We start from the raw sequence: 55903 nt of genomic DNA, 5'->3' as shown, positions 1-55903 counted from the left end.
ACCACCTCGCCCAACTCGGTGGCGTAGGTGGGCAGCCGCTTGAGGGCCTCGGTGATGTAGTCGCGGCGCTCGTTGAGGTTGGACAGCACATCGTTGAGCTTGTTGAGCGCGGGCCCGAATTCCCTGCGGTTGTCGGCGACGAAGCCGGATATCTGCGCCGAGAGCTCCTGGATGCCCGAGATCAGCTGACCCAGCGCGCGGTGGCGTTCGTCGAGCGCGGCGAACAACTCGTTACCGTCGTCGACCAGCTTGTTGACCTGCTCGGCGCGCTGTGACAACACGCCGGTGACCGACTTCGCGTGCGCCAGTAGGCTTTGCAACGCCTCGTCGCGTCGGTCCAGGGTGCGAGACAGCGACGTCACGCCGTCCAGCGCACCGCGCAGCTCGGGGGTGGCGTCGTGCAGCGTGTCGGTCAACACGTTCAGCGCCTTTTCGAACTGCGGCTTGTTCAGGTTGCTGGCATTGGAACCCAAGTCCTCGAGCGCGCCGGCCAGCGTGTACGGCGTCGTGGTGCGACTGAGCGGGATGGTGGTTGCCTTGCCGCCACCGGCCGGGGTCACCGAGATGGAGCGCTCACCGAGGATGGTGTCGGTGCGGATCGCGGCCAGCGACTGGTCGCCGACGGCGACGTGGCGGTCGACGCTGAAGCTGATCTTGGCGCTGTCGCCGGCCAGACCCACGGAGGTCACCTTGCCGACTTTGAAGCCCGAGACGTAAACGGCATTGCCGGGATTGATTCCACCCGCGTCGCTGAAGTAGGCGTCGTAGATCTTGCCCTGCGGCCAGAACGGTAAACCGGAATACCCGAATGCGATGAGCACGACGCAGACCACGAGCACCACGCCGAAGATTCCGGTGCGCAGCGGATCGCGCTCATGTGTTGCGTTACTTGGCAAACGCGCACCTCCCCTTGCTGGGATCCACCTGGCCACCAAGCGGCAGGAGGATGTCGCCACCGGCGGGGCCGTTGATCTTGATCGTCACGGAGCAGAAATAGATGTTGAAGAACGAGCCGTAAGCGCCGAGGGCCGCCAGCCGCAGATAGTCCTCGCCCAGCTGTTCGATGTCGTTGTTCACCTCGGCCTTGCGGTTGTCCAGCTCGGTGGCCAGCGGACGGGTGTTCTCCAGGACGCCTTGCAGCGGGCGGCGCGAATTCTTCAGCAGCTGGGTCAAATCCGTCGTCGTGGAGGCCAGCGGGGGGATGGCACCCGCGATGTCGTCCTTGTGTTCGGCCAGCCCGGTGATCAGTTGTTGCAACTGGTCCACGCTTGTCGAAAACTGCGCGCTGCGTTGGTCCACGGTCGTCAGCACCGTGTTGAGGTTGTTGATCACGTCGCCGATGAGCTGGTCGCGCTGGCCCAGCGCCGAGGAGAACGCGCTCGTGTCGGCCAGCACGTTCGACAACGCGCCGCCCTGGCCCTGCAGCAGCTGGATGACCGCGCTGCTGATGGTGTTGACCTTGTCGGCGTCGAGGCCTTTGAGGACCGGCCGCAGCCCGCCCAGCAGCGCGTCGAGATCCAGTGCGGGCTGGGTGTGTTGGCTGTTGATCGTCGCGCCGGCGGGGAGTTTTCGCAGCTCTCCAGGGCCGGACGTGATCTCCAGATATCGGTCACCGACGAGGTTTTCGTAGCGGATCACCGCGCGCGTCGACGAGTAGAGCGTGTAGCGCTTGTCGACCCCGAACTTCACGTCGATGGTGTTGTCGCGATTGAGCTTGATGTCGGACACCGCACCGACCGGCACCCCGGCGATGCGCACCTTTTGACCGGCCTTCAACCGCGAGACGTCGGTAAACGTTGCGTGGTAGGTGCTTTCGGGTCCGAACCGGAAGTCGCCGAACACCACCACCAGCCCGGCCGACACCAGCAGCATGGCCACGGCGAAGATGCTGACCTTGATCATCATCTCGCGGTGCGACGGCATGCCCGAACTGTCCGGCATCAGAAATCGTCCCGTTCCGCGAAGGCGCCGTGGAACAAGAACTGCAGCGTCGAGGGCGCGTCGAACTGCAGCTCGGTGAACGGCTCGTACGGGATGTTGGCGTTGTCGGTGACCAGGAACGGCGCCCGGTAGAACGAGCCGCCGGTCTGCTTGGTCGGGATGTCGGGCAGCCCACGGCAATTCGGGCCGCCGGAGGCGTTCACGATCGGCAACGACTCCGGGTACGTGTACGACGGCGCGCCCAGCACGAAGCTCGACGACGTGAACAGGCCGGCCTTGCGGACGCCGAGCAGCGGGGCGAATTCCTTGATGCCGCGCTCGATTCCGGCGAACAGGCAGCCGAATTCCGGTGAGTAGTCGGCGGCCACCTTGAGCGGGGCCCGCAGCCGGTTGATGGCGTCGATGAAGTCCTGCTCGGCCGGCGCCAACGTGTCATAGGCGTTGTTCGACAGGCCGATGGTGGCCAACAGGGTCTTGTCGAGATTCTTCTGCTGGTCCACGACGGTCTTGTTGATCGTCGGCAGGTTGTCGAAGACGGTGTTCAGATTGGGGGCGGAGTCGGCGTAGACGTTCGCCACGACCGCGGTCTTGCGGAGGTCTTCCTGCAAGGCGGGCAGCTTCGGATTCGCTTGGCGCGTCAGCGTATTCAGTCCCGAAAGGATGCCGCCCAGGTCATCGCCGTGGCCACGCAGGCCTTCGGCGAACGCGCTCAACGTCCCGTTGAGTTCGACGGGGTCGACCTTGTGCAACAGGTCGATCAGCGACTGGAACAAGGTGTTGACTTCGAGCTGCACCGACGAGGCCGCGACGTGCGCGTCCGGACGCAGCGAGGTCGGCGACGGCGTTTGCGGCGGAATGAATTCCACCGCCTTCGCACCGAAGATGGTGTTACCCGCGATGTGCACCGCCGCGTTGGACGGGATGAAATGCATGTCGTCGCTGTTGATGCCCAGCGTCAGGCGCGCCTGGTCGCCGGAATAGTCGATGGTCTCGACCTTGCCGATCTGGATGCCCCGGTATTTGACCTTGGCGCCCTTCTCCATCACCAGCCCCGCCCGGGGCGCCGACACGGTGACGGTGTCGATCGACGCGAAGGCGGCCGTGTAGGAAAGGTAAGTCAGCACAGCGAAAGCCACCATGAGGCCGGCCAGCACTGCTGCTGCCAGCCGGACGGTCGTGCGTCGCGCGCCTGTTTCTGCCATGTCCTTTTAAGCGGTCCTCTTAGCCGGAGAGGTTGAAGTTACCGGACGCCCCATACACAGCGAGCGAGATGAACAAAGTGATGACGACCACGACGATCAACGACGTCCGCACCGCCTGGCCGACTGCGATGCCGACGCCGACGGGACCACCGCTGGCGTTGTAGCCGTAATAGGTGTGCACCAACATGACCGCGATGGACATCACGATCGCCTGCAGGAACGACCACAACAGGTCCGACGGGATCAGGAACGTATTGAAGTAGTGGTCGTAGAGGCCTTTTGACTGCCCGTTGATGTACACCGTGGTGAAGCGGGCGGCGAAGAACGCGGCCAGCACGGACAGCGAGTACAGCGGGATGATCGCGATCAGGCCGGCGATCAGGCGGGTCGACACCAGGTAGGACACCGAGTGCACCGCCATGCACTCGACGGCGTCGATCTCCTCGGACACCCGCATGGCGCCCAATTGGGCGGTGGCGCCGGCGCCGATGGTGGCCGCCAGCGCGATGCCGGCGATCACCGGGGCGACCACCCGGACGTTCAGGAAGGCCGACAGGAATCCCGTCAGCGCCTCGATGCCGATGTTGCCCAGCGACGAATACCCTTGCACGGCAATGACACCGCCGGAGGCCAGGGTCAAAAACGCCGCGACACCGACCGTGCCGCCGATCATCACGAGAGCCCCCGCGCCCATGGTCATCTCGGCGATCAGCCGGACCGTCTCCTTGCGGTATCGGGTGAGCGCGTTGGGGACGTAGCGCACGGTCTGCCCGTAGAACAACGCCTGCTCGCCGAAGTCGTCGACCGGCTCCTGCAGCCGCGAGAAGAGGCGACGAAACCGCAGTGTGGCGTCGTAACTCATCGCGTGCTCACCCGTCTCATCACTTCGCCGAAATTCGCACGCCGATGGCGGTCATCACCACGTTGATCACGAACAGACAGATGAAGGCGTAGACCACGGTTTCGTTGACCGCGTTGCCGACGCCCTTGGGCCCGCCCTTGACAGTCAGGCCGCGGTAACAGCCCACCATCCCGGCCATCACACCGAACAGCAGCGCCTTGACTTCGGCGAGTACCAGCTCGCGCAGTCCGGTCAGCACGGTCAAGCCGTTGATGAACGCGCCTGGGTTGACGCCCTGCAGGAAGACGGAGAACACATAGCCACCGGAAAGCCCGATGGCGCATACCAAGCCGTTGAGCAGCAGCGCCACCACCGTGGACGCCAGCACACGGGGGACCACCAGCCGCTGGATCGGGTCGATGCCGAGCACGCGCATCGCGTCGATCTCCTCGCGGATGGTGCGCGCGCCCAGGTCGGCGCAGATCGCGGTGGCGCCGGCACCGGCGACGACGAGCACGGTCACCACCGGACCCAGCTGGGTGATGGTGCCGAACGCCGTCCCGGCGCCGGACAGGTCGGCGGCGCCGATCTCGCGCAGCAGGATGTTGAGGGTGAAGGCCACCAGCACCGTGAAGGGGATGGACACCAGCAGCGTCGGGACCAGCGACACGCGGGCGATCATCCACGTCTGATCGAGAAACTCGCCAAACTGGAACGGCCGGCGAAAAGCTGCCCGGCCGGTGTCCATCATCATTTCGAAGAATCCGCCGACGGCGCGGGCGGGAACGGCAAGTTGCTCCCTCACCTCGGTGTCCCCCCTCGGCTGGTCTCGGCGAAGTCTATGGCTGGCCTTTGCGTTGTCTACGGTCGCATGGGGCTCGGTGTGAGCCGGATCATATTAACTCAGAACAAGTTCACCATGTCAATGAACAGCATTTCTTATCCCAACCGTTAATTCGCCAGGTCAGACGCACTTGTCACGTGTCAAACTGACACACGTTCTACCTGCCGATTCCCCCCGATCGACTAGCCCCAAATGGCTATTGATCCATCAGTGCGCTCGCCGAAAAATTGTGCTCAGGATCACGTCCAGCAAAGTATTCCTGCAGCGTCGCACTCAGCTGTGCAGGGTCCCAAGCGGCGCCGTCGGCGCTGAATTTGCGCTCGACCGTCGGGGCAGCGACCAGTGTCACCTGCGGACCGTAGACGATGAACACCTGGCCGTTGACTTCCGCAGCCGCCGGCGAGGACAGGAACTTGACCAGATTGACGACGTGCTCTGGCGACAGCGGATCGACCCCGCCGGCCTCCACCTCCGGTGCATCGCCGAACACGTCGGCCGTCATCGCCGTGCGCGCGCGGGGGCAGATGGCGTTGGCGCACACGCCGTAGCGGCCGAGCGCCCGCGCGGCGGTCAGGGTGAGCGAGATGATGCCCGCCTTGGCGGCGCCGTAGTTCGCCTGCCCGACGGGGCCGACCAGGCCGGCCTCCGATGCGGTGTTGACGATCCGGCCGAAGACCTTGCCGTCCGCCTCCTTGGCCTTGGAGCGCCAGTAGGTGGCGGCGTTGCGGGTCAGCAGGAAATGGCCGCGCAGGTGCACGGCGATGACCTGGTCCCACTCCTCGTCGGACATGTTGAACAGCATCCGGTCGCGCGTGATGCCGGCGTTGTTGACCACGATGTCGAGCCCACCCAGCCCGTCGGCCTGGGCGACCAATTCGTCGGCGGTGGAGCGTTCGCTGATGTCGCCCGCCACGGCAACGGCCTTCGAACCGGAGGAGTTGATCTCGTCGATGACGTCGGAGGCGTCCAACGCGGCGGCGATGTCGTTGACGACGACGGTCGCTCCGAGGCGTGCCAGGCCGAGCGCCTCGGCCCGTCCCAGGCCCGCGGCCGCACCGGTGACCACCGCGACCTTTCCGGAGAGATCGGTCGCGTTCGTGCTGCTAGTCAATTTATGAATACCTCTAGTTTCGGGTTGCGCGCTCTAGGCTCGGATCAGTCGCCGCGGGACAGCGCGGCGCGCGGGCATTCGGCGATCGCCTGCTCGGCCAACTGCTCCTGATCGGCGGGAATCGGGTCGAGCTTCACCACGGCGTAATCCTCGTCGTCGAGGTCGAAGATATCGGGGGCAATTCCCAAGCACACTGCGTTACCTTCGCACCGGTCACGGTCCACGATCACCCGCACAGCACCCTCCTTGAACCTGGCCTTCACCGCAGGACTCGCCTCATCAGTATGTAGGTCCACCATAAGACCCCGACACCGCTGGGGAAACGGTCGCTGGATTCCCAGACTAGAACGTGTTACAACCGGGAAGACGAATGGGTAGCCGTTGGTCGAGCTGCAGCCTGTGACGCGGGTTGTATTCGGAAACGTCGTTGACTTGAAGGACGGCTGAAATGCGCATCAGTTACACCCCTGAGCAAGAAGAGCTGCGTCGCGAGCTGCGGTCGTACTTCACCAACCTGATGACCCCGGAGCGTCGCGAGGCGCTGACCTCCTCGGGGGGCGGCGAGGTCGGTACCGGCACGGCGTATCGCGACACCGTCGCGCAGATGGGCAAAGACGGGTGGCTCACCCTGAACTGGCCCAAGGAGTACGGCGGCCAGGACCGCTCGCCGATGGACTCGCTGATCTTCACCGACGAGGCCGCCATCGCCGGCGTGCCGGTGCCGTTCCTGACGATCAACAGCGTCGCGCCGACCATCATGGCGTTCGGCACCGAGGAACAGAAGAAGTTCTTCCTGCCCAAGATCGCCGCGGGCGAGCTGCACTTCTCGATCGGCTACTCCGAGCCCGGCGCCGGCACCGACCTCGCCAACCTGCGCACGACCGCGGTGCGCGACGGCGACGACTACGTCATCAACGGCCAGAAGATGTGGACCAGCCTGATCGCCTACGCCGACTGGGTGTGGTTGGCGGTGCGCACCAACCCCGACGCCAAGAAGCACCGCGGGATTTCGATGCTGACCGTGCCGACCACCGCGGAGGGTTTCTCCTGGACCCCGGTGCACACGATGGCCGGTGTGGACACCAGCGCCACCTATTACTCCGACGTCCGCGTCCCGGTGACCAACCTGATCGGCGAGGAGAACGGCGGCTGGAAGCTGGTGACCAACCAGCTCAACCACGAGCGCGTCGCCCTGGTGTCGCCGCAACCGATCTTCCTGGCCCTGCGCGAGGTTCGCGAATGGGCGCAGAACACCAAGGACGACGGGGGCGCCCGGCTCATCGACTCGGAGTGGGTGCAGCTCAACCTGGCCCGGGTGCACGCCAAGGCCGAGGTCCTCAAGCTGATCAACTGGGAGCTGGCCTCGGCCGCGAGTGAGGACCTGTCACCCGCCGACGCGTCGGCGGCCAAGGTCTACGGCACCGAGCTGGCCACCGAGGCCTACCGGCTGCTGATGGAGGTGCTGGGTACCGCGGCGACGCTGCGCCAGAATTCGCCGGGCTCGTTGCTGCGGGGCCGGGTCGAGCGGATGCACCGGGCCTGCCTGATCCTGACCTTCGGAGGCGGCACCAACGAAGTTCAGCGCGACATCATCGGCATGGTCGCCCTCGGTCTGCCCCGCAACCGCTGAGCCGCTACGTAATAGAAGGACGGACGTTCATGGATTTCACGACAACCGAAGCGGCGAACGACCTCGGCAACCTGGTCGACACGATCGTGGACTCGGTGTGCACCCCCGAACACCAGCGCGAGCTGGACGGGCTCGATCAGCGGTTCGATCGCGACCTGTGGCGAAAGCTGATCGACGCCGGCATCCTGTCCAGCGCGTCGGCGTCATCGCTGGGCGGCGACGGTTTCGGCGCGCTCGAGCAGATCGCGATCCTGGTCGCGCTGGGCCATCAGCTGGCCGCGGTGCCCTACCTGGAGTCGGTGGTGCTGGGCGCCGGGGCGCTGGCCCGGTTCGGCTCCGAAGAGCTGCAGCAGAACTGGGGCGTGCCGGCGGTCAACGGCGAGAAGACCCTGAGCATCGCGCTCGACGGCGAGATGGGCGAGGGCCCGGTGCAGGCGCTAAGCGCCGGCGCCGGTTACCGGCTGACCGGCACGCGCACCCAGGTCGGTTTCGGCCCGGTGGCCGACGCGTTCCTGGTCCCCGCCGAAACGGATGCCGGCACGGCGGTTTTCCTGGTTGCCGCCGACGATCCCGGCGTCACGGTGACGGCCCTGCAGACCACCGGCCTGGGCAGCGTCGGGCACCTCGCACTGGACGGCACCGAGGTGGACGGCGGCCGCAGGGTCGGCGGCGCCGAGGTGGCGACCTGGCTCGGCACGCTGGGCACGTTGGGCCGCAGCGCTTTCCAGCTCGGGGTGCTCGAGCGTGGCCTGCAGATGACCGCCGAATACGCGCGCGAACGTGAGCAGTTCGACCGGCCGATCGGCAGCTTCCAGGCGGTCTCGCAGCGGCTGGCCGACGGCTACATCGACGTCAAGGGGTTGCGGCTGACGCTCACCCAGGCGGCCTGGCGAGTCTCCGAGGACATTCCGGCGGAGATCGACGTCGCCAGCGCGGCGTTTTGGGCCGCCGACGCCGGTCACCGGGTGGCGCACACCATCGTGCACGTGCACGGCGGCGTCGGCGTCGACACCGATCACCCCGCGCACCGATACTTCCTGGCCGCCAAGGAGATTGAGTTCGCGCTGGGCGGTGCCACCGGGCAGCTGCGCCGCATCGGGCGCGAGCTGGCGGAGACGCCCGCCTAGGCGAAATGGAGCTCACCGACGACCTGACGGTCACCAAGCTGCTGGCGCCGCTGACCGAGATCGACGACCGGGGTATCTACTTCGAGGACTCGTTCACCAGCTGGCGCGATCACCTGCAGCAGGGTGCCGCGATCGCCGCGGCGCTGCGTAAGCGGCTCGACCCCACCCGGCCACCCCACGTCGGAGTGCTGCTGGAGAACACGCCCTTCTTCTCGGCGATGCTGGTCGCGGCGGGAATGTCGGGGATCGTGCCGGTCGGGCTCAACCCGGTGCGCCGCGGCGAGGCGCTGCAGCGCGACATCGCCCGGGCCGACTGCCAATTGGTGCTCGCCGACTCCAAATCGTCTGAGACGCTGGGTGATATCGAGCACCTGAACGCCGACTCCGTCGCGTGGGCCGACGAACTGGCCGCGCACCGCGACGCCCCGATCGTTTTTCAGGACGCCGCGCCGGCGGATCTGTTCATGTTGATCTTCACGTCGGGTACCAGCGGCGAGCCCAAGGCGGTCAAGTGCAGCCACGGCAAGGTCGCGATCGCGGGCGTGACGATGTCGCAGCGCTTCGGCCTCGGCCCCGACGACGTCTGCTACGTGTCGATGCCGCTGTTTCATTCCAACGCGGTGCTGGTCGGCTGGGCGGTGGCGGCGGCGTGTGCGGGCTCAATGGCCTTGCGGCGCAAGTTCTCCGCCTCGAACTTCATCGTCGACGTCCGCCGCTACGGCGCCACGTACGCGAACTACGTCGGCAAGCCGTTGTCGTATGTACTGGCCACGCCCGAGCGGCCCGACGATGCGGACAACCCGCTGCGCGCGGTGTACGGCAACGAAGGCGTGCCCGATGACATCGAGCGCTTCGCCCGCCGATTCGGGTGTGTCGTGCAGGACGGGTTCGGTTCCACCGAGGGCGGCGTGGCCATCGCGCGCACGCCGGACACACCGCCGGGTTCATTGGGCCCCCTCCCGCCGGGCATCGACATCGTCGATCCCGACACCGGCGCGTCATGCCCACCGGGCGTGGTCGGCGAACTGGTGAACGTCGCCGGGCCGGGCCGTTTCGAGGGTTATTACAACGACGCCGCCGCCGAGGCCGAGCGGATGGCCGGCGGGGTCTACCACAGCGGCGATCTCGCCTACCGTGACGACGCCGGTTATGCGTATTTCGCTGGGCGGCTGGGTGATTGGATGCGCGTCGACGGCGAAAACCTCGGCGCCGCGCCGATCGAGCGGGTGTTGCTGCGCCACCCCGACCTGACCGAGGTCGCGGTGTACCCGGTGCCCGACGCGATCGTCGGCGACCAAGTCATGGCCGCGGTGGTGATGGCGCCGGGCACCGAGTTCGACGACGAGAAGTTCCGCACCTTCTTGGCCGAGCAACCGGACTTGGGACCCAAGCAATGGCCGTCATACGTACGGGTCAGCACCGAACTCCCGCGCACGGTGACCTTCAAGGTGCTCAAGCGGCAACTGGCCGCTCAGGGCGTCGACTGCGGCGATCCGGTCTGGAAGATCCACCGCTAGGGCCCCGGGACGGGCGTTATCGCGGGATGTGGGCGTCCAGGCAGTAAACTCAGCGCTCGATGAAAATCCGCGAAATGATCGCCCGCTCGCTCCTGGTCGGGTCGCTGGCTGGGGCCGCGCTCGGGCTGGGTGCCGGTGTCGCCGCGGCGGACCCGCCCCCGCCGCCTCCCCTGCCACCGCCACCCCCGCCGCTGGTGTGGTCACCGCCGACGCCGGACCCCGAACCGTGGGAAGCTCCTCCCCCGCCGGAGGAGGGCGCGCCGCTACCGCCGCGCTGAACATGCCGCAACGACAAGGAGACGCGATGGTTGATGCGCCGGTCCCCCGTCCCGGCGCCGCGGTCATTCGCGCCGATAGCGGAACCGGCGCATGACGGCTCGGCCTCTCGAGCTCGCGCTGGAAGCCAGCTTCGAACAGCTTTCCGCCGCGGCGCCGGCGAACGTCGGCATCGCGATCGCCCGGCCGGACCGGACATTTTCGCTGGGGAGCTGGTGGTCGGGTGTGGCATGGTCGACGATCAAAGTGCCCCTGGCGGTGGCGGCGCTGCGCAACGATTGGCTGGGCGCCCGCGATTTTGCCGTGAAGGCAATCACCGAATCCGACAATCGCGCATCCGAGCAGTTGTGGTCGCAGTTGGGCGAGCCGGCCGACGCGGCACGGCAGGTTCAGGCGGTGGTGGCCGAGGGCGGTGACACCGCGACGGTGGTCGAATCGCGCCGACTTCGCCGTGGTTTCACCGCTTTCGGCCAAACCCAGTGGAACCTGCAGCGCCAGGCGCGGTTCGCCGCGGAGCTGCCGACCATCCCCGACGCCGCCGAGGTGATCGACCTGATGCAACGACTCAGCAGCGGTGACCAATGGGGGCTGGCCGCCAAAGGGATTGCCGCGAAAGGGGGTTGGGGGCCCGGAGTGCACGGCGAGTACCTGGTCCGGCAATTCGGGATCGTCCCCACCCCGTCCGGGCAGTGGGGTGTGGCACTGGCGGCGGACGCGCACGACGGCGCGTTCGAGACCGGCGTCGACGTGGTCAATACGATGACGGACTGGTTGCTGAGCCGGCTGCCGACCCTAGCCCGTTATTGACGGCACCACGGCGTCGATCAGGTGCGGTCCGGCTTCTGCGAACGCGGCGCGCAGCGCGTCGGCGAACTCCTCAGCGGTGGTGACGCGCCGGGCCGGCACCCCCATGCCCTCGCTGATCTTGACGAAATCCATTGTGGGATCGGCTAAGTCGAGCAGGGACAGTGCTTCGGGCCCGGGCGCCGAGCCGGCGCCGACCCGTTGCAGCTCGATGCGCAGGATGTCGTAGGCCCTGTTGTTGTACAGCACGGTGGTGACGTCGAGGTTCTCCCGCGCCTGGGTCCACAACCCCGCAATGGTGTACATGGCGGAGCCGTCGGATTCCAGGCACAGCACCGGGCGATCCGGGGCGGCGATCGCCGCACCGACCGCCGCGGGAATGCCGTAGCCGATCGCCCCGCCGGTCAGGGTCAGCCAGTCATGCGCCGGCGCCCCGGCGGTGGCCTGGGCGAGCAGCAGGCCGGAGGTGTTCGACTCGTCGACCACGATCGCCCGTTCCGGCAGCAGCGCCCCGATCACGTCGGCCGCCGACGCGGACGTCAGTGCGCCGGTCGGCAGCGTGGGACGCGACGCGGCCGCCACCGGCGCCACCGTTCCCGGCGCCACCTGATCCGCCAAGGCGGTCAACGCATCCGCCGCGCCGCTGTGTTCGGCGAGCACGTGCACCTCGCAACCGGCGGGCACCAGGTCGCTGGGCATGCCGGGGTAGGCGAAGAACGACACCGGCGACTTGGCGCCGGCCAGCACCAGATGTTTGGCGCCGTCCAGCTGGGCCGTGGCGGCCTCGGCGAAGTACGCCAGCCGGTCGACGGCGGGGATCCCGGCGCCGCGCTCGAGCCGGGTGGGGAAGGTCTCGCACAGCACCCGCGCGCCGGTGGCCGCGGCGATCCGGGTGGCCGCGGCCAGGCCGGCGTGGCGGGTGGCGTCGCCGCCGACCATGATCACCGTCGGTTCTCCGGAGCCGAGCACCTCGGCCACTTCCGGGGCCAGCAACGGGTCGGCGCCCGCCGGCTGTGCGTCCAGGTTGGAGAACAGCTGGGCGCCGTCGGACCAGGACACGTCGGCGGGCAGGATCAGCGTCGAGATCTGTGAACCCCACCGGCTGGCCGCGATGCCCTCGACGGCGTCGGCCGAGACCTGGGAGGCGTCACCCGTTCGGCGCACCCAACCCGAGACGGTGCCGGCGAGGGCGTCGATGTCGGATTCCAGTGGGGCGTCGTACTTTTTGTGATAGGTGGCGTGGTCACCGACCACCACCACCATCGGGACCCGGGCGCGGCGCGCGTTGTGCAGATTGGCCAGGCCGTTGCCCAATCCGGGGCCCAGGTGCAGCAGCACGGCCGCGGGCCGATCGGCGATGCGGGCATAACCGTCGGCCGCGCCGGTGGCGACCCCCTCGAACAAGGCCAGCACGCCGCGCATCCGCGGGACACTGTCCAGGGCCGCGACGAAGTGCATCTCCGACGTGCCGGGGTTGGCGAAACACACGTCGACGCCGCCGTCGACCAGGGTGTTGATCAGGGCCTGGGCGCCATTCACGTGGTTGCCTCCAGTCGAAACAGTCGTTCGGCATTGCCGCGCAAGAAGTCTCGGCGGGCCTCGTCGGACAGCCCGAGGTCGTCCAGCCCCGCCAACGCGTGCTCGTGGCCGATCATCGGGTAATTGGTGCCGAACAACACCTTCCGTTGTCCGGTACGGGTTTTCATGAACATGATGAGTTCTTCGGGCAGGCGCGCGATCGTGTACGCCGAGGTGTCGATGTAGACGTTTTCGTGCTTGCGGGCCACCGCGACCATCTCCTCGGTCCACGGGTAGCCGACGTGGCCGCAGACGATCACCAGTTCCGGGAAGTCGAGGGCGACCTGGTCGATGTAGGGAATCGGGCGCCCGGTCTCCGAGGGGCGCAGCGGGCCGGTGTGGCCGACCTGGGTGCAAAACGGCACGCCGGATTCGACGCACTGGGCGAACAGCGGATAGTAGCGGCGATCGGTGGGCGGGGCGTTCCACAGCCACGGCACCACCCGCAGGCCGACGAATCCTTCTGCGACGCGCCGTCTCAACTCCCGGACCGCTTCCATCGGGCGGTCGAGGTCGACGGTGGCGAGCCCGGCGAACCGGTCCGGATGCGCGGCAATCCATTGCGCCACCTCGTCGTTGGAGACGAGGTCTTGGCCGTTCGGGCCGCGCCAGGCGCTGAGTATGCCCAGTTGCACGCCGGCGGCATCCATCGACGCCAGCGTCACCTCGATCGGGATCTCGGTGTCGGGGATCGACCCGCCCGTCCAGCGGCGCAGGGACGCCAGCATGTCGCTGCGCAGGAACCGCTGCGTCGGGTGTTGCATCCAGACGTCGATCGTCATCGGGATCGACAGTAGCCCGGCCGCCGCGGGCGGTGCTCAGGCGGCCAGCGCGGCGCGGGCGGCGGCGTCGGTCTGCCGCGCGTACCCGCCGCCGAACAGCACGACATGGGCGAGCAGCGGGAAGAGCTGATGCAGCCCGACACGGTCGCGCCAGCCGGGTCGCAGCGGCCGCACCCGCCGGTAACCGTCGATGACGGCGTCGAGATGCGGGCAGCCGAACAGCGCGAGCATCGCCAGGTCGGTCTCGCGGTGACCGCCGTGCGCGGCCGGGTCGATCAGCACCACCCCGGCGGGCGTCCACATCACGTTGCCGCTCCACAGGTCGCCGTGCAGGCGGGCCGGCGGGTCGTCGTCGTCGAAATCACCCGCACGGCAACGCGCCGCGACGGCGTCGACGACCTCGCGGGTCGACGAGTCGAGCCGCGCGGCGGCGAGTTCGGCCATCGGGGCCAGCCGCTCCTGCGCATAGAACTCGCCCCAGCGTCGGTGCGGTCGCAGCGACATCGGCAGGGGCTGCGACAGGGGTCCGAAGAAGCCGGGCCCGTCCCACCCGTCGGGGCCGGCGCCAAAGCCGGCGGCGCCGGCGTCGTGCGTGGCGGCGAGTCGGCCACCGAACTCACGCGCCGCCTCGGGGGTCGGGTACACCGAGCCGAGGCGGCGCAGCGTCAGGCTCGTCATCGTGACGGAGACGACTTGCGCGCAGGGCACGCCGCCGTCGGCGCCGGAAAGCCATTGCAGGCCAGCGGCTTCCGCGGCGAAGAACCGGGCGGGCGCGTCCGGGTTGTGCTTGACGAAGTCGGTCACGCCTCGCGCGGTCCTAGCGCTTGGAGCGCGTCATGCAGTTACGTGAGCGGCGTGCACGTCGTCGGCCGGGCGCGCCTCGGTCTGCTCCTTGGCCCAGCGGTAGTCGGGCTTGCCGGCGGGCGAGCGCTTGACCTCGTCGACCAGCCACAGGCTGCGCGGCACTTTGTATCCCGCGATCTCGGAACGCACGAAGGCGTCCAGCTCCGACAGCGGGGGCCGCGTTCCCGGCCGCGGCTGGACGACGGCCGCGACGTGCTGGCCGTAGCGGGCGTCGGGCACACCGACCACCAGGGCGTCGAAGACGTCGGGGTGCCCCTTGAGCGCGGCCTCGACCTCCTCGGGGTAGATCTTCTCGCCGCCGCTGTTGATCGACACCGAGCCGCGGCCCAGCATCGTGACGGTGCCGTCCTCCTCGACCGTCGCGTAGTCGCCGGGAATGGCGTAGCGCACGCCGTTGATGGTCTTGAACGTCTCGGCGGTCTTCTTCTCGTCCTTGTAGTAGCCGACGGGAATGTTGCCCTTCTTCGCGATAAAGCCGCGCACGCCGGAGCCGGGCTTGACCTCGTTGCCGTCCTCGTCGAGGACGACGGTGCGGTGGTCGATCGTCACGCGCGGGCCGCCGCTGTGCGGCGCGTCCTTGGCGACGACGCTGGTGCCGCCGAATCCGGTTTCCGACGATCCGATCGAGTCGGTGATGACCCGGTTGGGCAGCAGCTCGAGGAACTTCTCCTTGATGCTCGGCGAGAACAGCGCCGCGGTGGAGGCGAGCAAAAACAGGGACGACAGGTCGTACTCGTTACCCTTCTCCTGGTGCGCCAGCAGCGCGTCCAGCAGCGGCCGCGCCATCGCGTCGCCGGTGAAGAACAGCAGGTTCACCTTGTGCTCGTGAATCGTGCGCCAGACCTCGTCGGCGTTGAATTCCGGTGCCAGCACCGTGGTTTGACCCGAGAAGATCGACATCCAGGTCGCCGACTGGGTGGCGCCGTGGATCATCGGCGGAATCGGGTGGCGGACCATCGGCGGATTGGCCGCGGCGGCTTTGGCCAGGTCGTACTCGTCCTTGACGAATTCGCCTGTGGCGAAGTCGGTTCCGCCGAACAGCACGCGGTAGATGTCCTCGTGGCGCCACATCACGCCCTTCGGGAATCCGGTGGTGCCGCCCGTGTAGAGCAGGTAGATGTCGTCGGCGCTGCGCGGGCCGAAGTCGCGCTCGGGTGAGCTCTGGGCGATCGCGGAGTAGAACTCGACGCCGCCGTAGCGCTGGTAGTCGTTGTCGCTGCCGTCCTCGACGACCAGGATCGTCTTGACGTTGGGAGTCTCGGGCAGCACGTTGGCCACCCGGTCGGAGTACTGGCGCTCGTGGACCAGCGCGACCATGTCGGAGTTGTCGAACAGGTAGCGCAGCTCGCCCTCGACGTAGCGGTAGTTGACGTTCACCAGGATGGCACCCGCCTTGACGATGCCGAGCATCGCGATGACGATCTCGATGCGGTTTCGGCAGTAGAGGCCCACCTTGTCGTCCTTTTTCACCCCCTGCTCGAGCAGATAGTGAGCAAGGCGGTTGGCCTTCTCCTCCAGTTGGGCGTAGGTCAACTTCTCGTCGCCGCAGATCAGGGCGACACGCTCGGGCACAGCGTCGATGGCGTGCTCTGCTAGATCGGCAATATTCAAGGCCACGGCCACCAAATTAGAACGTGTTACATTTCGAGGCAAGCTCGTGTCCATTGTCGAGGGAAAGGCGGTAACCGTGACCGAGGCGCCAGCAAACGAGGAAACCGGTCCTGACGCGCTCGTGGAACAGCGTGGTCACACCCTCATCGTGACCATGAACCGGCCGCACCGCCGCAACGCCCTGAGCACGGAAATGATGGAAATCATGGTCCAGGCCTGGGACCGCGTCGACAACGATCCCGACATCCGATGCTGCATCCTGACCGGTGCCGGTGGCTACTTCTGCGCGGGCATGGACCTCAAGGCCGCGACCCAGAAGCCGCCGGGTGAGTCATTCAAGGACGGCAGCTACGACCCGTCGCGGATCGACGCCCTCCTCAAGGGCCGGCGGCTCAAAAAGCCGCTGATCGCCGCCGTCGAGGGCCCGGCCATCGCCGGGGGTACGGAGATCCTGCAGGGCACCGACATCCGGGTGGCCGGCGAGAGCGCCAAATTCGGCATCTCCGAGGCCAAGTGGAGCCTGTACCCGATGGGCGGGTCCGCGGTGCGACTGGTGCGCCAGATTCCCTACACCGTGGCGTGCGACCTGCTGCTGACCGGACGGCACATCACCGCCGCCGAGGCCAAGGACATGGGCCTGATCGGCCACGTCGTTCCCGACGGGCAGGCGCTGACCAAGGCCCTCGAAATCGCCGAGGTCATCGAGAACAACGGCCCGCTGGCCGTCCAGGCGATCCTCAAGACGATCCGCGAGACCGAGGGGATGCACGAGGAAGAGGCCTTCAAGCCCGATACCGCAAACGGGATACCGGTGTTCCTGTCCGAGGACTCCAAGGAGGGCCCCCGGGCGTTCGCCGAGAAGCGCAAGCCCAACTTCCAAAACCGCTAGGTCCCCTCTCCGCCGAACGTGACGTCACGGCGACTTTTCGGCCGATTTTTCGCCCTGCCGTCACGCTCGGCGTCGCTGTCAGTCCTTGACGCCACACTGCTTGCGTGCGCGAACCCTTCATCGGCAGCGAGGCGCTCGCAGCCGGCACCCTGACCCGGTACCGGCTGCGGAGCCGGTTCGTCGCGTTGCACCCCGACGTCTACGTGGACCCCGCCACGGAACTGACCGCCACAAGACGCGCATGCGCCGCGTGGCTGTGGTCGCGGCGACGGGGCATCGTCGCAGGGCGCTCCGCCTCGGCACTGCATGGGGCCAAATGGGTCGACCACCGGGCGCCCGCGCAGTTGGTCTATCAACACCGCCGCCCGCCGGCCGGTATTGACACGTGGTCGGATTCGCTGTTTGAGCACGAGATACAAACGATCGCCGGCCTACGGGTGACGACGCCCGCGCGGACGGCTCTCGACCTCGCCTGCCGATATCCCGTCGATCGGGCGGTCGCAGCCATCGACGCGCTCGCGCGCGCAACCGATCTCAAGGTGAGCGAGGTCGACTCACTCGGCGAGCGGTACCGAGGCCGACGGGGCATCGCGCGTGCGCGCGTCGCGCTGCCGCTTGTCGACAAGGGCGCCGAATCTCCCCGCGAGACATGGCTGCGGCTGCTGCTGATCCGCGCGGGTTTCCCGCGGCCGCAGACTCAAATACCGGTTTATGACTACGGCGCTCTGATCGCCTGTCTCGATATGGGTTGGCAGGACATCAAAGTGGCCGTCGAGTACGAAGGCGACCATCACCGCACCGATCAGCGGCAATTCAACAAGGACATTCGACGCGCGAAGACCCTGGCGGAGATTGGTTGGACGGTCGTTCGCGTCACGATCGAAGACACGCCGGGCGGCGTCATCGCCAGGGTGGCAGCGGCGTGGGCGCGCCGAACGTGATCTCAGGGCGGGAAATCAAACGAAATCTCGCCATGTGTGCACGCTCGGCGAAAGATGGCTCTAACGCGATCAACCCAGCAGCGGCGCGCTCGGCGTGAACACCACCGGCATGGCCTCCAGGCCACTGACGAAGTTCGCCGGTCGCAGCGGCAGGGTCGAGTCGTCGTCGGCCAGCCTGAGGTCCGGCAGTCGCTTGAGCACCCGCTCGGTCATCATCGACAGCTCGAGGCGGGCCAGCTGGTTGCCCAGGCAGAAATGCGTTCCGAAGCCGAAAGCCATGTGGCTGTTCGGGTTTCGCCGGATGTCGAAGCTGTCCGGATCCTCGAACACCGACTCGTCGAAGTTGCCCGACTCGAACAGCAGCATGATCTTCTCGCCCTCGCGCAGCGAGGTGCCGTGGAATTCGGTGTCGGCGGTCAGGGTTCTGCACATGTTCTTGACCGGCGACGTCCAGCGCAGCATCTCCTCGATCGCACCCGGAAGCAACGAGGGGTCGCGCACCAGGGCATCCCACTGATCGCGGTGGCGCACCAGCTGTTCGGTCCCCCCGCTCAACGTGTGCCTGGTGGTCTCGTCGCCGCCGATGAGGATGAGCAGTGTCTCCATGACGATCTCGTCGTCGGACATCCGCTGCCCCTCCACCTCGGCGTTCACCAGGATGGAGAACAGGTCGTCGGTGGGTTCGGCGCGCCGCTTGGTGATGATGCTCGTGGTGAATTCGGTGTACGCCGCGAATGCGGCCATCACCGCCTGGGCCGTTTCCGACGTCGGGTCGATGTGCGAACTCAGCCCGCAGACCAGATCGTCGGACCACTTCAACAGCATGCTGCGTTCGGTGGGCAGCACGCCCAGCATGTCGCCGATCACCGCCATCGGCAGCGGGGCGGCGATATCGCGGACGAAGTCACACTCGCCGCGCTCACACACGGCATCGATGAGGGTGTCGCACAGCTTCGCGATCGACGGCTCCTTCTCCTTGACCCGCTTGCGGGTGAAGCCCGCGTTGACGAGCTTGCGCCGCAACAGATGTGCGGGATCGTCCATGTCGATCATGTAGGGCATGCCGGGCTGGTCGGGACGGATGCCGCCGGTGCTGGAGAACAGCTCCGGATTGCGTTCCGCGTCGAGGATGGCCTGATAAGTGGTCGCGCCGGCCAGCCCGTTGCGATCGCGAAACACCGGCTGGTTGGCGCGCATCCAGCGATAGGCCTCACGCGAGGTGTGACGATCGGCGTAGAAATTGCCGTCGGTCAGGTCGATGTTCGAGATTGCTTCCGGGATGGTCGAAGTCATCTACAGCCTCCAAGTGTTGACGAACGGATTACAGTAACCGGCATGGCTGAGTCACAACACATCGTTGCGGGGACAGTCCTCACCATGCCGGTGCGGATACGTAAAGCGGACGTGCACACCGCGATGTTTTCGGTGGATGCGCAAGCGGCCCAACGCCTTATCGACTACAGCGGTCTGAAAGTCTGCCAGCACCGCCCGGGCCGGGCGGTGGTCAACCTGATGCTGGCCCGCTACATCGACGGCGACCTGGGGCAGTACCACGAATTCGGCACCTGCGTGATGGTCAATCCCCCCGGCTCGACGGCAAGCGGCTGGCGGGCGCTGGGCGACGCGGCCGCGTTCATCCACCACCTGCCGGTCGACCAGAGCTTCACCCTGGAGGCGGGACGGTCCATCTGGGGCTTCCCGAAGATCATGGCCGACTTCACCGTTCGCGAGCAGGGCCGGTTCGGATTCGACGTCAGCGCCGACGGCGCGCACATCGCGGGCATCGACTTCGCCCGGGGATTGCCGGTGCCATCGGTGTTCACCTCGCGTCCGCAGGTCCTCAAGACCTACACCTACGCCGACGGCACAACCCGGGAGGTGCCCTGGGAGATGCGGGTGCGCGGGCTGCGCGGTCAGCTCGGCGGCGCGACGCTGCGACTGGGCGATCACGCCTACGCCAAGGAGCTGGCGTCGCTGGGCCTGCCGAAGCGGGCGATGATCTCTGGATCCGTCGGCCACGTCGAGATGACATTCGGCGACGCCCACCCGCTCGGCTGACCGGCCGGACCGGTGTCGATCGCCCGGCTCCTCCCCTCCGCTCTGCATCGTCGTCGGGCGCGCCATCCGGACAATCTAGAACGCGTTCTCAGCCGCTGGCAAGAAAAGTAGAACGTGTTCTAGTCCGTGGTGGGCACGGGTCAGATCAGGCTCGCCAGCTCGCGGACCTGCTCTGTACTGCGCCCGGACACCACCATCATGGTCACGCCGGCGGCCTCCCAGGCCTTGATCTGCTTACGCACGTAGTCGATGTCGCCGACGATCGCGGCGTCGTCGATCACCTCGTCCGGGATGATCTCGGCGGCCTTGTCCTTCTGGTTGCTGCGGAACAGCTTCGTCACGTCGTCGACCACCTCGGCGTAACCCATCCGGCGGTAGACGTCGGCGTGGAAGTTGGTGTCCTCGGCGCCCATGCCGCCCATGTAGAGCGCGATATAGGGCTTCATGGCCGCGAACGCGGCGCTGCGGTCCTCGGTGATGACGATGTTGGCCGTCGCGCAGATCTCGAAGTCCTCGCGGCTGCGGCGCGCGCCCGGGCGGGCGAACCCCTCGTCCAGCCACTCGTTGTAGGTATCGGCCATGCGCGGCGTGTAGAAGATCGGCAGCCAGCCGTCGCAGATCTCGGCGGCCAGCGCGACGTTCTTCGGCCCCTCGGCGCCCAGCATGATCGGGATGTCGGCCCGCAGCGGATGAGTGATCGGCTTGAGCGGCTTGCCCAGACCCGTTGCGCGCTCGCCCGTCAGCGGCAGCGGGTAGTGCGGACCGGCGCTGGTCACCGGCGCCTCCCGCGCCCACACCTGCCGGACGATGTCGATGTATTCCCGGGTGCGGGCCAGCGGCTTGGGGAACGACTGGCCATACCAGCCCTCGACCACCTGCGGCCCCGAGACGCCGAGGCCGAGCACGTGCCGGCCGCCGGACAGGTGGTCCAGCGTCAGAGCCGCCATCGCGCAGGCCGTCGGGGTCCGCGCGGACAGCTGAACCACCGAGGTGCCCAGCCGCACCCGGGACGTCGACGAACCCAACCAGGCCAGCGGCGTGTAGGCGTCGGATCCCCACGCCTCGGCGGTGAAGACGGCGTCGTAGCCGGCCTCCTCTGCCGCGGCGACGAGCTCACCGTGGTTCTGCGGCGGCTGCGCGCCCCAATATCCCAGCTGCAGTCCCAGCTTCATCGTCGTCACCCTTCCGCAGACCCGATGTTGAATCCGTTCTTAGAACCTGTTCTACTCGATGGCGTGACAGCCAGCTCGAGTAGCCCGCCCCTGATGGATCACCCTGAGCCACCGCTCTCCGCGCCACTGACGTTGGCCTTCGACTACACCCGTTCGGTCGGCCCCACGCTGAGCAAGTTCTTCACCGCACTGCGTGACCGCCACGTCCTCGGGGTGCGCGGGTCGGATGGCCGGGTGCACGTGCCGCCGCCGGAATATGACCCGGTCACCTACGAGCCGCTGGGCGAGATGGTACCGGTATCCAGTGTCGGCACCGTCGTCTCGTGGACCTGGCAGCCCGAACCGATCGAGGGCCAGCCGCTCGACCGGCCGTTCGCCTGGGCGCTGATCAAGCTCGACGGCGCCGACACCCCGCTGATCCATGCGGTGGATGCGGGCGAGCCCAAGGCCATCAAGACCGGCTCCCGCGTGCACGTGCACTGGGTGGACGAACCGGTGGGCGCCATCACCGACATCGCCTATTTCGAGCTGGGGGAGGAAGCCGAAGCCGTCGCGGAGCAGTCGGACGGCGACAAGGACCCCGTGACCATGATCGTCACGCCCGTCTCGCTGACCATCCAGCACAGCGCCTCGCACGAGGAGAGCGCCTACCTGCGGGCCATCGCCCAGGGCAAGCTGCTGGGCGCGAAGACGGGCGAGAACGGCAAGGTGTACTTCCCGCCCCACGGCGCCGACCCGGCGACCGGCCAGCCGACCACCGACTTCGTCGAGCTGCCGGACAAGGGCACCGTGACGACGTTCGCGATCATCAACATCCCGTTCCAGGGCCAGCGCATCAAGCCGCCCTACGTGGCCGCCTATGTGCTGCTCGATGGGGCCGACATCCCGTTCCTGCATCTCGTCGCCGACATCGACGCGCACGAGGTACGGATGGGCATGCGCGTGGAAGCGGTGTGGAAACCCCGCGAGGAGTGGGGTTTTGGCATCGACAACATCGAGTACTTCCGGCCGACCGGGGAACCCGACGCCGACTACGACACCTACAAGCACCACCTGTAAAGGGCTTACCTACCTATGAGCGCTCGCAACGTTGCGGTCGTCGGCTTCGCCCACGCACCACACGTCCGCCGCACCGACGGCACCACCAACGGCGTCGAGATGTTGATACCGTGCTTCGCCCAGCTCTACGAGGAGCTGGGCATCGAGCGGACTGACATCGGCTTCTGGTGCTCCGGATCGTCCGATTACCTTGCCGGACGGGCCTTTTCGTTCATCTCGGCGATCGACTCCATCGGCGCCGTTCCGCCGATCAACGAATCGCACGTCGAGATGGACGCGGCCTGGGCCCTCTACGAGGCCTACATCAAGCTGTTGACCGGTGAGGTCGACACCGCGCTGGTGTACGGCTTCGGCAAGTCCTCGGCCGGGGTCCTGCGCCAGATCCTGTCGCGGCAGACCGACCCTTACACCGTCGCGCCGTTGTGGCCCGATTCGATCTCGATGGCCGGGCTGCAGGCCCGCATCGGGCTCGACAGCGGCAAGTGGACCGAGGAGCAGATGGCGCGCGTGGCCTTCGACTCCTTCGCGAACGCGCGGCGGGTGGACAAGGTCGAGGGGTCGATCAGCGTGGCCGAACTGCTCGAACGGCCGTTTTTCGCCGACCCGCTGCGGCGCCACGACATCGCGCCGATCACCGACGGCGCCGCGGCGATCGTGCTCGCTGCCGGCGACCGGGCACGCGAACTGCGCGAAAACCCCGCCTGGATCACGGGAATCGAGCACCGCATCGAGACCCCGTCGCTGGGCGCGCGCGACCTCACCGAATCCCCGTCGACCAAGGCCGCGGCCCACGTGGCCACCGGCGGCAGGACCGACAACCTGGACGTGGCGGAGATCTGCGCGCCCTTCACCCACCAGCACCTGATCATCGAGGAAGCCATCCGGATACCGGGACCGACCAAGGTCAATCCGTCCGGTGGCGCGCTGGCGGCCAATCCCATGTTCGTCGCCGGCCTCGAGCGCATCGGCTTTGCAGCACAACACATCTGGAATGGTTCGGCTGAGCGGGTGCTCGCGCACGCCACCAGCGGGCCTGCGCTACAACAGAACCTGGTCGCGGTCATGGAAGGGAAGAACTAATGGCCGGTGCAGGGCCAAACATCGCTGCGGTACTGGGTACCGGACAGACGAAGTACGTCGCCAAGCGCCAGGACGTTTCGATGAACGGCCTGGTGCGCGAGGCGATCGATCGGGCGCTGGCCGACTCGGGTTGCACGTTCGACGACATCGATGCCGTCGTGGTCGGCAAGGCGCCGGACTTCTTCGAGGGCGTCATGATGCCCGAGCTGTTCATGGCCGACGCCATGGGCGCCACGGGCAAGCCGCTGATCCGGGTGCACACCGCGGGATCGGTCGGTGGCTCCACCGGCGTGGTGGCCGCCAGTCTGGTGCAGTCCGGCAAGTACCGGCGCGTGCTGGCGATGGCCTGGGAGAAGCAGTCGGAGTCAAACGCCATGTGGGCGTTGTCAATCCCGATTCCCTTCATCAAGCCGGTGGGCGCCGGCGCGGGCGGCTACTTCGCCCCGCACGTGCGCTCGTACATCCGTCGTTCCGGGGCGCCCACCAACATCGGTGCCATCGTCGCGGTCAAGGACCGGCTCAACGGCGCCCGCAACCCCCTGGCGCACCTGCACCAGCCCGACATCACCGTGGAGAAGGTGATGGCGTCGCCGATGCTGTGGGACCCGATCCGCTACGACGAGACCTGCCCGTCCTCCGACGGCGCGGCGGCGGTCGTGATCGGCAACGAGGAGGCCGCCGAAGCCCGCCTGGCGCAGGGCAATCCGGTGGCATGGATCCACGCCACGGCGCTGCGCACCGAACCGCTGCAGTTCTCCGGGCGCGACCAGGTCAGCCCGCAGGCCGGCCGCGACGCGGCCGCCGCGCTGTGGAAGGCCGCCGGCATCACGAGCCCCATCGACGAGATCGACGCCGCGGAGATCTACGTGCCGTTCTCCTGGTTCGAGCCGATGTGGTTGGAAAACCTCGGGTTTGCGCCCGAAGGCGAAGGCTGGAAGCTCACCGAAGCGGGCGAGACCAAGATCGGCGGCCGGCTACCGGTGAACCCGTCGGGCGGCGTGCTGTCGTCGAACCCGATCGGCGCCTCGGGCCTGATCCGCTTCGCCGAGGCGGCGATCCAGGTCATGGGCAAGGGCGGCGACCACCAGGTGCCCAACGCGCGAAAGGCGTTGGGACACGCCTACGGCGGCGGCTCGCAGTACTACTCCATGTGGGTGGTCGGCGCCGACAAGCCGACGCCCCAAAAAGTCGACGCGTGAGCACGCGATGACCAAGCATCCCGCGCACGAGGCCGGCCGCCGCTCCCGCGAGGCGGTGGCGGCCCGGGACAAGGATGCCTGGCTGGCGGTGTTCGCCGACGACGCCATCGTCGAGGACCCGATCGGCCCCTCCGCGTTCGACCCCGAGGGCAAAGGGCATCGGGGCCGCGACGCGATTTCGGCCTTCTGGGACAAGGCGATCGCCCCGACCACCAAGATCGAGTTCGTTTTCCGCGATACCTATCAGTGCGGCAACGAGGAAGCCAACGTCGGGCACATCCTCATCACGACGGGTGAATACCAGACGACCGCCGAGGGCGTGTTCACCTACAAGGCCAACGACGAGGGCAAGCTGGTGGCCCTGCGCGCGTATTGGGAGATGGACCGCGCGGCGGCCAACACCCGCAAGGTCTAGATCGGCTCCAGCCCGGCCAGATGCCGCTGGGCGAGGTCGCGGTAGGCCTGCGGATTGAGCTTGAGCCACATCTCGGCGCCGGTGCCGGCCACCGGGCCCTTGATTTGAGCCGGGGCGCCGACCGCGAGCATCCCGGCCGGGATCTGGGTGCCGGCGGTGACCAGCGAGTGCGCGGCGACCAGGCTGCGCGCCCCGATCACCGCCCCGTCCAAAACGGTGGCGTGATTGGCGATCAACGCCTCCGGTCCCACGTGCGCCCCGTGGACGACGCACAGATGCGCGACCGTCGCGCCCGGACCGATGTCCACCGGGATGCCGGGAGGCGCGTGCAGCACGGACCCGTCCTGCACATTGGCGCCCTCCCGCACCACGATGGGCCCGTAGTCGCCGCGCAGCACGGCGTTGAACCAGATCGAGGCCCCCGCCTCCACGACGACGTCACCGATCAAAGTGGCGGTCGGGGCGACGAAAGCGGTGGGATCGACCCGTGGTGCGCGGCCCTCGAATGCAAACAGCGGCATCGTCTACGTATACCCCAACACGCATATGTCCCAGCCAGGCTCGCCGTCGTTGCGCGCCCCCGCCGCAAAACTGTAACGTGTTCTAGTTAGAGGGCTATTAGTTGGAGGTGGACAGGTGAGTACCGACACCAAGGCGGTCGGCATCCGGGAGATCGATCCCGGCGCCTTGCCGACCAGGTACGCCCGCGGCTGGCACTGCCTGGGCGTCGCAAAGGACTTCCAGGACGGTAAGCCGCATTCGATCGAGGCTTTCGGCACCAAGCTGGTGGTCTTCGCCGACTCCCACGGGGACATCAAGGTCCTCGACGGCTATTGCCGGCACATGGGCGGTGATCTGTCGGAGGGCACCATCAAGGGCGACGAGGTGGCCTGCCCCTTCCACGACTGGCGCTGGGGCGGCGACGGCCGCTGCAAGCTGGTGCCGTACGCCAAGCGCACGCCCAAGACGGCCCGCACCCGGTCGTGGACGACCGACGTCCGCGGCGGCCTGCTGTTCGTCTGGCACGACCACGAAAACAATCCGCCGGACCCCGCCGTGCGGATCCCGGAGATCCCGGAGGCCCACAGCGACGAGTGGACCGATTGGCGGTGGAACAGCATCCTCATCGAGGGGTCCAACTGCCGCGACATCATCGACAACGTCACCGACATGGCGCACTTCTTCTACATCCATTTCGGGTTGCCGACGTACTTCAAGAACGTCTTCGAGGGACACATCGCCTCGCAGTACCTGCACAACGTGGGCCGGCCCGACGTGAACGACCTCGGCACGTCTTACGGTGAGGCGCACCTGGATTCCGAGGCGTCCTACTTCGGGCCCTCCTTCATGATCAACTGGTTGCACAACAGCTACGGCGGCTACAAGGCCGAGTCGATCCTGATCAACTGCCACTACCCGGTGACCCAGAACTCGTTCGTGCTGCAGTGGGGTGTCATCGTCGAAAAGCCCAAGGGCATGGACGAAAAGATGACCGACAAGCTGTCGAAGGTGTTCACCGAGGGCGTCAGCAAGGGCTTTTTGCAGGACGTCGAGATCTGGAAGCACAAGACCCGCATCGACAATCCGCTGCTGGTCGAAGAGGACGGCGCCGTCTACCAGCTACGCCGCTGGTATCAGCAGTTCTATGTCGACGTCGCCGACATCGAGCCGGAAATGGTGGAACGCTTCGAGATCGAGGTCGACACCACCCGCGCCAACGAGTACTGGAATTCCGAGGTCTCCGAGAACCTCAAGGCCAAGGAATCCGAGGACGTTCCGGCCGAGCAGCACTAGGCATCATGGCCGACGATCAGCCGCAGGTACCTGACGTCGATCGGCTCGCGCGGTCGATGTTGCAGCTGCACGGCGATCATCACGACCACGAGGAGAAGCCCGCCGGCAACGGCGGGGGGTCCCGATCGTGGTCGAAGTCAAGGGATTTCGCCAACGATCCGCAGCGCGCGGCCACCGTGGCCGAAGCCAGCCGCGCTGACCGCGAGCGCTACCTCAACTCGGGTCTGTTGCCGGTGGACTGCCGTTTCTGCCACGTCCGCGTCACGGTGCGCAGGCTCGGGCCGGGACACACTGCGGTGCAATGGAATACCGAGGCCTGGCAGCGTTGCGCGCACTTCACCGAGGTGCGCGAGTCCGGCGGCGACACCGCGCGCACCCGGTCCTGCCCCAAACTGAGCGACAGCATCGAGCATGCGGTCGCCGAGGGCTACCTCGACGACGATCCCGACGAGAACTGAGCGACGGTCTCGTTCGTCATAGCGGCCCGTCGGACCCGAGCCGGAAGCCATGGGCGTCGTGCCCACCTCCGAGCGACAACCGGCAGGGGGCGCGGATGGATTGGCGCGGATGGATTCGCGGCTTTGTCGCTCGGAGGTGGGCAAAAGGCGCGTCCATCGGACCGGAAACTCCTGTGGCGCCTGTGATTTCTACAGCCCCGCGAACCGCTCCTTGACCGTCTCGACACTCAGGCCGTAGTCGGCCAGCGAGTACGAGTGCTTGGGCGCCCGCGCGCCGGACTGGCTGTCGGCGTGGGTCTTTTCCATGGCCGCCTTGGCCTCTTCGGTCAACGTCATCCCGAAGTGCCGGTAGATGTCGGCCACCGTGCCCATCGGGTCGGCGATCAGCTCCTTGTAGTCCACGTCGTAGAACTGCGACGGGCTGTATTTGGCCCGCGCGGTGTTGAACCGCTCCAGGCCCCGCGACCACGTTTCCATTGCGTCAGCGCCGATCTGGGCGCCGGTGAACGACGTCGACCATCCCTCGGCGGTGTGCTGCGCCAGCGAGCACATCGAGGCCATGATCGTCTCGACCGGACGATGGGTCTGGATCACCAACGCGTCGGGATAGGTCGCCATCAGCGCGTCCAGCGCGAACAGGTGGCTGGGATTCTTCAGCACCCACCGCTTGTCCGCGTCGTTGAGTCCGATCAGCTGAAGGTTGCGGCGGTGCCGCTGGTACGACGGCGTCCAGTCCTGCCGCGAGAGCCACTGCGAGTAGGTGGGCAGGTGCGCCAGCGTCTCGTAGGACGCCGAATGCAGCGACTGCCGCAGCAGCTGCCAGCACTCCTCCAGCTCGTACGCCGCCATGAAATGCAGACCGGTGTAGTCCGGGTTTTCGGCATGATGCTTCTCGAACTGCGCGTTCAGTTGGCTGTAATACGGGTTGGAATCCCAGGTTTCACGAGGCGGGCGCGGCTGCGGGAATTCGGCCAACCACAGATGCAGGCCCTGGTGCGCGGGATCGGCGCCCAGCAGCCGATGCAAGGCGGTGGTGCCGGTGCGCACCAGTCCCGTGACGAAGATCGGCCGCTCGATGACGACGTCCGCGTGCTGCGGGTATTGCTTCCACGCCGCTTCGGACAGCAGCCGGGCCACCAGCGCACCGCGCAAAAAGAACCGATTCATCTTGCTGCCCAACGGCGTCAAGTCGGCGTCGCGGCGATAGGAGTCGAGCAGCACTTCCAGCGCTTCGAGGTAGTTGTCGTCGTTGCTGCCGAAATCGTCCAGCCCGATCATCTTGCTGGCCGACGCCTTCAGGTCGTCAACGGTGCCGACGTCGGTACGCTCAGCCATCAGGTGTGGTACTCCCCGCAATTGACGTCGAGGGTCTGCCCGGTGATGCCACTGGACAGGTCGCTCGCCATGAACAAGATCGCCGAGGCCACCTCGTCCTCGGTCGGCAGCCGCTTCAGGTCGGAGCCCGCCGCGGTGGCCTGGTAGATCTGCTCGGCCGTGGTGCCGTACTTGCCGGCCTGGTGGTTGAAGTAGCCCTGCAGCGTCTCGCCCCAGATATAGCCGGGTGCAACGGAATTGACCCGGATTCCCTGCTCGCCCAGCTCGGTGGCCAGCGAATGAGATATGGACAGCAGCGCGGACTTGGCCATCTTATAGGCGCCGTACTTCGCCTGCGAGTGCCGCAGCACCATGGAGTTGACGTTGACGATCGAGCCCTTCGACTCGGCCAGCGCCGGCGTGAATCCCTGGATGAGCCGCAGGGCGCCCAGCGCGCTGAGTTCGATCGCGTCGCGGATGTGCTGAAAGCTGGTGCCCGAGAAAGGCTTCAGCGACGGTACGCGGAACGCGTTGTTGATCAACACGTCGACCTTGCCGTAGGCCTCCAAGGTGGCATCGACCAGGTTGCTCACCTGATCGTCCTCGGTGATGTCGGTGCGCACCGTGGTCGCCCGGCCTCCGAGGTCGGCGATCTGTTTGGCGACGTCGTCCAGGCGTTCCGGCGTGCGGGCGGCCAGCACCAGGTCGGCGCCTTCCCGTGTGCATCGGTGCGCCAGCGTCGTGCCCAGACCCGGGCCGACGCCGCTGATCACCACCACCTTGCCGTCGAGCAACTTCGTCATCCCAACATCCTTGCCTGAATCTGCTGGTGGCGCAGCGCAATCCGCGCACGCCAGTCGTCCTCGGAAATCTTGTTGTGCTCGAAATACGGCAGCGCCGCCGGCACGGCGTCGATGTCGACCAGCTCTACGGTGGGGCCGTCGGCGTCGGTGAGTTGTCGCGACACCCGCTGCCAGCGGAACTGCAAGATGCCCTTCCGATGCCCGAGGGTCTCCACCCAGTTGGTCACGCCGGGGTTCTGGTCGGCGACGACGATGCGCACCTTGCCGTCCGGATCCGCTTGCGCCTGAGTGTTGTTCAGCGAGGTCTGGTGGTTGATGTAGTCCAGCGAGATGTACCACAGGCTGCCCAGCTGGAAGCCCAGGTAGGGGGCGTCGGTGACCGGGATGGTGATCACCAGCGCCTGGTCGGGCCGCAGCTCGTAGTGCCCCACCGACGAATACTGGGTCGCCAGGCCGCCGGGCGTCAACCGTGGCGCGACCATCGTGTTGACCGGGATGTTGAAGTAGAACCACTGCGGGAACTGCAGCCACGTCTTCACCCGGTTAACCAGCTGCTTTCCCGCTGTGGCAAAACGCTTTTCGATGGTTTCGCGACTCAGCGGCGGCGGCGCGGTGCCCGCGGTGTCCAGCCGGGAGATGGCCAGCGTGCCGCGCTGCGCGGCCCAGTCGCCGTACACCTCGCGGATGACCAGCTGTCCGGGGTCGGTCGGCCGAAACCGCCATTCGAAGCTGCCGTCGGGGGCGATCTGTAGCTCCCGGTCGTCGAAGGCGGCCTGGCTGACGGGCACGTTGTCGTCGGTGTACTCGCCGCCGAGCAGCTGGAAGCTCAGGTCGGTGGTGGTGCCGCGCCTGCCGGTGACGACGTAATCGTGGTTGGCGTGCACCCGGGTGCCGAAGTACAGCGTGTCGGGGTTGTCCAGGCCCATCTTGGTGAACGGCCCGGTCCCCGACTGCAGGAAGGGGTGGTCGCGGTCGTAGTCGAAGGCCAGATGCGTGCAGGCCGCGATACAGCCGGCCAGATATTGGAGCCCTTCGAGCAAGTCGGCTTCGGACTCGATGTGCGGCGCGGCGGCCACCAGCTCCTCGGCCTCAGCGATCGCGTGGGTGAGCGGGCCGGAAAAGGAAGTTACGGACACGCCTAGACGCTAGAACGTGTTCTACTTTTTCGTCAATGGCGAACATTCCCGCGCGTCGGCTGCGGGGTTGCACGACGATGCGGGTTCGCTAGGGCGGGCACGCGTGGGACAGCTGAATCAGGTGCTGGCGTACGTCGGGATGCCGGTTCAGGTAGTCGATCACGCTGCCGTTGCCCCCCTCGCCCTTTGACTTGTCGATCAGCTGCTGATGGAGGTCGGGGTGCCGCTGCAGGTAGGAGTCGATGGAACTGCCCACGTCCTGATTGCACCCGGGATCCGCGCTGGCCACTGGCAGCGCGATCATCGTCGCGGCGGTCGCGGTCAGTAACCCCCCGGCGAGCAGGCCGAAGAGTCCGCGGCCACGAGTACCGACTGTCTTGGATGTGCTCATGCCCACCAGGCTACGCGCGCTACCTTTGCGTAGCCTGTGCGCGCTCTGGGTGAAGCGGCAGGTCAGCGCGCGGCGGCGGCGCCGCTTTCTCGCTCGCGCTTGATCTCCAGCGCGATGTCGATCAGTTGGTCCTCCTGGCCGCCGATGAGCTTGCGCTGGCCGGCCCGGTGCAACAGCTCATGCGGCGGGACGCCATAGCGCTCACCCTGGCGGATGGCGTGCTTGAGGAAGCTGGAGTACACCCCGGAGTAGCCCATGATCAGGGCGTTGCGGTCGAGCAGGCACTCGGCGGGCATGGCTGGGGCGACGACCTCCTCGGCGGCGTCGGCGATGTCGAAGAAGTCGATGCCGGTCTTGACGCCGATCTTGTCGAACACCCCGATCAGCGCCTCGACGGGGGCGTTGCCCGCCCCGGCCCCGAAGCGGCGGCACGAGCCGTCGATCTGCTTAGCGCCGGCGCGCACGGCCTCGACGCTGTTTGCCACCCCGAGTCCGAGGTTTTCGTGCCCGTGGAAGCCGACCTGGGCGTCGTCACCGAGTTCGGCGACGAGCGCGGCGACGCGGTCGCGCACGCCCTCGAGGACCAGCGCCCCGGCCGAGTCGACCACGTAGACGCACTGGCAGCCCGCGTCGGCCATGATGCGGGCCTGGGCGGCCAGCTTCTCCGGCGAAATGGTGTGGCTCATCATCAAGAAGCCGACGGTTTCCAGGCCGAGTTCGCGGGCCAGGCCGAAGTGCTGGATCGAGACGTCGGCCTCGGTGCAGTGCGTGGCGATCCGGCAGATCGAGCCGCCGTTGTTCTGGGCCTCTTTGATGTCTTCCTTGGTGCCCACGCCGGGCAGCATCAAGAAGGCGATCTTGGCCTCTTTGGCGGTCTCGGCGGCGAGCTTGATCAGCTCCTGCTCGGGGGTCTTGGAGAACCCGTAGTTGAAGCTCGAGCCGCCCAGTCCGTCGCCGTGGGTGACCTCGATGACGGGCACACCCGCGGCGTCCAGGGCGGCCACGATCGCACCGACCTCGTCCTTGGTGAACTGGTGGCGCTTGTGGTGTGAGCCGTCGCGCAGCGACGTGTCCGTCATCCGCACGTCCCAGACCGGGTTGAAGAAGATGTCGGTAGTCATGATTGCGCTCCTCCGGCCGTCGCGGTCAAGGATTCCTTGGCGATCTCCTCGCCGACCTTGGTCGCCGCGGCGGTCATGATGTCCAGGTTGCCCGCATAGGGGGGCAGGTAATCGCCGGCCCCCTCGACCTCGACGAACGTGGTGACCAGCGCCTGGCCGCCAGAGTTGATCGACGGGTCGTCGAACTGCGGGTCGTTGAGCAGCCGGTAGCCGGGAACGTAGGTCTGCACCTCGGCCACCACGTCGTGGATGGACTTGGCGATCGCGTCGCGGTCGGCGTCCTCGGGAATGGCGCAAAAGATGGTGTCGCGCATGATCATCGGCGGATCGGCGGGGTTCAAGATGATGATCGCCTTGCCGCGCTTGGCGCCACCGATGGTCTCCACGCCCTTGCTGGTGGTCTTGGTGAACTCGTCGATGTTGGCCCGGGTTCCCGGCCCCGCCGACAGCGAGGCGACCGAGGCGACGATCTCGGCGTACGGCACCCCACCGAGGTCGGCGACGGCGCGCGACACCGCGTACACGATCGGGATGGTGGCCTGCCCGCCGCAGGTGATCATGTTGACGTTGGGCGCATCCAGGTGCTGGCGCAGGTTGGCCGGCGGGATCACCGCGGGACCCACCGCGGCGGGCGTCAGGTCGACGGCCCGGATGCCGGCAGCCGCGTACTTGGGCGCGGCGTCGCGATGCACATAGGCGCTGGTCGCCTCGAACACCAGATCGGGCTTGTCCGACTGCGCCAGCAACCAGTCCACGCCCTCGTGGGTGGTCTCCAAACCCAGCTTGCGGGCCCGCGCCAGACCCTCGCTTTCGGGGTCGATGCCGACCATCCAGCGCGGCTCCAGCCAGTCCGATCGCAACAACTTGTAAAGCAGGTCAGTGCTGATGTTGCCCGACCCGACAATGGCCACACTCGCCTTAGACGGCATGATGCCCCTTTTCGAACTGCTGAGATTTAAGTTAGTCGATTTAATTCGAGCCTATTCGAACGATAAACGCACAGAACCGAGGCCCGCGAAGTCGGCGACGAACTCGTCGCCCGGGTGCGCGTCGATGGCTCGCGTGCACGATCCGGGCAGCACCACGTCGCCCTTGCGCAACCGCACACCGAACCCGTCGACCTTGCGGGCCAGCCACGCCACCGCGGTGACGGGGTTGCCCAGCACCGCGTCGGTGCGGCCCTCCGCGACGACCTCGCCGTTGCAGCGCAGCACCGCGTCGATCCCCTTGACGTCGATGTCGCGGGGGGAAACCCGGGCCTCGCCGAGCACGAAACCGGCCGACGACGCGTTGTCGGCGATGGTGTCGCACAGCTCGATCTTCCAGTCGGTGATCCGGGTGTCGATCAACTCGATGGACGGGACCAAGGCCTCGGTCGCCGCCAGCACGTCGTCCTCGGTGCAGCCGGCTCCCGGCAGGTCGGCGTTCAATATGAAGCCGACCTCGACCTCCACCCGCGGATACAGGTAGCGGTTCGCCTTGACGGGGGTGTCTTCGAACAACTGCATCTCGTCGAGCAAATGCCCGTAGTCCGGCTCGTCGACGCCCATCATCTGCTGGATGGCTTTCGACGACAGCCCCACCTTGTGGCCCAGCACCCGCGCCCCCTCGGCGACCCGCTGCCGGATATTGATCAGCTGGATCTCGTAGGCGTCGACGACGTCGATGTCCGGGTAGGCCGCGGTCAGCGGGGCGATCGGCTCACCGCTCCGCTCGGCCTGCGCCAAGTCCGCAGCCAGCTCGTCGCGGGTAGCAACACTGAGCATTTTTCTACGTCTCCTCGTACGGTCGACCCGGGCCAGTAGCGGCCGCCCTGGGCAATTCTATAACGTGTTCTACATGTCAGCGCAGGAGTACGACGTCGTCGTGGTCGGGAGCGGCGGGGCCGGCATGGTGGCCGCCCTTACCGCCGCTCACCGGGGTCTTTCCACCATAGTCATCGAAAAGGCCCCGCACTTCGGCGGCTCGACCGCGCGGTCGGGCGGCGGCGTTTGGATCCCAAATAACGAAGTGCTCAAGCGTGACGGGGTCAAGGACACCGCCGAGGCGGCCCGCACCTATCTGCACGGGATCGTCGGCAGCGTCGTCGAGCCCGAACGCATCGACACCTACCTCGAGCGCGGGCCCGAGATGTTGTCGTTCGTGCTCAAGCACACACCGCTGAAGATGTGCTGGGTTCCGCGGTATTCCGACTACTACCCCGAGTCGCCCGGCGGGCGCGCCGAAGGCCGGTCGATCGAGCCGAAGCCGTTCGATGCCCGCAAGCTCGGCGCCGACGAGTCCGGCCTGGAGCCCGCGTACGGCAAAGTGCCGCTCAACGTTGTGGTGATGCAACAGGATTACGTGCGGTTGAATCAACTGAAGCGTCACCCGCGCGGCGTGCTGCGCAGCCTGAAGGTCGGCGCGCGCACGATGTGGGCCAAGGCGACCGGCAAGAACCTCGTCGGCATGGGACGGGCGCTGATCGGACCGCTGCGGATCGGCTTGCAACGCGCCGGCGTTCCGGTGGTGCTCAACACCGCGCTGACCGACCTGTACGTCGAAGACGGCGTCGTGCGCGGGGTCTATGTGCGCGGCGCCGCTGATGCCGAATCGGGTGAGCCCAGGCTGATCCGGGCCCGGCGCGGGGTGATCCTGGCGTCGGGAGGGTTCGAGCACAACGAACAAATGCGGGTGAAATACCAGCGCGCCCCGATCACCACCGAATGGACGGTGGGCGCGGTGGCGAACACCGGCGACGGCATCGTCGCCGCCGAAAAGTTGGGCGCCGGACTGGAATTGATGGAAGACGCCTGGTGGGGCCCGACCGTCCCGCTGGTCGGCGCGCCGTGGTTCGCGCTGTCGGAGCGCAACTCGCCGGGATCGATCATCGTCAACATGTCCGGCAAGCGATTCATGAACGAGTCGATGCCCTACGTCGAGGCCTGCCACCACATGTACGGCGGCGAATATGGCCAGGGACCCGGGCCGGGCGAGAACATCCCCGCGTGGCTGGTCTTCGACCAGCAGTACCGCGACCGCTACATCTTTGCGGGATTGCAGCCCGGACAACGCATTCCGCGCAAGTGGCTGGAATCGGGCGTCATCATCACGGCCGACACGCTGGCGGAGCTGGCCCAGAAGGCCGGCCTTCCGGTGAACGAATTCACCGCCACCGTGGAACGTTTCAACGGTTTCGCGCGCTCCGGCGTCGACGCGGACTTCCACCGCGGCGAGAGCGCCTACGACAGGTACTACGGCGACCCGACCAACAAGCCGAACCCCAACCTCGGCGAGATCAGCCACGCGCCGTACTACGCCGCCAAGATGGTGCCCGGCGACCTGGGCACCAAGGGCGGCATCCGGACCGATGTCCACGGGCGGGCGCTGCGCGACGACGGCAGTATCATCGAAGGCCTTTACGCCGCGGGCAATGTCAGCGCGCCGGTGATGGGCCACACGTACCCCGGTCCGGGTGGCACCATCGGCCCGGCCATGACGTTCGGCTACCTGGCGGCATTGCACATTGCCGGCGGAGCCGGGGAAAGGTAACCGCGATGCCCATCGACGTAGACGTCGCGCTGAACGCCGAGCTGGATCCCATCGAATTCTCTTGGGCCAGCAGCGATGTGCAGCTCTACCACCTCGGGCTCGGCGCGGGCGCCGACCCGATGGATCCGCGCGAGCTGCGCTACCTAGTCGACGACACCCCGCAGGTGCTGCCCACGTTCGGCAACGTGGCCGCCACGTTCCACGCCACGAAGCCGCCGACCGTGCAGTTCCCGGGCATCGACATCGAGCTGAGCAAGGTGCTGCACGCCAGCGAGCGGGTCGAGGTGCCCGGGCCGCTGCCGCCGTCGGGCTCGGCCAAGGCCGTCACCCGGTTCACCGACATCTGGGACAAGGGCAAGGCCGCGGTGATCTGGAGCGAGACGACGGTGACCGCGCCGGACGGCACGCTGTTGTGGACGCAGCGGCGGTCCATCTTCGCCCGCGGCGAAGGCGGCTTCGGCGGCGAGCGCGGCCCGTCGGGGGGTGACGCCGCACCGGAGCGGGCCCCCGACCTGGAGGTCGACGTGCCGATCCTGCCGCAGCAGGCGCTGCTCTACCGGCTGTGTGGCGACCGCAACCCGCTCCACTCCGATCCCGAATTCGCCGCTGCCGCAGGCTTTTCGCAGCCGATCCTGCACGGGCTGTGCACGTACGGCATGACCTGCAAGGCGATCACCGACGCACTGCTCGACGGTGACGCCGCCGCGGTGGCCGCCTACGGTGCGCGTTTCGCCGGGGTGGCATTCCCCGGCGAAACGCTCAAGGTCGGCATCTGGAAGGAGGGCGGCCGCTTTTTGGCCAGCGTTGTCGCGCCCTCGCGCGACAACGCCGTCGTGCTCTCCGGGGTCGAACTCGTCCCGGCCTAGCGGCTTCCGGCGCGCTTCCTCTTTTGCTTCGCGTCAGTGTGCGGCTAGCCGCGCATTCGGTCTCGACTGTGCGGCTATGCGCACACTCGGCCGGCCAACGCGTCGCGAACACGCCTGACGACCTCGGCCGGGCGGTCACCGGCGACCACTCGCACAACGATCCAGCCACGCCGCTGCAATATCTCTGATCTACGGAGATCCCACCTGTACTGGTGTCGATCGCTGCGGTGTTGCTCGCCGTCATACTCGACCGCGACTTTGACGTCCTCCCAGCCCATATCCAAATATGCAATGGCGCTGCCGAATTCGTTGACAACTGGAATCTGAGTCTGTGGCCTGGGCAAGCCCGCTTGGATCAGCACGAGGCGTAGCCAGGACTCTTTCGGTGACTGCGCGCCGGCATCGAATAGGTCCACCGCTTCACGCGCTCGCGCGATCCCTCGCCGTCCAGCATATCTGCGAGCCAGCAGCTCAACATCAGCCGCTTTGACGTTAGTGGCGCGGGCAAGCGCGTCGATAGCTGCCACGGCGGTCGTGATGGGATACCAGCAGCCCAAATCCAGGGCCGTTCTGGTCGGCGAAGTAACCGGCATGGCCGCAACCGTCTCTATCTCGTCGGCCTCGATACGGTCTCGATGTGTTTGGATTCCAGGTGGACTCCGCCGATTATCGTGAATCAACTCCACTGCCTGGAAGTCGTTCGCCCAATTACTGCCATGTAGAGCTGCGGCGGAAAACCCCGCGACAACACCTCGGCGTCCGGTCCAAAGCCACCCTGCTTTCGCACGTAAAGCGGCATCAACTTCAATATCACGTTCCGTATATACATCGGGAAACAGACGGCGACACCGGGTAGCCAGTTGGGTCTTAGTCCAGACGCCCGCGGCTATGGCCTCGCTGCCGATGAATGGCTCCCGCACGAAGGCAGCGTCGCAGAGAGCACTCAGCTCGTCACTTCGGCTATCCACACTCGCCGAGTGTGCGGCTGGCCGCACTCCGACGCGCGAATGTGCGGCTGGCCGCGCATTCGCGAAAAAGGCGGAAAAGGCGGGGGAAGGAGACCTAGCCGAGAATGAGGCCCGAGGTGGGCACGCCCGTACCCGCGGTGACGAGCACGTGCTCGACGTCGGGCACCGGATTCACCGAGGTGCCCCGCAGCTGCCGCACACCCTCGGCGATGCCGTTCATGCCGTGGATGTAGGCCTCGCCGAGTTGGCCACCATGGGTGTTGATGGGCAGCCGGCCGCCGATCTCGATCGCCCCGTCGGCGATGAAGTCCTTGGCCTCTCCGCGACCGCAGAATCCCAACTCCTCCAACTGAATCAGCGTGAACGGAGTGAAGTGGTCATACAGCACGGCGGTCTGGATGTCGCTCGGTTTGAGCCCCGACTGCGCCCACAACTGCTGACCGACGACCCCCATCTCCGGCAGGCCGAGCTCGGGCCGGTAGTAGCTGACCATCGTGTACTGGTCGGGGCTGGAGCCCTGCGCCGCCGCCTCGATGATCGCCGGCCGCTGCTTGAGGTCCTTTGCCCGCTCGGGCGACGTCACCACGATCGCCACCGCCCCGTCGGTCTCCTGGCAGCAGTCCAGCAGCCGCAGCGGCTCGGCGATCCACCGCGAATTCTGGTGATCCTCAATGGTTATCGGCTTCTCGTAGAAATAGGCCTTCGGATTCTTGGCCGCGTGCTTGCGGTCGGCCACCGAGATCGCGCCGAAGTCCCGGCTGGTCGCCCCGGACAGGTGCATGTAGCGCTGGGCGATCATCGCGACCTGTGCGGCGGGCGTGGACAGCCCGTGCGGGTAGGAGAACGAGTTGTCCGCCGCCGTCGAATCAGCCTGCACGCCGGCGTTTCCCACCAATCGGGTCTGCACCTGACCGAACCGCATGCCGGATCGCTCGTTGAACGCCCGGTACGCGACGACGACGTCGGCCACGCCGGTGGCCACGGCGAGCGCCGCCTGCTGAACGGTCGCGCAGGCGGCGCCGCCGCCGTAACCGATCTGCGAGAAGAACTTCAGATCACCGATGCCGACCGCGCGTGCCACAGCGGTCTCGTTGTTGGTGTCCATCGTGAAGGTGGTCAACCCGTCGACATCGGACGGGCTCAGCCCGGCGTCGTCCAGGGCATCCAGGACCGCCTCGGCGGCCAACCGCAGCTCGCTGCGGCCGGAGTCCTTGGAGAAGTCGGTAGCGCCGATCCCGGCGATCGCGGCTCGGCCGTTCAATAAGCCCGCTGACATCTATGCGCCCCCGATCGTCAGCGTCACGTTCGCGATGACGTGATCGCCAAGGCTGTTGCGCCCGAACACCTTCAGCGTGATCAGGCCGTCGTCGACGGCCGTCACCTCACCGGAGAACGTCACGGTGTCGTAGGCGTACCACGGCACACCCAGGCGCAGGCCGATCGACTTGATCAGCGCCGTCGGACCTGCCCAGTCGGTGACGTAGCGCTGCACCAGCCCGGTGTCGGTGAGGATGTTGACGAAGATGTCCTTGGAACCCTTGGCCTGCGCCAGGTCCCGGTCGTGGTGCACGTCCTGAAAGTCCCTGGTGGCCAGGGCCGTCGAGATGATGAACGTCGGCGTGCCATGCAGCTTGAGTTCGGGCAGGGTGGTGCCCACTTCGACAACGGGTGCGCTCATGCTTCGTCTCCCATGGGCTCCCAGGCGTAGAGGCTCCACTCGGGCCCGGATTCACCGGCCGGGAAGTCGATATAGGTTGCGCGGACCGGCATTCCGATCTTGACCTCGGCGTGGTCGACGTTGCGCAGCTCGCCGAGCATCCGGACGCCCTCTTCCAGTTCGACCAGTGCGATCACGAACGGCAGCGTGCGCCCGGGCACCTTCGGTGCGTGGTGCACCACGTAGCTGAACACCGTGCCGCGGCCGCTGGCGACCGCGAAATCGATCGGCTCGGCCTTGTTTTGCCACACCGCGGGCACCGGCGGGTGCTGCAGGGTGCCGTCGGGGAGGCGCTGGATACGCAGCTCGTGCGCCGCCACACCCTCCCAGAAGAAGGCGGTGTCGCGTGAGACCGCCGGACGCATCATGGCGTCGGCGTCCAGGTCCTGAGGGACCGATGCGGTCGCGCCGGAATCCTCGCGGGGCCTGAATTTCAGGATTCGCCAGGCCATCTCGGCGACATCCTCGTCGCCGACCCGCCACGTGATGTGCTGGTTGATGAACCAGCCCTCGCCGAGCCCGGTCTGCTTGGGGCCGACCACGTCGCGCATCTCGGACACGACGGTGACCTGCTCGCCGGGACGCAGATACCGGTGGTAGGTCTGCTCGCAGTTGGTGGCGACCACGCCGATGTAGCCGGCCTCGTCGAACAGCTGCATGATCGGGCCCATGGGGTCGTCGGTCGGGCGTTCCCCGCCCAGGCCGAACATCGTCCACACCTGAATCATGGCCGGCGGGGCGACAATTCCGGGATGACCGGCGGCCCTGGCCGCGGCCTCGTCGACGTAGATCGGGTTGCGGTCGCCCAGCGCCTCGACCCAGTTGTTGATCGTCGGCTGGTTCACCGGATCCCGGGCCTCGCGCGGTGCAGCGACGACGGTGGCGGTGATCTCCGCAACCGCTTCCTTGATATCGGTCATCGAGGCACCCTCGGCACTTTGAGTCCGGCCGCGGCGATCATCTCGCGCATCACCTCGTTCACGCCGCCCCCGAAGGTGATGACCAGGTTGCGCTTGGTCTGGGAGTCCAGCCAGTTGAGCAGGTCGGCGGTGTCCGAGTCGGCGGGGTTACCGTACTTGCCGACGATTTCCTCGGCGAGCCGGCCGATGTACTGAATCTTCTCGGTACCAAAGACTTTGGTCGACGCCGCGTCGGCGACGTTGATGTCCTCCCCGGCGGCGGCCACCTGCCAGTTGAGCAGCTCGTTGATCCGCCACATCGCGTGAATCTCGCCGAGCGCGCGCTTGACGTCGGCGTGGTCGATCGGGGTGACCCCGTCACTTCCCGGCTTGGACGCCCAGGCGTGGACCCGGTCGTAGATGCCCGCGGTACGCCCGGCCGGGCCGAGCATGACGCGTTCGTTGTTGAGCTGGGTGGTGATCAGCCGCCACCCGCCGTTCTCCTCGCCGACCAGCATGTCGGCGGGCACCCGCACATCGTTGTAATACGTGGCGTTGGTGTGGTGGGCGCCGTCGGACAGGATGATCGGCGTCCAGGAGTAACCGGGATCCTTGGTGTCGACGATCAGGATCGAAATGCCCTTGTGTTTCACGGCTTCGGGGTCCGTGCGGCAGGCCAGCCAGATGTAGTCGGCGTCGTGGGCTCCGGTGGTGAAGACCTTCTGCCCGTTGACGATGTACTCGTCGCCGTGACGCACGGCGGTGGTCCGCAGCGAGGCCAGGTCCGTACCGGCCTCGGGCTCGGTGTAGCCGATCGCGAAGTGCACCTCGCCGGCCAGGATCGCCGGCAGGAACTTCTTCTTCTGCATCTCGCTGCCGAACTGCTGCAGGGTCGGACCGACCGTCTGCAGCGTGACCGCGGGCAGCGGCACGTCGGCGCGATGCGCCTCGTTGACGAAGATCGACTGCTCGATCGGGCCGAAACCCAAGCCGCCGAACTCCTTTGGCCACCCGACGCCGAGCTTGCCGTCCTGGCCCATCCGGCGGATCACCGCGCGGTAGGCCTCGTTGTGACGGTCCTGCTCCATCGCCTTCATCTCGTCGGACGAGATCAGGTTCGAGAAGTATTCCCGCAATTCCGCCTGCAGCTGGCGCTGCTCCGGGGTCAGGTCTATGAACATTGCGCTCCCACCAGATCGAGACGATGAGAAGGACCGCCCAGCAACCGGGTCAGGTCCTTGATCGTGGAGTAGTACCGGTGCATCGGATAGGTGATGTCCATGCCCATGCCGCCGTGCAGGTGATGGCAGAGCTGCATCACCGGCGGCGCCTGTGAGGTGACCCAATACCCCAGGACATCGAGGTCGTCGTCGGCATCCCGCCCCTCCGACAGCCGCCACACGACCGATTTCGCCACCAAATCGATGGTGCGCGAGGCGATGTAGACCTCGGCGAGCTGTGCGGCCACGGTCTGGAAGGTCGACAGCGGCTTGCCGAATTGCTTGCGGTTGGCCACGTAGTCGGCGGTCAGCCGCAGCGCCCCGGCCACCAGCCCGTCGGCGTAGGCGCCGATGGAAGCCAGCACCAGCTGGTTGACGCGCTGCGCGGTGGCGCCGGCCAAGACGTCGGCGTCCTCGACGGCGACATCGGTGAACGTGACCGTGTACTCGTCGGAGTCGTTCGAGGTCGGCGTCTGGACCACCTCGACGCCGCCGGCCTTCGGCGACACCACGACCACCGCGCTGTCGGCGGTGACGATCATCCAATCCGCTTGTCCGGCATAGCCGACGCCGACCTTGGTGCCCGACAGCCGGCCGCCCGCGAACGTGGTCGACGGCCGGTCCGGCAACGCGGCGCCGGGCTCGTTGAGCGCCGCGGTCAGCACGCCGCCCTTGGCGACGCCCGCCAAAAACCGGTCCTGCTGGTCCTCGGAAGCCAGGTCAACCAGGGGGAGCACACCGAAACCCAGGGTGGCCAGGGCCGGCGTGATCGTGCCGTGGCGACCGATCTCCGTCAGCACGGTGGCGACCTCGGGCAATCCCACCCCGTCACCGCCGAGGCGCTCGGGCACCGGCAGCGCCGTCACGCCGCCGTTGACCAAAGCCTCCCAACTCAATTCGCGCTCGAACACCGACGTCACGACGTCGGCGACCGCCTGTTGTGTCGCGGTGAGATCGAAATCCATCGTGGCTTCGGCCGCCATATCAGTGCGCCACCGGGCACTTGCCGGTGTAGTCGACCTGCCAGTGCTTGATGCCGTTGAGCCACCCCGACCGCAGCCGCTCGGGCGCGGAGATCGGCTTGAGGTCCGGCATGTGGTCGGCCACGGCGTTGAAGATCAGGCTGATCGTCATCCGGGCCAGGTTGGCGCCGATGCAGTAGTGGGCACCGGTGCCGCCAAAGCCCACGTGCGGGTTGGGGTTTCGCATGATGTTGAAGCTGTGCGGGTCCTCGAAGACCTCTTCGTCGAAGTTGGCCGAGCGGTAGAACATCACGACCCGCTGGCCCTTCTTGATCTGCACACCGGACAGCTCGTAGTCCTCCAGCGCGGTCCGCTGGAACGCCGTGACCGGCGTTGCCCACCGGACGATTTCGTCGGGCGCGGTGTCCGGGCGCTCCTTCTTGAACAACTCCCACTGGTCGGGGTTGTCCGCGAACGCGATCATGCCGTGCGTGATCGAGTTCCGGGTGGTTTCGTTGCCCGCGACGGCCAGCATGACCACGAAGAACCCGAATTCGTCGTCGGAGAGCTTCTCGCCGTCGATGTCGGCCTGGATCAGCTGGGTGACGATGTCGTCGCCGGGGTTCTTGGCGCGCTCCTCGGCCATCTTCATCGCGTACATGATCAGCTCGGCCGAGGACATCGCGGGATCGATGTGCGCGTACTCGGGGTCTTCGTTGCCGGTCATCTCGTTGGACCAGCGGAAGATCTTGTCCCGATCCTCCTGCGGAACACCCAGCAGACCCGCGATGGCCTGCAGCGGCAGCTCACAGGAGACCTGCTCGACGAAGTCGCCGGAGCCCGACGAGGCGGCCGTCTTCGCGATGTTTTGCGCGCGGGCGTCCAACTCGTCGCGCAGCCGTCCGATGGCCCGCGGGGTGAAGCCGCGCGAGATGATCTTGCGCAGCCGCGTGTGGTGCGGGGCGTCCATGTTGAGCATGACGTTGCGCTGCAGGTCGATCTGCTCGCGCGTCATCTCCTGCGGCCACACCGGGATGGCGCAGTCCTGCTGAGACGAGAAGATGTCACTGCGCACAGAGATCTCTTTGACGTCCTTGTGCTTGGTGATGGCCCAATAGCCTTTGTCGCCAAAACCGCCCGTGCCGCCCGGGACGTCTACCCAGAAGATCGGCTCGGACTTGCGCACTTCGGCCAACTCCGCGACCGGGAGGCCTTTGACACTGACGTCCGGATCGAGAAAATCAAACCCGGGCGGAAGATTCGGACTGGGCACGCTACTTCTCCTAACTACAGTCCTCGATGACTTGCGATCCCAGGACACTAGTTGTCCTAGTGATGCTCTGGTGCCAGTAAAACATGCCTCCACCGCAGACAAAAGGCGGCGACGCATCCTCGCTTGTCATAGTAATGAAACGTGTTCTAGCCTGGCGTCATGGGTAACCCGGTAATCGTCGAAGCCACTCGCAGCCCGATCGGCAAGCGCAATGGCTGGTTGTCAGGGCTGCACGCCACCGAGCTGTTGGGTGCGGTGCAGAAGGCGCTGGTTGAGAAGGCAGGCATCGAAGCCGGCGACGTCGAACAGGTCATCGGCGGCTGCGTCACGCAGTACGGCGAACAGTCCAACAACATCAGCCGGGTCAGCTGGCTGGTGGCCGGTCTGCCCGAGCACGTCGGCGCCATGACCGTGGACTGCCAGTGCGGCAGCGGCCAGCAGGCCAACGGCCTGGTCGCCGGGCTGATCGCCGCCGGCGCCATCGACATCGGTATCGCGTGTGGCATCGAGGCCATGAGCCGCGTCGGCCTCGGCGCCAACGCGGGCCCCGACCGCAGCATCCTGCGGCCCGCGTCGTGGGACATCGACCTGCCCGACCAGTTCACCGCCGCCGAGCGGATCGCCAAGCGGCGCGGCATCACCCGCGAGGAGATCGACGAGTTCGGCTTCAACTCGCAGGCCAGGGCCAAGCAGGCCTGGGACGAGGGCCGCTTCGACCGTGAGATCTCCCCCATCGAGGCCCCGGCGCTCGACGAGAACAAGCAGCCGACGTCGGAGCGCGTCACCATCTCTCGCGACCAGGGCCTGCGCGAGACGACCCTGTCGGGTCTGAGCGCGCTGAAGCCGGTCCTCGAAGGCGGGATCCACACGGCGGGAACGTCGTCGCAGATCTCCGACGGCGCGGCGGCCGTGCTGTGGATGGACGAGGACAAGGCCAAGGCTTTGGGCCTGCGGCCGCGCGCCCGCATCGTCAGTCAGGCGTTGGTCGGCGCCGAGCCCTACTACCACCTCGACGGGCCGGTGCAGTCGACGGCCAAGGTGCTGGAGAAGGCCGGCATGAAGATGGGGGACATCGACCTCGTCGAGATCAACGAGGCGTTCGCCTCGGTGGTGTTGTCCTGGGCTCGGGTGCACGAGCCGGACATGGCCAGGGTCAACGTCAACGGCGGCGCCATCGCGCTCGGCCACCCGGTCGGGTCGACCGGCAGCCGGCTGATCACCACCGCGCTGCACGAATTGGAGCGCACCGACCAGACCACCGCATTGATCACGATGTGCGCGGGCGGCGCCCTGTCCACCGGCACCATCATCGAGCGCATCTAGTTCCCCCTTGCTCGTCTCCGAAGAGAGCCGCATCGCCGCGGCGCAGTCCTACATCGACGCGCTGGTCAGCCATGACGGCGACACCGTCCCGTTCGCGGCCGGCTGCACCCGCATCGAGCAGGGCATCAAGAACGGGTTCTCCGGAAATCACCTGCGGCGCAGCCTGAATCGCGGGCCGCAGTATCGGTTGCTGGCGCACACGACGACGCCGGAGTACCGCATCGACGGCGACGACGTGCACGCCGCGTACCAGGTGCTGACCAAGGCGGCGTTGGGCGGGCGTCGGCTCGCGGCGCACGTCACCGAGACCTTCGTCATTCCGGCCGAAAGCGCAAACGGGAAAGCCGAAATCCACCACATCAAGGTTCGCTTCCACCCCTTCATCCAGCGTTAGGGACGTCGAGGAACATCATGCCGAAACCGAAGCCACGCGCACTGAACTCACCCTGGGTCGCCTTCATCATCAAGTGGATGGCCAAGGGCAACGCATGGATATACCGACGCAGCAATGGAAAATTCGGCGGCACTTTCCAGAAGGCCCCCGTCGCGCTGCTCACCACGACGGGACGCAAGACCGGCGAACCGCGGGTGAGCCCGCTGCTTTACCTGCGCGAGGGCGATCGGGTGGTACTGGTCGCATCGAAGGGCGGCAGCGACAAGCACCCGCTGTGGTACCTCAACCTCAAGGCCAATCCCAAAGTGTCCGTGCAGATCAAGGACGAGGTGCTTCACCTGCAGGCCCGCGACGCCACCGAGGCGGAACGGGCCAAGTACTGGCCGAAGTTGGACGCCATGTATCCCTCGTTCGACGATTACCGGTCCTGGACCGATCGGGTGATCCCGGTCGTCATCTGCGACCCCTAGAGTTTCAAATCGCCCGGATGGGGAACCATCCTGGGCAAGATGTCCGAGCGTCGCTGGATCCGCAACTCGCGCCCGATTGCGCTGCTGCTCAAGTACTTCGCGTGCCTGCACATCTGGGTGTACCGTCGAACCAACGGCAGGATCGGCGCGAAATTGCTGCGATTCCCGGCGGCGCTGCTGACCACGACCGGACGCAAGTCCAACCGGCCGCGGACCACCGCGACGCTCTACCTGCGCGACGGTGAACGGGTGATTTTGCCCGCGTCGTTCGGCGGCCGCGACGAAGACCCGGTGTGGTATCTGAACCTTCGGGAGAATCCCGAGGTGCGGGTGCAGATCCGGGCTCAGCGCCTGGAATTGATCGCGCGCGACGCGACCGACGCCGAGCGCGAACGCTATTGGCCGCCGCTGATGCGGATGTACCCGCCCTACCGCAAGTACCGCGAAGCCGCCGACCGGGTCATCCCGCTCGTGGTGTGCGAACCCCCTCGGCGAGCGTGCACCGACGGCGAAGAATCGGCGAAATCATCGCCGTGAGTGCACGTTCGGCGCGGGCGCCGCGTCAGGCGCCGTAGACCGGGACCGGCGGGCGCGCCTTGGCGAGCAGGTCGGCGACGACGCGTCCCAGCTCCGCGGGATCCCACCGCGCCCCCTTGTCGATCTCCGGCCCGTGCGCCCAGCCCTCGGCGACGCGAATCTTGCCGCCCTCGACCTCGAACACCTTGCCGGTCACGTCGCGCGATTCGGCGCTACCCAGCCAAACCACCAGGGGGGAAATGTTTTCCGGGGCCATCGCGTCGAAATCCTGATCCTGGGTGGACATCATCTCGGCGAAGACGGTCTCGGTCATGCGGGTGCGCGCCGAGGGAGCGATGGCGTTGACGGTGACGCCGTAGCGGCCCATCTCGGCCGCGCCGACGAGCGTCATCGCCGCGATGCCCGCCTTGGCGGCGCTGTAGTTGCCCTGCCCGACACTGCCCTGCAGGCCGGCGCCCGAGCTCGTGTTGATGATCCGCGCGTCAACGGTTTTGCCCTCTTTGGACAACCCACGCCAATACGACGCGGCGTGCCGCATCGTGGCGAAGTGGCCCTTGAGGTGCACGGCGACGACGGCGTCGAACTCCTCCTCGCTGGTGTTGGCCATCATCCTGTCGCGCACGATGCCGGCGTTGTTCACCAAAACGTCCAGGCCGCCGAATGTTTCGACGGCGGTCCGAATCAGTTCGGCAGCCTGGTCCCAGTCGGCGACGTTGGAACCATTGGCGACGGCTTCGCCCCCGGCGGCGATGATCTCGTCGACCACCCCCTGGGCGGCGCTGCCGCCGCCCGCCGGTGAACCGTCCAGGCCCACCCCGATGTCGTTGACCACCACCCGCGCACCCTCGGCGGCGAAGGCCAGCGCGTGCGCGCGACCGATACCCCCGCCGGCTCCGGTGACGATGACGACGCGGCCGTCAACCACTCCCATAGTTGTTTTCTCCTCTACTTGATCGCGTTCGCGTTCGTGGTGGCCAGGTAGTGCGGGGGCTCGCCGCCGCCGTGCACCTCTAGCGAGGCGCCGCTGATGTAGGAGGCCGCGTCCGAGGCCAGAAACGCCGCGGCCCAGCCGATGTCGTCCGGTTTGGCCAGCCGGCCGAGCGGCACGTTCTTCGAGATCGCGGCGATCGATTCTGCGTCGCCGTAGAACAGTTCCGATTGTTCGGTCTCCACCATGCCGACCACACAGGCGTTGACCCGGACCTTGGGTCCCCATTCCACGGCCAAGGTCTGGGTGAGGCTCTCCAGCCCCGCCTTGGCCGCCCCGTACGCGCCGGTACCCGGGGAGGGTCGACGCCCCGACAGGCTGCAGATGTTGATGATCGACCCGCCGCGCGGCTGGGCTTGCATCTTGTCGTTCGCGTGCTGCGAAACAGACAGCGCGCCAATGAGATTGAGCTCGATGATCTTGCGGTTGAACTTGGCGCTGGACTCCGCGGTCAGCACGTAGGGCGATCCCCCGGCGTTGTTGACGACGACATCGAGGCCCCCGTGCCGGTCCGCGACGGTGTCGATCAATTCACTGACCGCGTCGTCATCGCGGACGTCGCAGGAGTGGAACTCATAGGGCGATCCCTCGACCGGCCGTCGCGCGCAGGTGACGACGGTGGCGCCCTGCGCGGCGAAAACCGCGCTAATTCCGGCGCCCACCCCGCGAACGCCGCCGGTGACGAGAACCACCCGCCCGGCCAGCCCCAAGTTCATGGCTTCTGCAAACGGGGGGCATGCTTCGGCGCGAGTCACTGTGCTAGCGTACCAAGCAAGTGCTTGCTTAGGTAGTTACCCCACAAGGAAGTGGCACCTTGACCATCACATCCACAACCACCGAACCGGGCATCGTCGCGGTTACCGTCGACTACCCGCCCGTCAACGCCATCCCGTCGCGCGGCTGGTTCGAACTGGCCGACGCCGTCACCGCGGCCGGCCAGGACCCGCAAACCCACGTCGTCATCCTGCGGGCCGAGGGCCGCGGCTTCAACGCCGGGGTCGACATCAAGGAGATGCAGCGCACCGAGGGATTCAATTCGCTGATCGACGCCAACCGCGGCTGCTTCGCCGCGTTCCGCGCCGTCTATGAGTGCGCGGTGCCCGTCGTCGCGGCCGTGAACGGATTCTGCGTCGGCGGCGGCATCGGCCTGGTCGGCAACTCCGACGTCATCGTCGCCTCCGAGGACGCCACCTTCGGGCTCCCCGAGGTGGAGCGCGGCGCGCTCGGCGCGGCCACCCACCTGTCCCGGCTGGTGCCCCAGCACCTGATGCGACGGCTGTTCTTCACCGCCGCCACCGTCGACGCCGCCACCCTGCACCACTTCGGTTCGGTGCACGAGATCGTGCCGCGGGATCAGCTGGACGAGGCCGCATTGCGGGTCGCGCGCGACATCGCCGCCAAGGACACCCGGGTCATCCGGGCGGCCAAGGAGGCACTGAACCTCATCGACGTGCAACGCGTCAACTCGAGTTACCGGATGGAGCAAGGCTTTACGTTCGAGCTCAATCTCGCCGGGGTGGCCGACGAGCACCGCGACGCGTTCGCCGGCACGACGAAGGGCAAGGACGCGTGAGCGACAAGAGAACCACCCTCGACGAGGCCGTCGCGCAGGTGCGCAGCGGCATGACCATCGGCATCGGCGGATGGGGATCTCGGCGCAAGCCAATGGCATTCGTGCGCGCCCTGCTGCGCACCGATGTCACCGACCTGACCGTGGTCACCTACGGCGGGCCCGACCTGGGGCTGCTGTGCTCGGCCGGCAAGGTGAAGCGCGTCTACTACGGGTTCGTCTCGCTGGACTCCCCGCCGTTCTACGACCCGTGGTTCGCCAAGGCCCGGGCGGCCGGGGCGATCGAGGCCCGCGAAATGGACGAGGGCATGCTGCGCTGCGGGTTACAGGCCGCCGCGCAACGCCTGCCGTTCCTGCCGATCCGGGCCGGGCTGGGCAGTTCGGTGCCCGACTTCTGGGAGGGTGAACTGCAGACCGTCACTTCGCCGTACCCCACGGACGGCGGCCACGAAACGCTGATCGCCATGCCCGCGCTGCGCCTGGACGCCGCATTCGTCCACCTCAACCTCGGCGACAGCCGGGGCAACGCCGCCTACACCGGGATCGACCCCTACTTCGACGATCTGTTCCTGATGGCCGCCGACAGGCGCCACCTGTCGGTCGAGCGCATCGTATCCACCGACGAACTGATCAAGGCGGTGCCGCCGCAGGCGCTGCTGGTCAACCGGATGATGGTCGACAGCGTCGTGGAGGCGCCCAACGGTGCCCACTTCACCACCGCCGCACCGGATTACGGGCGCGACGAGAAGTTCCAGCGGCACTACGCCGAGGCGGCGTCGACCGACGAGGGCTGGCAGAAGTTCACCCAGACCTACCTGTCGGGCACCGAAGACGACTACCAGGCGGCGGTTCGCGCATTCGCAGAGGAGGCCTGAAAGTGAGCAGCACCCGCGCCGAAGTGTGCGCAGTCGCCTGTGCCGAATTGTTCAGGGACGCGGGCGAGATCATGGTCAGCCCGATGACCAACATGGCCTCCGTCGGGGCGCGGCTAGCCCGCTTGACCTTCTCCCCCGATATCTTGCTGACCGACGGCGAGGCCCAACTGCTGGCCGACACCCCGGCGCTCGGCGCGACCGGTACCGTCGAGGGCTGGATGCCGTTCGGCCGGGTGTTCGAGACGCTGGCCTGGGGGCGCCGCCACGTGGTGATGGGCGCCAATCAGGTTGACCGGTTTGGCAATCAGAACATCTCGGCGTTCGGCCCGTTGCAGCAACCCAAACGCCAGATGTTCGGCGTGCGCGGCGCCCCGGGCAACGCCATCAACCACGCGACCAGCTATTGGGTGGGCAACCATTCCAAGCGGGTGTTCAGCGAGAAGGTGGACGTGGTCTGCGGGATCGGTTGGGACAACGTCGATGCCGACAATCCGGCGTTTCGGTTCGCCAACACCTACCGGGTCGTGTCGAACCTCGGCGTCTTCGACTTCGGCGGGCCCGACCGGACCATGCGGGCGCTGAGCCTGCACCCAGGGGTCTCGCCGGACGAGGTCCGCGAGGCCACCTCGTTCGAGATCCATGGGCTCGAGGACGCCGAGGAGACCCGGCTGCCCACCGCGGACGAACTGCGCCTCATCCGCGAAACGATCGATCCGAAGTCGTTGCGCGACCGAGAGATACGTTGATGACCAGGTTGCGCACGCCGCTGACCGAGCTGGTCGGTGTCGAGCACCCGGTGGTGCAAACCGGGATGGGTTGGGTGGCCGGGGCGCGCCTGGTGTCGGCCACCGCGAACGCGGGCGGGCTGGGCATTTTGGCGTCGGCCACCATGACGCTGGACGAATTGGCGACGGCCATCGCCAAGGTCAAGGCCGCCACGGACAAGCCGTTCGGCGTGAACATCCGCGCCGACGCGGCCGATGCCGGCGACCGGGTCGATCTGATGATCCGCGAAGGCGTCAAGGTGGCGTCCTTTGCCCTGGCGCCCAAGCAGGAGCTCATCGCCCGGCTCAAAGAGGCCGGCGCGGTGGTGATTCCGTCGATCGGCGCGGCCAAGCACGCCCGCAAGGTCGCCGGGTGGGGTGCGGACGCGATGATCGTGCAGGGCGGCGAGGGTGGCGGGCACACCGGTCCCGTCGCCACCACGCTGCTGCTGCCCTCGGTGCTGGACGCCGTGCGAGGCACCGGCATTCCCGTCATCGCCGCGGGCGGATTCTTCGACGGGCGCGGGTTGGCGGCCGCCCTGAGCTACGGCGCCGCCGGTGTCGCGATGGGCACGCGTTTCCTGCTGACCTCGGATTCGACCGTGCCCGACGCGGTCAAGCGGCGCTACCTGGAGGCGGCGCTGGACGGCACCGTCGTCACCACCCGCGTCGACGGCATGCCGCACCGGGTCCTGCGCACCGGCCTGGTCGAGAAGCTGGAAAACGGTTCGCCGGTGCGGGGTCTGACCGCCGCGGTGCGCAACGCGGCCAAGTTCAAGCACATGTCACGGATGACGTGGCGGTCGATGATCAGCGACGGCCTGGCGATGCGGCACGGCAAGGAGCTGACCTGGTCGCAGGTCGTCATGGCGGCCAACACCCCGATGCTGTTGAAAGCCGGTCTGGTGGACGGCAATACGGAGGCCGGGGTGCTGGCCTCCGGGCAGGTGGCGGGCATCCTCGAGGATCTGCCGTCGTGCGCCGAGCTGATCGATTCGATCGTGCGGGACGCCATCGAGCACCTGCGGGCGGCATCCGCCCTGGTGCACGAGTAGCCACGCGCCGCTTGTGAAGCTATTTGCTGAATCTTGATGTAATTAAGCTATACTCTTCAAATGGATCGGATGAAGCCACAGCCTTCATCTCGCGCGACGCTGATCGGTGATGTCGTCGGTTCCCGGCATGCCACCGATCGCCCCGGGTTGCACCGCGCCCTGTCCGCGGCTCTGCGGGAAGTGGGCGACGGCGCGATCGACCCGCCCGCCTTCACCGTCGGCGACGAGTTCCAGGGCAGCTACCCCACCGTCGGGGCCGCCATCGACGCGGCATTGACCGTCCGCCTGCTGCTCGCCCCGGACATCGACGTCCGTTTCGGCATCGGATGGGGCGCGGTCACCATCCTCGATGCCGACGCGGGAATTCAGGACGGGCCCGGTTGGTGGAGCGCACGGGCGGCCATCCAGCAGACCGCAGAGGCCCAGCGGCAACCCGGCTTCGCGTTGGTACGCACGACGTTCCGGGCGGACGGTGACACACGCACCGACGCCGCGGCGGTCAACGCGGCGCTGATTTGTCGGGACCATCTGCTTGGATCGCTCGACGAAAGATCGTTGCGGATCGTGAGGGGCTTGATGACGGGCCGAACCAAAAAGGAGCTCGCCGCGGACGAGGGCATCAGTCCATCCGCGGTGTCTCAGCGCGCGAGCCGCGATGGTTTGGATCTGATTGTCCTTGCCAGCCACTATCTTCGGAGTCTGCCGTGAGCGCCGTCGCGGTATTCCTCACGGCGCTCGCAGTCGCCGATCTCGGTCGGCGAGCGCTCCGCACGGTATGGCCGTCGCTCGTGATCGGGCCGGTCGTGGTGGTGGCGTGCGCCGCAGCGGGAGCCCTCTGGCATGCCGGCGACATCCCCTTGCTGGTGCTGGCCGCCGCGGCGGTAGTGGCCTGGGAATGGCTGTGCGCGCGAAGCGAACACAGCGGTAGCCGGCAAGGCGCGGCCCTGGCGGTGTTCGGCGCCGCGCTCGCACTGCTGATGCTGCTGTCCGGGTGGTCGTCGCCGACCAACGGCGCGATCGCTCGATGGTCGTCCTGGGTGCACCTGCCGCTCACCCACGTCACGCCCACCCGGCTGCTGATGATCGTCGGCGTCGTCCTGGCCCAGTTCGCCACCGCAAATCAGTTGGTGCGCTTGGTTCTTGCCTCGGTGGGCGCGATGCGCCCGGAAGGTCAGCCGCAGCCGTCGGACCGGCTCAAGGGCGGCAGACTGCTGGGACCGATGGAACGCCTGCTGATCCTGAGCCTCGGTGTCGGCGGGCAGGTCGCCGCGGCGAGCGCCGTCGTCGCCGCCAAGGGGATCATCCGCTTCCCGGAGTTGAACGCGCAGAAGGGCGGTAACGGCGACGTCGGCATCGACGAGGTGACCGAGTACTTCCTCGTCGGCAGCTTCACCAGTTGGCTGCTCGCCCTGGGCGGCATCGGGCTCGTTCTGGCGACCCCGTAGCCGAGCGGCGAGAAGGCCGAGCGAGCTACAGCCGCTCGATGATGGTGACGTTGGCGGTGCCCCCGCCCTCGCACATCGTCTGCAGGCCGTAACGGCCGCCGGTGCGCTCGAGCTCGTTGAGCATGGTGGTGAACAGCTTGGCGCCGGTGGCGCCCAGCGGGTGCCCGAGCGCGATCGCCCCGCCGTTGGGGTTGACCTTCTCCGGGTCGGCCTTGACTTCCTTGAGCCAGGCCAAGACCACCGGGGCGAACGCCTCGTTGATCTCGACCGTGTCGATGTCGTCGATCGACAGCCCGGTCTTGTCCAGCGCGTAGCGGGTCGCCGGAATCGGCCCGGTCAGCATGAAGACCGGGTCGGCCGCGCGTGCGCTGATGTGGTGGATGCGGGCCCGCGGTGTCAGGTTGTGCTCCTTGACGGCCCGCTCGGACGCCAGCAGCACCGCGCTGGCCCCGTCGGAGATCTGGCTGGCCATGGCCGCCGTCAGCCGGCCGCCCTCGACCAGAGGCTTGAGGCCGGCCATCTTCTCCAGCGACGATTCGCGCGGGCCCTCGTCGACCCGGAACGGCCCGGATTCGGTTTCCACGGTGATGATTTCGTTGTCGAAGTGGCCGCCCCGGATCGCCGCGAACGCGCGCTCGTGACTGGTCAGCGCGTATCGCTCCATCTCTTCGCGCGACAGGTTCCACTTCTCGGCGATCAGCTCCGAGCCGCGAAACTGCGAGATCTCCTGGTCGCCGTAGCGATGCAGCCACTGCTTGGACTCGTTGGTCGGGGAGGTGAAGCCGAACTGCTCGCCGACGGTCATGGCCGACGAGATCGGGATCTGGCTCATGTTCTGCACGCCCCCGGCGACGATGAGGTCGGCGGTGCCGGACATAATCGCCTGTGCGCCAAAGGAAATGGCCTGCTGACTGGAGCCGCACTGGCGGTCGACGGTAACGCCGGGCACCTCTTCGGGGTAGCCCGCGGCCAGCCAGGAGAGGCGCGCGATGTTGCCGGCCTGCGCCCCGATGGCATCGACGCAGCCGGCGATCACGTCGTCGACTGCGGCGGGGTCGACGTCGACCCGGTCGAGCAGTCCGCGCCATCCCAGCGCACCCAGGTCGACCGGATGCACTCCGGCCAGCGATCCGCCGCGCTTGCCGACCGCAGTACGCACGGCGTCGATGACGTAGGCCTCTGGCATTTCAGACTCCTTCTTTGGTGATCCCGCCAAGAACGATGGCGAGGTATTGCTGACCCACCTGCTGCGCGGTGAGCGGACCGCCGGGCTGATACCAGCGCACCGACACCCACGTGGTGTCACGGATGAAGCGGTAGACAAGGTCGACGTCGAGATCGGGACGGAAGTAGCCCTCGTCGACGCCCTGATGGAGCAGCTCGAGCCACATCTTGCGCTGTTGCCGGTTCATGTCCTCGATGTAGGAGAACCGGGGCTGTGACAACAGCCGCTGGGCTTCGTCCTGGTAGATGACGACCTGCGCGTGCCGGTGCTCGATCGCCTCGAACGACGCCATGAACAGCCCCTTGAGCCGCTCCAGCGGGTTGGCCTCGCCGTCCACGATCTCGCGGTACCGGGCGAACAACCAGTCCAGGAAGCTGCGCAAGAGCTCGTCGACCATCTCCTCTTTGGACGAGAAGTGGTGGTACAGGCTGCCCGACAGGATGCCGGCGCTGTCGGCGATGTCGCGCACCGTGGTGGCGCGCAGCCCGCGCTCGGCGAACATGGTCGCGGCAAGCTCCAGCAACTCGTCTCGCCGGCTGTTGGCCTGACCGGTCACTCGGTCCACCCGACCAGAGTATCAACCAAGCGCTTGCTTGGCCAGCGGGCCGGCTCTCACGGGTGCTGACTGGATACCGAGATGACCTCGCCGGTCAGGTAGCTGGAGTAGTCGCTGGCGAGGAAGGCGATGGTGGCCGCGACCTCCCACGGCTCGGCGGCGCGGCCGAAGGCCTCGCCCGCCGACAGTCGGTCGAGCAGATCGGCCGACGACGTTTTCTCCAGAAACTTGTGCCGCGCGATGCTCGGCGACACCGCGTTGATCCGTACCCCATACTCGGCGGCTTCGATTGCGCTGCACCGGGTCAGGGCCATCACGCCGGCCTTGGCGGCCGCGTAGTGCGACTGCGAGTGCTGGGCCCGCCAGCCCAGGACGCTGGCGTTGTTGACGATGACGCCGCCGTGTGGTGCCTCGCGGAAGTAGCGCAGCGCCGCGCGCGTGGCACGCAGCACCGACGTCAACGTCACGTTGAGGACGCGATCCCATTCCTCGTCGGTCATGTCGACGACCGGCGTCTGTCCGCCGAGCCCGGCGTTGTTGACCAGCACGTCGATCCGGCCCATCCGAGCGGTGGTCGACGCGATGAGGGCGTCGACTTGAGCGGTCGAGGTCACGTCGCAGACCACGTGCTCGACGCGGCCCTGCCCCAGCGCGGCGAGCTGCTCGGCCGTCTCCCCCAGGCGCCGTTCGTGGTGGTCGGAGATCACCACGTCGGCACCCTCGGCCAACGCCCGCCGCGCGGTCGCCGCGCCGATCCCGGTGCCGGCGGCGGCCGTCACGACCACCACCTTGCCCTGCAGAAGTCCATGTCCGGCAATCTCTTTGGGAGCTTCGGACAGACTCATCCCTTAACCTCTCGGGGTAGGCCGAGCACCCGCTCGGCGATGATGTTGCGCTGGATCTCGTTGGACCCGCCGTAGATGGTGTCGGCGCGGCTGAACAGGAACAGCCGCTGCCACTCGTCGAACTCGCCGTCGGCCAGGGTCAGGCCCGGCTTGCCGACGACGTCCATCGCCAGCTCGCCCAGATCGCGATGCCAGTTGGCCCACAACAGCTTCGACACGTTGTCCTGGCCCGGCTGCTCGACGTCCATCGTGGCCAGCGCGTACGAACGCATGGCCCGCAGGCCCGTCCACGCCCGGGTCAGCCGCTCGCGGATGAACGGGTCGTCAGCCGCGCCGGTCCGCTGGGCGAGCTCGGCGAGGTTGGAAAGCTCACGGGCGTAACGGATTTGTTGCCCGAGCGTCGAGACGCCGCGCTCGAACGTCAGCGTGCCCATCGCGACCCGCCAGCCGTCACCGGGCTCG

Annotated in this window: 60 protein-coding genes (2 of these 60 cut by a window edge); 26 read left to right on the top strand and 34 right to left on the bottom strand. The window is 67.2% G+C overall.

From position 1 onward, the window contains the following. The 7 genes from P6281_RS02850 to P6281_RS02820 form a co-directional block, all read right to left on the bottom strand. Positions 1-896, bottom strand: the 5' portion of a protein-coding gene (locus P6281_RS02850; protein ID WP_014381763.1) for a virulence factor Mce family protein. The gene continues 169 nt to the left of window position 1, outside the view; 896 of the gene's 1065 nt are visible here — the first part of the coding sequence; its start codon is at positions 894-896; its stop codon lies beyond the left edge, outside the window. Beyond that, positions 886-1941 (bottom strand): virulence factor Mce family protein, encoded by a 1056-nt coding sequence (locus tag P6281_RS02845; protein ID WP_008263746.1) that lies wholly within the window; start codon positions 1939-1941, stop codon positions 886-888. The genes P6281_RS02850 and P6281_RS02845 overlap by 11 nt, the downstream gene beginning before the upstream one ends. Further along, the gene (locus tag P6281_RS02840) at positions 1941-3143 is read right to left on the bottom strand and encodes a virulence factor Mce family protein (RefSeq protein WP_008263744.1); all 1203 of its coding nucleotides are present in this window, start codon (positions 3141-3143) and stop codon (positions 1941-1943) included. Before P6281_RS02840 ends, P6281_RS02845 begins: the two co-directional genes overlap by 1 nt. A gap of 19 nt (positions 3144-3162) precedes the next feature. After that, the gene (locus tag P6281_RS02835; RefSeq protein WP_008263742.1) at positions 3163-4005 is read right to left on the bottom strand and encodes an MlaE family ABC transporter permease; all 843 of its coding nucleotides are present in this window, start codon (positions 4003-4005) and stop codon (positions 3163-3165) included. A 19-nt stretch (positions 4006-4024) separates the two neighbouring features. Then, the gene (locus P6281_RS02830; protein WP_014379050.1) at positions 4025-4789 is read right to left on the bottom strand and encodes an MlaE family ABC transporter permease; all 765 of its coding nucleotides are present in this window, start codon (positions 4787-4789) and stop codon (positions 4025-4027) included. A gap of 235 nt (positions 4790-5024) precedes the next feature. Continuing rightward, positions 5025-5939, bottom strand: coding sequence for a 3-oxoacyl-ACP reductase (locus P6281_RS02825; RefSeq protein ID WP_009957037.1), 915 nt, complete (start codon positions 5937-5939; stop codon positions 5025-5027). Positions 5940-5983: 44 nt separating this feature from the next. Beyond that, complete coding sequence (locus tag P6281_RS02820; RefSeq protein ID WP_003877155.1) at positions 5984-6175, bottom strand: ferredoxin; 192 nt, start codon at positions 6173-6175, stop codon at positions 5984-5986. Positions 6176-6387: 212 nt separating this feature from the next. Here P6281_RS02820 and P6281_RS02815 point away from each other — a divergent pair, with 212 nt between their 5' ends. The 5 genes from P6281_RS02815 to P6281_RS02795 all read left to right on the top strand — a co-directional run bounded on the left by P6281_RS02815 (position 6388) and on the right by P6281_RS02795 (position 11296). Then, a complete protein-coding gene (locus P6281_RS02815; protein ID WP_202349677.1) occupies positions 6388-7569 on the top strand; it encodes an acyl-CoA dehydrogenase in 1182 nt (393 codons plus the stop codon). 29 nt (positions 7570-7598) lie between these two features. After that, the gene (locus P6281_RS02810; protein WP_008263732.1) at positions 7599-8696 is read left to right on the top strand and encodes an acyl-CoA dehydrogenase family protein; all 1098 of its coding nucleotides are present in this window, start codon (positions 7599-7601) and stop codon (positions 8694-8696) included. Between the two features lie 5 nt (positions 8697-8701). After that, positions 8702-10213 carry a long-chain-fatty-acid--CoA ligase FadD17 gene (gene fadD17 / locus P6281_RS02805; RefSeq protein ID WP_014383775.1) on the top strand — a complete coding sequence of 504 codons (1512 nt, stop codon included), beginning with the start codon at positions 8702-8704 and terminating at the stop codon, positions 10211-10213. A gap of 59 nt (positions 10214-10272) precedes the next feature. Continuing rightward, on the top strand, positions 10273-10491 hold the full coding sequence (locus tag P6281_RS02800) for a hypothetical protein (protein ID WP_008263729.1): 219 nt from the start codon (positions 10273-10275) through the stop codon (positions 10489-10491). A 91-nt stretch (positions 10492-10582) separates the two neighbouring features. Continuing rightward, complete coding sequence (locus P6281_RS02795; RefSeq protein ID WP_008263728.1) at positions 10583-11296, top strand: hypothetical protein; 714 nt, start codon at positions 10583-10585, stop codon at positions 11294-11296. On the opposite strand, the gene P6281_RS02790 is transcribed toward P6281_RS02795, so the two are convergent. The 4 genes from P6281_RS02790 to P6281_RS02775 are packed head-to-tail and all read right to left on the bottom strand — an operon-like array spanning position 11282 to position 16140. Next, on the bottom strand, positions 11282-12832 hold the full coding sequence (locus tag P6281_RS02790; RefSeq protein ID WP_008263726.1) for an acetolactate synthase large subunit: 1551 nt from the start codon (positions 12830-12832) through the stop codon (positions 11282-11284). The genes P6281_RS02795 and P6281_RS02790 overlap by 15 nt on opposite strands. Continuing rightward, entirely contained in the window at positions 12829-13653 is an 825-nt protein-coding gene (locus P6281_RS02785) for an amidohydrolase family protein (RefSeq protein ID WP_008263723.1), read from the bottom strand. The genes P6281_RS02790 and P6281_RS02785 overlap by 4 nt, the downstream gene beginning before the upstream one ends. 36 nt (positions 13654-13689) lie before the next feature. Further along, on the bottom strand, positions 13690-14457 hold the full coding sequence (locus P6281_RS02780; protein ID WP_008263722.1) for a fructosamine kinase family protein: 768 nt from the start codon (positions 14455-14457) through the stop codon (positions 13690-13692). A gap of 30 nt (positions 14458-14487) precedes the next feature. Next, positions 14488-16140 carry an acyl-CoA synthetase gene (locus tag P6281_RS02775; protein ID WP_008263720.1) on the bottom strand — a complete coding sequence of 551 codons (1653 nt, stop codon included), beginning with the start codon at positions 16138-16140 and terminating at the stop codon, positions 14488-14490. 64 nt (positions 16141-16204) lie between these two features. On the opposite strand from P6281_RS02775, the gene P6281_RS02770 reads away from it, so the two are divergent. Together P6281_RS02770 and P6281_RS02765 are read left to right on the top strand one after the other, a co-directional pair. Next, complete coding sequence (locus tag P6281_RS02770; protein WP_014379043.1) at positions 16205-17017, top strand: crotonase/enoyl-CoA hydratase family protein; 813 nt, start codon at positions 16205-16207, stop codon at positions 17015-17017. A gap of 104 nt (positions 17018-17121) precedes the next feature. Further along, complete coding sequence (locus tag P6281_RS02765) at positions 17122-17958, top strand: DUF559 domain-containing protein (protein ID WP_008263715.1); 837 nt, start codon at positions 17122-17124, stop codon at positions 17956-17958. Between the two features lie 69 nt (positions 17959-18027). Here P6281_RS02765 and P6281_RS02760 read toward each other — a convergent pair whose 3' ends face one another. Continuing rightward, complete coding sequence (locus P6281_RS02760; protein WP_008263713.1) at positions 18028-19251, bottom strand: cytochrome P450; 1224 nt, start codon at positions 19249-19251, stop codon at positions 18028-18030. A gap of 42 nt (positions 19252-19293) precedes the next feature. Between P6281_RS02760 and P6281_RS02755 the strand changes: the two genes are divergently transcribed. Further along, entirely contained in the window at positions 19294-20016 is a 723-nt protein-coding gene (locus P6281_RS02755; protein ID WP_008263712.1) for an acetoacetate decarboxylase family protein, read from the top strand. A gap of 140 nt (positions 20017-20156) precedes the next feature. On the opposite strand, the gene P6281_RS02750 is transcribed toward P6281_RS02755, so the two are convergent. Beyond that, positions 20157-21188 (bottom strand): LLM class F420-dependent oxidoreductase, encoded by a 1032-nt coding sequence (locus P6281_RS02750; protein WP_008263710.1) that lies wholly within the window; start codon positions 21186-21188, stop codon positions 20157-20159. Between the two features lie 63 nt (positions 21189-21251). Between P6281_RS02750 and P6281_RS02745 the strand changes: the two genes are divergently transcribed. Genes P6281_RS02745 through P6281_RS02730 form a run of 4 tightly spaced genes read left to right on the top strand, consistent with a single transcriptional unit; the run spans position 21252 to position 24941 of the window. Beyond that, on the top strand, positions 21252-22247 hold the full coding sequence (locus tag P6281_RS02745; protein WP_008263702.1) for a Zn-ribbon domain-containing OB-fold protein: 996 nt from the start codon (positions 21252-21254) through the stop codon (positions 22245-22247). Between the two features lie 15 nt (positions 22248-22262). Further along, positions 22263-23327 carry a thiolase domain-containing protein gene (locus P6281_RS02740; RefSeq protein ID WP_008263700.1) on the top strand — a complete coding sequence of 355 codons (1065 nt, stop codon included), beginning with the start codon at positions 22263-22265 and terminating at the stop codon, positions 23325-23327. Further along, the gene (locus P6281_RS02735) at positions 23327-24526 is read left to right on the top strand and encodes a thiolase domain-containing protein (RefSeq protein ID WP_008263698.1); all 1200 of its coding nucleotides are present in this window, start codon (positions 23327-23329) and stop codon (positions 24524-24526) included. The genes P6281_RS02740 and P6281_RS02735 overlap by 1 nt, the downstream gene beginning before the upstream one ends. A gap of 7 nt (positions 24527-24533) precedes the next feature. Further along, positions 24534-24941: a nuclear transport factor 2 family protein gene (locus P6281_RS02730; RefSeq protein ID WP_008263695.1), complete on the top strand. Its 408-nt coding sequence runs from the start codon at positions 24534-24536 to the stop codon at positions 24939-24941. Here the strand turns inward: P6281_RS02730 and P6281_RS02725 are convergent. Beyond that, a complete protein-coding gene (locus P6281_RS02725; RefSeq protein WP_008263694.1) occupies positions 24938-25462 on the bottom strand; it encodes a gamma carbonic anhydrase family protein in 525 nt (174 codons plus the stop codon). The two genes, P6281_RS02730 and P6281_RS02725, sit on opposite strands and share 4 nt — an antisense overlap. A 115-nt stretch (positions 25463-25577) precedes the next feature. Here P6281_RS02725 and P6281_RS02720 point away from each other — a divergent pair, with 115 nt between their 5' ends. Further along, on the top strand, positions 25578-26735 hold the full coding sequence (locus P6281_RS02720) for a Rieske 2Fe-2S domain-containing protein (protein WP_008263691.1): 1158 nt from the start codon (positions 25578-25580) through the stop codon (positions 26733-26735). A 5-nt stretch (positions 26736-26740) separates the two neighbouring features. Continuing rightward, complete coding sequence (locus P6281_RS02715; RefSeq protein ID WP_014383773.1) at positions 26741-27193, top strand: hypothetical protein; 453 nt, start codon at positions 26741-26743, stop codon at positions 27191-27193. Positions 27194-27382: 189 nt separating this feature from the next. Here P6281_RS02715 and P6281_RS02710 read toward each other — a convergent pair whose 3' ends face one another. The 7 genes from P6281_RS02710 to P6281_RS02680 form a co-directional block, all read right to left on the bottom strand. Beyond that, positions 27383-28528, bottom strand: coding sequence for a sulfotransferase family protein (locus P6281_RS02710; protein WP_009956898.1), 1146 nt, complete (start codon positions 28526-28528; stop codon positions 27383-27385). After that, the gene (locus P6281_RS02705) at positions 28528-29310 is read right to left on the bottom strand and encodes an SDR family oxidoreductase (RefSeq protein ID WP_008263686.1); all 783 of its coding nucleotides are present in this window, start codon (positions 29308-29310) and stop codon (positions 28528-28530) included. The genes P6281_RS02710 and P6281_RS02705 overlap by 1 nt, the downstream gene beginning before the upstream one ends. After that, on the bottom strand, positions 29307-30446 hold the full coding sequence (locus P6281_RS02700; RefSeq protein WP_008263684.1) for a hypothetical protein: 1140 nt from the start codon (positions 30444-30446) through the stop codon (positions 29307-29309). Before P6281_RS02700 ends, P6281_RS02705 begins: the two co-directional genes overlap by 4 nt. A gap of 88 nt (positions 30447-30534) precedes the next feature. Further along, positions 30535-30837: a hypothetical protein gene (locus P6281_RS02695; protein WP_008263682.1), complete on the bottom strand. Its 303-nt coding sequence runs from the start codon at positions 30835-30837 to the stop codon at positions 30535-30537. A gap of 62 nt (positions 30838-30899) precedes the next feature. Then, positions 30900-31958 (bottom strand): 4-hydroxy-2-oxovalerate aldolase, encoded by a 1059-nt coding sequence (gene dmpG / locus P6281_RS02690; RefSeq protein WP_008263680.1) that lies wholly within the window; start codon positions 31956-31958, stop codon positions 30900-30902. Then, positions 31955-32887, bottom strand: a complete 933-nt coding sequence (locus tag P6281_RS02685; protein ID WP_008263678.1) for an acetaldehyde dehydrogenase (acetylating) — start codon at positions 32885-32887, stop codon at positions 31955-31957. Before P6281_RS02685 ends, dmpG begins: the two co-directional genes overlap by 4 nt. A 51-nt stretch (positions 32888-32938) precedes the next feature. After that, positions 32939-33724: a 2-keto-4-pentenoate hydratase gene (locus P6281_RS02680; protein ID WP_008263676.1), complete on the bottom strand. Its 786-nt coding sequence runs from the start codon at positions 33722-33724 to the stop codon at positions 32939-32941. Between the two features lie 73 nt (positions 33725-33797). Here P6281_RS02680 and kstD point away from each other — a divergent pair, with 73 nt between their 5' ends. Further along, a complete protein-coding gene (gene kstD, locus P6281_RS02675; RefSeq protein ID WP_008263674.1) occupies positions 33798-35489 on the top strand; it encodes a 3-oxosteroid 1-dehydrogenase in 1692 nt (563 codons plus the stop codon). Positions 35490-35494: 5 nt separating this feature from the next. Next, positions 35495-36355 carry a MaoC/PaaZ C-terminal domain-containing protein gene (locus P6281_RS02670; RefSeq protein WP_008263672.1) on the top strand — a complete coding sequence of 287 codons (861 nt, stop codon included), beginning with the start codon at positions 35495-35497 and terminating at the stop codon, positions 36353-36355. Between the two features lie 74 nt (positions 36356-36429). Here P6281_RS02670 and P6281_RS02665 read toward each other — a convergent pair whose 3' ends face one another. From P6281_RS02665 to P6281_RS02635, 7 genes are all read right to left on the bottom strand, one after another. Continuing rightward, positions 36430-37275, bottom strand: a complete 846-nt coding sequence (locus tag P6281_RS02665; RefSeq protein ID WP_029385379.1) for a DUF559 domain-containing protein — start codon at positions 37273-37275, stop codon at positions 36430-36432. Positions 37276-37417: 142 nt separating this feature from the next. Beyond that, positions 37418-38599 carry a lipid-transfer protein gene (locus P6281_RS02660; protein ID WP_020188688.1) on the bottom strand — a complete coding sequence of 394 codons (1182 nt, stop codon included), beginning with the start codon at positions 38597-38599 and terminating at the stop codon, positions 37418-37420. Further along, positions 38600-39001 (bottom strand): MaoC family dehydratase, encoded by a 402-nt coding sequence (locus tag P6281_RS02655; protein WP_008263666.1) that lies wholly within the window; start codon positions 38999-39001, stop codon positions 38600-38602. It lies immediately after the preceding gene. Then, on the bottom strand, positions 38998-39960 hold the full coding sequence (locus tag P6281_RS02650; protein WP_014383768.1) for a bifunctional MaoC family dehydratase N-terminal/OB-fold nucleic acid binding domain-containing protein: 963 nt from the start codon (positions 39958-39960) through the stop codon (positions 38998-39000). Before P6281_RS02650 ends, P6281_RS02655 begins: the two co-directional genes overlap by 4 nt. After that, entirely contained in the window at positions 39957-41120 is a 1164-nt protein-coding gene (gene fadE29, locus P6281_RS02645) for an acyl-CoA dehydrogenase FadE29 (protein ID WP_009956911.1), read from the bottom strand. Before fadE29 ends, P6281_RS02650 begins: the two co-directional genes overlap by 4 nt. Next, positions 41111-42124: an acyl-CoA dehydrogenase family protein gene (locus P6281_RS02640; protein ID WP_324738921.1), complete on the bottom strand. Its 1014-nt coding sequence runs from the start codon at positions 42122-42124 to the stop codon at positions 41111-41113. Before P6281_RS02640 ends, fadE29 begins: the two co-directional genes overlap by 10 nt. Before the next feature lie 19 nt (positions 42125-42143). After that, the gene (locus tag P6281_RS02635) at positions 42144-43394 is read right to left on the bottom strand and encodes a cytochrome P450 (protein WP_009956913.1); all 1251 of its coding nucleotides are present in this window, start codon (positions 43392-43394) and stop codon (positions 42144-42146) included. 159 nt (positions 43395-43553) lie between these two features. On the opposite strand from P6281_RS02635, the gene P6281_RS02630 reads away from it, so the two are divergent. Genes P6281_RS02630 through P6281_RS02615 form a run of 4 tightly spaced genes read left to right on the top strand, consistent with a single transcriptional unit; the run spans position 43554 to position 46118 of the window. Continuing rightward, positions 43554-44717, top strand: coding sequence for a steroid 3-ketoacyl-CoA thiolase (locus P6281_RS02630; protein WP_014381753.1), 1164 nt, complete (start codon positions 43554-43556; stop codon positions 44715-44717). A gap of 7 nt (positions 44718-44724) precedes the next feature. Continuing rightward, complete coding sequence (locus P6281_RS02625; RefSeq protein ID WP_014383767.1) at positions 44725-45111, top strand: hypothetical protein; 387 nt, start codon at positions 44725-44727, stop codon at positions 45109-45111. A gap of 17 nt (positions 45112-45128) precedes the next feature. Further along, positions 45129-45581 carry a nitroreductase family deazaflavin-dependent oxidoreductase gene (locus P6281_RS02620; protein ID WP_324738608.1) on the top strand — a complete coding sequence of 151 codons (453 nt, stop codon included), beginning with the start codon at positions 45129-45131 and terminating at the stop codon, positions 45579-45581. A gap of 39 nt (positions 45582-45620) precedes the next feature. Then, entirely contained in the window at positions 45621-46118 is a 498-nt protein-coding gene (locus P6281_RS02615) for a nitroreductase family deazaflavin-dependent oxidoreductase (RefSeq protein WP_324738607.1), read from the top strand. A gap of 25 nt (positions 46119-46143) precedes the next feature. Here P6281_RS02615 and P6281_RS02610 read toward each other — a convergent pair whose 3' ends face one another. Next, complete coding sequence (locus P6281_RS02610) at positions 46144-47049, bottom strand: SDR family oxidoreductase (protein WP_008263643.1); 906 nt, start codon at positions 47047-47049, stop codon at positions 46144-46146. A 14-nt stretch (positions 47050-47063) separates the two neighbouring features. Next, positions 47064-47861 (bottom strand): SDR family oxidoreductase, encoded by a 798-nt coding sequence (locus P6281_RS02605; RefSeq protein ID WP_162832313.1) that lies wholly within the window; start codon positions 47859-47861, stop codon positions 47064-47066. 59 nt (positions 47862-47920) lie between these two features. On the opposite strand from P6281_RS02605, the gene echA20 reads away from it, so the two are divergent. Genes echA20 through P6281_RS02575 form a run of 6 tightly spaced genes read left to right on the top strand, consistent with a single transcriptional unit; the run spans position 47921 to position 52815 of the window. Beyond that, positions 47921-48679: a (7aS)-7a-methyl-1,5-dioxo-2,3,5,6,7,7a-hexahydro-1H-indene-carboxyl-CoA hydrolase gene (echA20, locus tag P6281_RS02600; protein WP_324738606.1), complete on the top strand. Its 759-nt coding sequence runs from the start codon at positions 47921-47923 to the stop codon at positions 48677-48679. Continuing rightward, positions 48676-49551: a cholesterol ring-cleaving hydrolase subunit IpdA gene (gene ipdA, locus P6281_RS02595; protein WP_014379017.1), complete on the top strand. Its 876-nt coding sequence runs from the start codon at positions 48676-48678 to the stop codon at positions 49549-49551. The genes echA20 and ipdA overlap by 4 nt, the downstream gene beginning before the upstream one ends. Positions 49552-49553: 2 nt before the next feature. Then, entirely contained in the window at positions 49554-50297 is a 744-nt protein-coding gene (ipdB, locus tag P6281_RS02590) for a cholesterol ring-cleaving hydrolase subunit IpdB (RefSeq protein WP_014379016.1), read from the top strand. Further along, the gene (gene ipdC / locus P6281_RS02585) at positions 50297-51370 is read left to right on the top strand and encodes a (3aS,4S,5R,7aS)-5-hydroxy-7a-methyl-1-oxo-octahydro-1H-indene-4-carboxyl-CoA dehydrogenase (RefSeq protein ID WP_008263630.1); all 1074 of its coding nucleotides are present in this window, start codon (positions 50297-50299) and stop codon (positions 51368-51370) included. The genes ipdB and ipdC overlap by 1 nt, the downstream gene beginning before the upstream one ends. A 60-nt stretch (positions 51371-51430) precedes the next feature. Further along, positions 51431-52078: a SatD family protein gene (locus tag P6281_RS02580; protein ID WP_014379015.1), complete on the top strand. Its 648-nt coding sequence runs from the start codon at positions 51431-51433 to the stop codon at positions 52076-52078. Next, the gene (locus tag P6281_RS02575) at positions 52075-52815 is read left to right on the top strand and encodes a hypothetical protein (protein WP_014383764.1); all 741 of its coding nucleotides are present in this window, start codon (positions 52075-52077) and stop codon (positions 52813-52815) included. Before P6281_RS02580 ends, P6281_RS02575 begins: the two co-directional genes overlap by 4 nt. A gap of 25 nt (positions 52816-52840) precedes the next feature. Here P6281_RS02575 and fadA6 read toward each other — a convergent pair whose 3' ends face one another. The 4 genes in view from fadA6 to ipdE1 are tightly spaced (at most 47 nt apart) and all read right to left on the bottom strand, a layout consistent with a single transcriptional unit that may run on beyond the window. Further along, complete coding sequence (gene fadA6, locus P6281_RS02570) at positions 52841-54001, bottom strand: steroid 3-ketoacyl-CoA thiolase FadA6 (protein ID WP_014381749.1); 1161 nt, start codon at positions 53999-54001, stop codon at positions 52841-52843. A 1-nt stretch (position 54002) separates the two neighbouring features. Continuing rightward, the gene (kstR2, locus tag P6281_RS02565) at positions 54003-54605 is read right to left on the bottom strand and encodes a TetR family transcriptional regulator KstR2 (protein WP_008263620.1); all 603 of its coding nucleotides are present in this window, start codon (positions 54603-54605) and stop codon (positions 54003-54005) included. Positions 54606-54652: 47 nt separating this feature from the next. Continuing rightward, positions 54653-55441, bottom strand: coding sequence for a (5R,7aS)-5-hydroxy-7a-methyl-1-oxo-2,3,5,6,7,7a-hexahydro-1H-indene-carboxyl-CoA reductase (ipdF, locus tag P6281_RS02560; RefSeq protein WP_009956926.1), 789 nt, complete (start codon positions 55439-55441; stop codon positions 54653-54655). Then, positions 55438-55903, bottom strand: the 3' end of a protein-coding gene (ipdE1, locus tag P6281_RS02555; RefSeq protein WP_008263616.1) for an acyl-CoA dehydrogenase IpdE1. It continues 683 nt past the right edge of the window; the window shows 466 of its 1149 coding nt (coding positions 684-1149); the start codon falls outside the window, past its right edge — the gene reads right to left on this strand; its stop codon occupies positions 55438-55440. The genes ipdF and ipdE1 overlap by 4 nt, the downstream gene beginning before the upstream one ends.

It is taken from the genome of Mycobacterium sp. 5-140-3-2, assembly GCF_035666375.1.
GTDB lineage: Bacteria > Actinomycetota > Actinomycetes > Mycobacteriales > Mycobacteriaceae > Mycobacterium > Mycobacterium intracellulare.
Note: the sequence above shows the minus strand (reverse complement) of the source record. Positions and strands in the feature narration are given on the sequence as shown.

Coding starts and splice junctions, on each gene's coding strand:
- ipdF (WP_009956926.1), bottom strand. CDS start 55,441: ATGAGTCTGTCCGAAGCTCCCAAAGAGATTGCCGGACATGGACTTCTG.
- P6281_RS02740 (WP_008263700.1), top strand. CDS start 22,263: ATGAGCGCTCGCAACGTTGCGGTCGTCGGCTTCGCCCACGCACCACAC.
- P6281_RS02710 (WP_009956898.1), bottom strand. CDS start 28,528: ATGGCTGAGCGTACCGACGTCGGCACCGTTGACGACCTGAAGGCGTCG.
- P6281_RS02800 (WP_008263729.1), top strand. CDS start 10,273: ATGAAAATCCGCGAAATGATCGCCCGCTCGCTCCTGGTCGGGTCGCTG.
- kstD (WP_008263674.1), top strand. CDS start 33,798: ATGTCAGCGCAGGAGTACGACGTCGTCGTGGTCGGGAGCGGCGGGGCC.
- dmpG (WP_008263680.1), bottom strand. CDS start 31,958: ATGACTACCGACATCTTCTTCAACCCGGTCTGGGACGTGCGGATGACG.
- P6281_RS02835 (WP_008263742.1), bottom strand. CDS start 4,005: ATGAGTTACGACGCCACACTGCGGTTTCGTCGCCTCTTCTCGCGGCTG.
- P6281_RS02810 (WP_008263732.1), top strand. CDS start 7,599: ATGGATTTCACGACAACCGAAGCGGCGAACGACCTCGGCAACCTGGTC.
- P6281_RS02650 (WP_014383768.1), bottom strand. CDS start 39,960: ATGACCGATATCAAGGAAGCGGTTGCGGAGATCACCGCCACCGTCGTC.
- P6281_RS02695 (WP_008263682.1), bottom strand. CDS start 30,837: ATGAGCACATCCAAGACAGTCGGTACTCGTGGCCGCGGACTCTTCGGC.
- fadE29 (WP_009956911.1), bottom strand. CDS start 41,120: ATGTTCATAGACCTGACCCCGGAGCAGCGCCAGCTGCAGGCGGAATTG.
- P6281_RS02630 (WP_014381753.1), top strand. CDS start 43,554: ATGGGTAACCCGGTAATCGTCGAAGCCACTCGCAGCCCGATCGGCAAG.
- P6281_RS02580 (WP_014379015.1), top strand. CDS start 51,431: ATGGATCGGATGAAGCCACAGCCTTCATCTCGCGCGACGCTGATCGGT.
- P6281_RS02785 (WP_008263723.1), bottom strand. CDS start 13,653: ATGACGATCGACGTCTGGATGCAACACCCGACGCAGCGGTTCCTGCGC.
- P6281_RS02685 (WP_008263678.1), bottom strand. CDS start 32,887: ATGCCGTCTAAGGCGAGTGTGGCCATTGTCGGGTCGGGCAACATCAGC.
- P6281_RS02670 (WP_008263672.1), top strand. CDS start 35,495: ATGCCCATCGACGTAGACGTCGCGCTGAACGCCGAGCTGGATCCCATC.
- P6281_RS02610 (WP_008263643.1), bottom strand. CDS start 47,049: ATGGGAGTGGTTGACGGCCGCGTCGTCATCGTCACCGGAGCCGGCGGG.
- P6281_RS02640 (WP_324738921.1), bottom strand. CDS start 42,124: ATGGATTTCGATCTCACCGCGACACAACAGGCGGTCGCCGACGTCGTG.
- fadD17 (WP_014383775.1), top strand. CDS start 8,702: ATGGAGCTCACCGACGACCTGACGGTCACCAAGCTGCTGGCGCCGCTG.
- P6281_RS02845 (WP_008263746.1), bottom strand. CDS start 1,941: ATGCCGGACAGTTCGGGCATGCCGTCGCACCGCGAGATGATGATCAAG.
- P6281_RS02735 (WP_008263698.1), top strand. CDS start 23,327: ATGGCCGGTGCAGGGCCAAACATCGCTGCGGTACTGGGTACCGGACAG.
- P6281_RS02615 (WP_324738607.1), top strand. CDS start 45,621: ATGTCCGAGCGTCGCTGGATCCGCAACTCGCGCCCGATTGCGCTGCTG.
- P6281_RS02760 (WP_008263713.1), bottom strand. CDS start 19,251: ATGACTTCGACCATCCCGGAAGCAATCTCGAACATCGACCTGACCGAC.
- ipdC (WP_008263630.1), top strand. CDS start 50,297: ATGACCAGGTTGCGCACGCCGCTGACCGAGCTGGTCGGTGTCGAGCAC.
- P6281_RS02815 (WP_202349677.1), top strand. CDS start 6,388: ATGCGCATCAGTTACACCCCTGAGCAAGAAGAGCTGCGTCGCGAGCTG.
- P6281_RS02620 (WP_324738608.1), top strand. CDS start 45,129: ATGCCGAAACCGAAGCCACGCGCACTGAACTCACCCTGGGTCGCCTTC.
- P6281_RS02655 (WP_008263666.1), bottom strand. CDS start 39,001: ATGAGCGCACCCGTTGTCGAAGTGGGCACCACCCTGCCCGAACTCAAG.
- P6281_RS02755 (WP_008263712.1), top strand. CDS start 19,294: ATGGCTGAGTCACAACACATCGTTGCGGGGACAGTCCTCACCATGCCG.
- P6281_RS02840 (WP_008263744.1), bottom strand. CDS start 3,143: ATGGCAGAAACAGGCGCGCGACGCACGACCGTCCGGCTGGCAGCAGCA.
- P6281_RS02725 (WP_008263694.1), bottom strand. CDS start 25,462: ATGCCGCTGTTTGCATTCGAGGGCCGCGCACCACGGGTCGATCCCACC.
- P6281_RS02795 (WP_008263728.1), top strand. CDS start 10,583: ATGACGGCTCGGCCTCTCGAGCTCGCGCTGGAAGCCAGCTTCGAACAG.
- fadA6 (WP_014381749.1), bottom strand. CDS start 54,001: ATGCCAGAGGCCTACGTCATCGACGCCGTGCGTACTGCGGTCGGCAAG.
- P6281_RS02680 (WP_008263676.1), bottom strand. CDS start 33,724: ATGCTCAGTGTTGCTACCCGCGACGAGCTGGCTGCGGACTTGGCGCAG.
- P6281_RS02660 (WP_020188688.1), bottom strand. CDS start 38,599: ATGTCAGCGGGCTTATTGAACGGCCGAGCCGCGATCGCCGGGATCGGC.
- P6281_RS02705 (WP_008263686.1), bottom strand. CDS start 29,310: ATGACGAAGTTGCTCGACGGCAAGGTGGTGGTGATCAGCGGCGTCGGC.
- P6281_RS02715 (WP_014383773.1), top strand. CDS start 26,741: ATGGCCGACGATCAGCCGCAGGTACCTGACGTCGATCGGCTCGCGCGG.
- P6281_RS02750 (WP_008263710.1), bottom strand. CDS start 21,188: ATGAAGCTGGGACTGCAGCTGGGATATTGGGGCGCGCAGCCGCCGCAG.
- P6281_RS02730 (WP_008263695.1), top strand. CDS start 24,534: ATGACCAAGCATCCCGCGCACGAGGCCGGCCGCCGCTCCCGCGAGGCG.